Raw genomic sequence first — 57671 nt, 5'->3', positions numbered from 1 at the left:
GCTGCCGGAGCGTTCGCTGCTTGCGGCCATCGCCCTGCGCTGCCGGGAACTCAACATCGCGCTGATCCTTGACGAGGCGTTTATTGATTTTATTGTCGGGGAGCCGGGTTTTATTCCCGTCTTGCAGGATAACCCGCATATCTGGGTGCTGCGTTCGCTGACAAAATTCTATGCTATACCGGGACTACGGCTGGGCTATCTGGTTAACAGCGATGAACAGGCGATGGCCCGGATCCGCGCGCGGCAGATGCCGTGGTCGATAAACGCCTTCGCGGCGCTGGCCGGAGAAACGATTCTGGAAGAGCGGGCGTATCAGCAGGCGACCTGGCAATGGCTCCAGGAAGAGGGTGAGCGATTTTATCAGCGGCTGAAGGCGTTACCCGGACTGACCGTTTATCCCGGCCGGGCAAATTACCTGCTGCTAAAATGCGACATTGATTTGCAGCGCGCCCTGTTGGAGCGGCATATTTTGATCCGCAGCTGCGCCAACTATCCGGGGCTGGACGGGCGCTATTTCCGGGTGGCGATCCGCAGTGTTGAAGAAAACAGCCGCCTGCTGGCGGCGTTAACGGATGCGCTTAGCGATACAGACCGTGCTGGTTGATGTAGTCCAGCACCGCTTCGGGCATCAGATCGCCGCAGGACTCGCCCTTTTCCAGCCGTTCGCGCACGATGGTGGCGGAGATGTTAAACCACGGCGTTTCGGCGAGATAGATTTTTCCGGCGGGCAGATGGTGCAGATCGTCCGGCGTATGCGTCAGATGCGCCTCGAGCCAGCGCTGATGCTGCTCTTGCGCCATCTCCAGCGGATAGCCCGGACGGCGGCAGACAATCAGATGGGTGTTATCCAGAATCGTCTCGTAGTCATGCCAGCTGGGGAAGGTCAGCAGAGAATCCTGGCCGATAATAAACCCCAGCGGGGCGTCGGGCCCTTGCTCCTCGCGCCATTCCTTCAGCGTCTGCGCCGTGTATGACGGCGTATCGCGCTGAAGTTCACGCTCATCCAGCGTAAACAGCGGCTTGTCGGCAATCGCCAGCTCGAGCATGGTTTTGCGCTGCGCGCTGGTGGCTTCAGGCTGCGGGCGATGGGGAGGGACGTTATTCGGCATCATAATGACCCTGGAAAGGCCAATCAGGTTAGCCAGGGTTTCCACGGGTTTAAGGTGGCCGTAATGCACCGGATCAAAGGTGCCGCCAAAAAGTGCCTGTAACGATTTCATATCAGCCATCAATAAAAACGTCTGCCAGCGCCTTATGGCAAATCAGCAGCGAAAGACCTTCAAGTTCCGCCCAGACTGACTGACCATAATCCTGCTTCAGCGTTAATTCCGTACGTGTTAACAACTGCACCGCCTGACGCAGCTGCGCCGGGCTAAGCCGGTTAAGCGCTTCGCCCAGCATCCCGCGACGGTTTTGCCAGACGCGATGCTTATCAAACAGCGTGCGCAGCGGCGTATGGGCGGACTGCCGCTTCAGATTGACCAGCAGCAGCAGTTCCCGTTGCAGGGTGCGCAGCAAAATGACCGGTTCGCTGCCTTCCAGCCGCAGTTGCTGAAGGATATGCAGCGCGCGCTTGCTCTTGCCCATTACCAGCGCGTCAACCCAGTGGTATGGGGTAAAGTGCGCGGCATCGTTAACCGCCTGCTCGACGCGCGGCAGGGTTAACTTACCGTCCGGCCAGAGTAAAGACAAGCGCTCCAACGCCTGCGCCAGCGCCAGCAGGTTGCCTTCATAGCAGTAGCACAGCAGCTGATTCGCCGCGTCGTCCAGTTGCAGATTTTTTTGCTTCGCCCGCGCCGCGACCCAGCGCGGAAGCTGCGCGTGTTCCGGCGTCTGGCAGCTCACCAAGACGCTTCTGTCGGCCAGCGCGCTGATCCAGGCGGCGTTTTCCTGCGCTTTGGTCAGCTTATTGCCGCGCACAATCAGCAGCAGATCGTCATGCAGCAATTGCGTGAGCGTGGCGAGCTGTTCGTTGATTGCCGCGTTCGGGCCGTTCTCCGGTAGCAACAGCAGCAGCGTTTGTCGGCTGGCGAACAGGCTCATCGCCTGACACTGGGAAAACAGCGCGTTCCAGTCGGTACTGTTGTCGAGGGTAAACATGTGGTGCTCTTCAAATCCCTGAGCCGCAGCCGCCTGACGGATGGCATCCTGGCTTTCCTGCAACAGCAGCGGATCGTTTCCGAGCAATAAATACGCCGCGCGCAGCCCTTCGGAGAGCTGCGCGCGGAGTTGTTCCGGGTACAACCGAATCATCAGTTACCCAGAGTGGTGGAGACGCGTGATGAAGAGGACGCGGGCGCGGCGGCGGCATCCGCCTCATCCGCAACGGAAACGTCCTGTTGCGATGAGCGCAGGTCTGCGGCGTGTACGCTTGGCAGCTTACGAATCAGCTGTTCCGCTGCCCGGTCATACATCTCTTTGATGATCATATCCTGCTCGTTATCCTTCGCCAGCGCCATCTGCGGGTTGTCGAAGAACGAACGGAATACTTTGACATTAATCGGATAAATATCATGACCCGGAATCAGCACCGTGGCGCTGACCGACATGATCATCTGATACTCCGCAGTCTGACCATTCTGGAACACGGAAGCGGTATCTTTCGATACGCTGACACGCCCCAGGCGCAGAGACGGAACGTCTTTACGCAGCGTGGTTTTATCCAGTAACTGAATGTCATTCAGACGCAGCTGATTACGCACCGCACGGCTTAAGGGGCCGTTAGGGTCGCTGGTGTCAAGGATCATGGTTTTCATTGTGTCCGGAACCTGCGTCGTACTACGCAGGTGCCAGCCACACCCGGCGGTGGTTAACACCGCCAGAGATAACAACACTGTTGCCAGATATCGCACGCTTCCTCCCGCGCTTAGCCAACGACCAGATTGAGCAGTTTACCCGGTACGTAAATCACTTTACGTACGGTCATGCCCTCAAGATATTTTGCGACCAGATGTTCCTGACCCGCACGTTCACGAACCTGTTCCTCGGAGGCATCCACCGGAACGGTGATTTTGCCGCGCACTTTGCCGTTAACCTGCACCACCACCAGCGTGGAGTCTTCGACCATCGCGGCGTCGTCCGCTACCGGCCACGGCGCGTTATCGATATCGCCTTCGCCTTTCAGCGACTGCCACAGCGTGAAGCAGATGTGCGGAGTAAACGGGTTGAGCATACGTACAATCGCCAGCAGCGCTTCCTGCATCAGAGCGCGATCCTGTTCGTCTTCCTGCGGCGCTTTCGCCAGCTTGTTCATCAGCTCCATAATCGCCGCAATAGCGGTGTTAAAGGTCTGACGACGGCCGATATCATCGGTTACTTTGGCGATGGTTTTGTGTACGTCGCGGCGCAGCGCTTTCTGATCTTCGCTCAGGGCGTCAACGTTCAGCGGCGCGACGTCGCCACGGGAGGTGTGCTCATACACCAGTTTCCAGACGCGTTTCAGGAAGCGGTTTGCCCCTTCCACGCCGGACTCCTGCCATTCGAGCGTCATATCCGCCGGCGAGGCGAACATCATGAACAGGCGCACGGTGTCGGCGCCGTAGCGTTCCACCATCTCCTGCGGGTCAATACCGTTGTTTTTCGACTTCGACATTTTGCTCATGCCGGTATAGACCAGCTCATGGCCCGCCGCGTCTTTCGCCTTCACGATACGGCCTTTTTCGTCGCGCTCGACGATAGCCTCCTTCGGAGAGACCCAGTTACGCTCGCCGTTTTCGCCGACGTAGTAGAACGCGTCGGCCAGCACCATGCCCTGGCACAGCAGCTGTTTCGCCGGTTCGTCAGAGTTGACCATGCCCGCATCGCGCATCAGCTTGTGGAAGAAGCGGAAGTAGAGCAGGTGCATGATGGCGTGTTCGATACCGCCAATGTAAATATCAACCGGCAGCCAGTAGTTTGCCGCTTTGGCGTCCAGCATCCCTTCCTGATACTGCGGGCAGGTGTAGCGCGCATAGTACCAGGAGGACTCCATAAAGGTGTCGAAGGTGTCGGTTTCACGCAGCGCAGGCTGGCCGTTGACGGTGGTTTTCGCCCACTCGGGATCGGCTTTGATCGGGCTGGTAATGCCGTCCATCACCACGTCTTCCGGCAGGATCACCGGCAGCTGATCTTCCGGCGTCGGCTGCACGGTGCCGTCTTCCAGCGTCACCATCGGGATCGGCGCGCCCCAGTAACGCTGACGGGAGACGCCCCAGTCGCGCAGACGGTAGTTAACTTTACGCTCGCCCACGCCTTTCGCCGCCAGCTTGTCGGCAATCGCGTTAAAGGCCTCTTCAAAGGCCAGACCGTCAAATTCGCCGGAGTTGAACAGTACGCCTTTTTCGGTCAGCGCCTGTTCGGAGAGATCCGGTTCGGAACCGTCAGCGGCAAGAATAACGGGCTTGATGGTTAAACCATATTTGGTGGCAAATTCGTAGTCGCGCTGATCGTGACCCGGCACGGCCATTACCGCGCCAGTACCGTACTCCATCAGCACGAAGTTCGCCGCCCAGACCGGGATCTCTTCGCCGGTCAACGGGTGCACCGCTTTAAAGCCGGTATCGACGCCTTTTTTCTCCATGGTCGCCATGTCGGCTTCGGCCACTTTGGTATTGCGGCATTCGTCGATAAAGGCGGCCAGTTCCGGGTTATTCGCCGCCGCTTTCTGCGCCAGCGGGTGACCGGCGGCCACCGCCAGGTAAGTGGCGCCCATGAAGGTGTCCGGGCGAGTGGTGTAAACGGTCAGCGTGTTGTCGTAACCGGTGACGTCAAAGGTGATCTCCACGCCTTCGGAACGGCCGATCCAGTTACGCTGCATCGTCTTGACGGTGTCAGGCCAGTGATCCAGCTTATCCAGATCGTTCAGCAGCTCGTCGGCGTAGGCGGTGATTTTGATAAACCACTGCGGGATCTCTTTCCGCTCAACTTTGGTGTCGCAGCGCCAGCAGCAGCCGTCGATCACCTGCTCGTTGGCGAGAACGGTCTGATCGTTCGGGCACCAGTTCACCGCAGAGGTCTTTTTGTAAACCAGCCCTTTTTTATACAGTTCGGTGAAGAACTTCTGTTCCCAGCGGTAATATTCCGGGGTGCAGGTCGCCAGCTCGCGGCTCCAGTCATAGCCGAAGCCCAGCATTTTCAGCTGGTTTTTCATGTAGGCGATGTTGTCGTACGTCCACGGCGCCGGCGCGGTGTTATTTTTCACCGCCGCCCCTTCCGCAGGCAGGCCGAAGGCGTCCCAACCGATAGGCTGCAACACGTTTTTGCCTAACATGCGCTGGTAGCGGGCGATCACGTCACCGATGGTGTAGTTACGCACGTGGCCCATGTGTAGTCGACCAGAAGGATAGGGAAGCATAGACAGGCAGTAATACTTCTCTTTGCTCTCGTCTTCGGTTACTTCAAATGTGCGCTTCTCATCCCAGTGAAGCTGTACTTTGGATTCTATCTCTTCCGGGCGGTATTGCTCTTGCATGGCAGCCAGTGGTCCTGTTTTCAATACAGCTACAAACGTAGCTTTCAAGGTGGTGTTTTAGATCCGCATAGCATAGCCCAAACGCCCGCGTCAAAACAGCCTTTCGCGCATTCCGCATTGAATTCCCGCCATGTTTATCCTTGCAGGAATTTACTTACTCTGTGGACAGTCTTGCAAAGCGCGGCGCAAATAACGTCTATTATTATAGACAGTTAACGACCCGGGAGGCGAAACGATGAACAAGGTTGCTCAATATTACCGTGAACTGGTGGCGTCATTGAGTGAGCGTCTGCGTAATGGCGAACGTGATATCGACGCGCTGGTGGAGCAGGCGCGACAGCGGGTTTTGCAAACCGGAGAGTTAACGCGAACCGAGGTTGATGAGCTGATCCGCGCCGTCAGACGCGATCTTGAAGAGTTCGCGATGAGCTATGAAGAAAGCCTGGAAGAGGAGTCTGACAGCGTTTTTATGCGGGTGATTAAAGAGAGTCTGTGGCAGGAGCTGGCGGATATTACCGACAAAACGCAGCTTGAATGGCGCGAAGTGTTTCAGGATCTCAGCCATCACGGGGTTTATCACAGCGGCGAGGTGGTGGGTTTAGGCAATCTGGTGTGCGAAAAGTGTCATTACCACCAGGCGGTATATACGCCGGACGTGCTGCCGCGCTGTCCGAAATGCGGTCACGACCAGTTTCAGCGCAGACCGTTCGAACCGTGATTGCCGGGCATCATTCGGCACATCAAATGCCTGATGGCGCTACGCTTATCAGGCCTACAAAAAGTAGGTCGGATAAGATCCAAGGCATCACCATCCGCCATATCCGTAGGCCGGATAAGACGCAATGCATCGCCATCCGGCACATCACACGCTTACGCGTAATAGGCCAGCCGTTCCGCCAGCAGATCGACAAACCCCTGTCTGTCCACATCCACCATCACGGTGGCGTTAGGCTGATTACCGGTCAGGAAGTAGTAATCCACCACGGTCATCCCCTGAGTGTACTTGCCCTGCGTTTCGACGCCGACCCAGCGCTCAACGGTGGTGAACAGCTCCGGCTTCAGCAGCTAGGCGATGGTGCATGGGTCATGCAGCGGCGCGCCCTGAAATCCCCATTTTTCATCCTTGTGGTACTCGAGAAAGAAGTCGAGCAGCTCAGCGACAATTGTCGAGATCGGGTTACCAATGGCGCGAAAGCGCTCGGTATCTGCGGTATGAATCTGCGCTTTGTGAGTGACGTCCAGCCCGGCCATCACGACCGGAATGCCGGACTGGAAGACGATCTCCGCCGCTTCCGGGTCGACAAAAATATTAAACTCGGCGGCGGGCGTCCAGTTGCCCAGGCCCATCGCGCCGCCCATGATCACAATACGCGCAATGTTCGCGTGTAACTCCGGATGGCTGTTCAGCAACAGGGCGACGTTAGTCTGCGGGCCGGTCGAGACGATAGTGACCGGCTGCGGGCTTTCACGCAGGGTTTTCGCCATCAGCTCCACGGCGGTGCAGTTTTGCGGCGCGAAAGCCGGTTCCGGCAGCGCCGGGCCGTCCAGTCCGCTCTCGCCGTGCACGTTATCGGCGATGATCAGCTCGCGCATCAGCGGCTTCACCGCGCCGCCTGCGACCGGAATATCGGTACGATTCAGCAGCGTCAGCATTCGTAGCACATTACGCAGGGTTTTCTCCGGCGTCTGGTTACCGGCGGAAGCGGTGACAGCTTTCACCTCCAGCTCAGGTGAGGCGAGGGCGAGGACCATGGCGATAGCGTCGTCATGACCCGGATCGCAATCAAGTAAAATCGGAAGTGCCATTATTGCTCCTTGTAAGCGCTACTTTTGCGGCAAGGGTAACGCCGGGCTGAAAAGGATTCGAGGAGCGAAACAGGAAAGCGTGAGGTGGCGCGCACTCTGTCGTGCGCGCCGGGAGGCTTAATGCAGGATTTTCGCAAGGAAGTCTTTTGCGCGTTCAGATTGCGGGTTGGCGAAGAACGCCTCTTTCGGCGAATCTTCAACAATCTTCCCTTCGTCCATAAAGATCACGCGGTTCGCCACTTTGCGCGCAAAACCCATCTCGTGGGTCACTACCATCATGGTCATCCCTTCGTTGGCCAGCTCGACCATGACGTCCAGCACTTCGTTGATCATCTCCGGATCGAGGGCCGAAGTCGGCTCATCGAACAGCATAGCGATTGGATCCATGCACAGGGCGCGGGCGATAGCCACACGCTGCTGCTGGCCGCCGGAAAGCTGCGCCGGATACTTATTGGCGTGAGCGGCGAGGCCGACGCGCTCCAGCAGCTTTTGCGCTTTTTCGCGGGCGGGGGCTTTGTCGCGTTTGAGCACTTTGATCTGCGCCAGGGTCAGGTTTTCGATGATCGACAGATGCGGGAACAGCTCAAAGTGCTGGAACACCATGCCGACGCGCGAGCGCAATTTCGCCAGATCCGTTTTCTTGTCGTTCACCATAATGCCGTCAACGGTGATTTCGCCTTTCTGCACCGGCTCCAGGCCATTAACGGTTTTAATCAGCGTGGACTTACCGGAACCCGACGGCCCGCAGACCACCACCACTTCGCCTTTTTTCACTTCCGTGGAGCAGTCGGTCAGCACCTGAAAGTGACCATACCATTTCGAAACATTTTTCAGGGTAATCATTAAACTGTCCTTTTCTTCAAATAGCTGACCAACAACGATGCGCTCAGGCTGATAACAAAGTAGACGGCGCCAGCAAACAGGATCATTTCAACCTGAGTGCCGTCACGCTCGCCAATGGTGGAGGCGGTGCGGAAGAAATCCGCCAGGCTTAAGACATAAACCAGCGAGGTATCCTGAAACAGAACGATGCCCTGGGTAAGCAACAGCGGCACCATCGCGCGAAACGCCTGCGGCAGGATAACCAGTTTCATTGACTGCCAGTGGGTCATTCCCAGCGCCAGCGCCGCGCTCGACTGCCCGCGGGAAATACTCTGGATACCGGCGCGGATAATTTCGGAATAGTACGCCGCCTCAAACATTGAAAACGCCACCATTGCCGAGATCAAACGGATATCGGTTTTCGGCGACAGCCCCAGTACATCCTGCAACAGCCCCGGCACAATCAGGTAGAACCACAGCAGCACCATTACCAGCGGGATGGAGCGGAAGACGTTAACGTAGACTTTGGCAAACCAGGCGACTGGCGCAAAGCTCGAAAGGCGCATCACCGCGAGGATGGTGCCCCAGACGATACCGACCACCACCGCCGTGAGGGTGATTTTCAGCGTAATCAGCAGGCCGTCCAGCAGGTACGGCAGGGAAGGGACGATGGAACTCCAGTCAAACTCGTACATTATTTGCCTCCCATATTGCCAGGCAGGCGGACTTTGCGTTCAACCAGCGTCATCACCAGCATAATCACGGCGTTAATTAACACATACGCCAGCGTGATGGCGGTGAAGGACTCCCAGGCATGGGCGGAGTAATCAAGCAGTTTGCCCGCCTGCGCCGCCATATCGACCAGGCCGATGGTCGAGGCGATGGCCGAGTTTTTCACCAGGTTCATCATCTCAGAGGTCATCGGCGGTACGATCACCCGATAGGCGTTGGGCAGCAGCACGTAACGGTAAGCCTGCGGCAGCGTCAGCCCCATCGCCAGCGCCGCATTTTTCTGGCCGCGCGGCAGCGACTGAATCGCCGCGCGCACCTGTTCGCAGACGCGGGCGGCGGTAAACAGCCCCAGACAGATCATGGAGGAGAGGAAGAACTGAATGTTGGGATCGAGTTCCGCCTTAAACCACATCCCCAGATCTTCCGGCAGCAGTTCAGGCACCACCAGATACCAGGTAAAGAACTGCACAATCAGCGGGACATTGCGGAACAGTTCGACGTAAAGGGTGCCGATACCGGAAAGAAAACGGTTTGGCACGGTGCGAAGAATGCCGAATAAAGAACCGACCAGAAATGCAATGATCCAGGCGGTGATGGATAACGCTACGGTGACCTGAAAGCCATTCCAGAGCCAGCCGAGATAGGTGGTGTTGCCGAATGGGGCCTGTTGTAAAAAAATGCCCCAGTTCCAGTCTATTGACATACATCTACTCCGAAAAAAAAGGGTAGCAGCGCTACCCTCGAAGATTGTTGATCGGCCTGTTTCGGTTTTCAGGCCTGATGGGGAACGACCATCAGGCGTATAGTCTGTCCGTGCTGACCAGCAATCGAGAGGGCAAGGTAAACCCGCCCCATTTCTTTTTTGTTAGTTAAGTGCTTTATCGTTCGGCTCTTTGAACAGCGCTTTCATTTCGTCAGACAGTTCGAAATTCATGTTCAGGTTCTTTGGCGGGATAGGGTTTTTGAACCACTTATCAAACCACTTCGCCGCTTCGCCTGAGGTCTGCGCCTGGGCGATGGTTTCATCCATCAGCTTCTTGAACTCCGGATCGTTCTTACGCAGCATACAGCCGTAAGCTTCCTCGGACTGCGGCTTGCCGACGATCTCCCAGTTGTCCGGTTTCTTCGCCTTCGCGCGTTCGCCGGCCAGCAGCGCGTCATCCATCATAAACGCCACCGCGCGACCACTTTCCAGGGTACGGAAGGAGTCGCCGTGATCTTTGGCGCTGATGATGCGCATATCCATTTTTTGTTCGTCGTTCAGCTTGTGCAGCAGAATTTCAGAAGTGGTGCCGGAGGTGACGACCACCGCTTTGCCTTTCAGATCGGCGAAGTCTTTAATGTCGCCGCCTTTTTTCGCCAGCAGGCGGGTGCCGACGACAAAGATGGTGTTGGAGAACGCAGCCTGCTTCTGGCGTTCGACGTTGTTGGTGGTCGATCCGCATTCAAAGTCGAAGGTGCCGTTCTGCAACAGCGGAATACGGTTCTGGGAGGTAATCGGGATCAGCTTCACCTGCAGATCGGGCTTGTTCAGTTTCTTCTTCACCGCTTCAACGATGGCGTTGGAGTAATCCTGAGAATAACCCACCACTTTCTGCTGATTGTCATAATAAGAGAACGGCACGGAAGACTCACGGTGGCCCACGACGATGACGCCATTTTTGGCAATCTTATCCAGCGTGCTGCCCGCAGCGGGCGCTGCGTCTTCGGCGTGCGCCAGGCCAGCGGACATTCCCATAACCAGCATTGCTGTGGCCAGCTTACGTAATTGCATATCCAACTCCTTTATCGTCTGCGCTACGGGCGCATAGATACTATTGTGATGTTGATGTTGTTATAGCCTGCAACTTGCGCGTGCAGTGTTATGCCTGTTTGTTAACATTTAGTTTGGCTTAATGTAAAGATTTTGCTGCGTTATTGTTTATTTTTGCGAGGTGCGCCGCACCGTTTAGAGGCAATAATCTTTCATTGCACTGTTCTGGTGCTGCCGGTGAACCGTTGTGGTGCGACCGGGTTGCGCTTTGCGCCAGAATCAGCTTTGCCTTGTTTTATAAAGCAATAGACGTGCCAGAATGGGGGAAGCGTATGACGGGTAATCATGGTGGGAAGCCGGATAAGGCGCATAAGCGCCGCCATCCGGCAAACCCGGGGGCGTAAATTATTTACGTCGCTGGCGTAAACTCATTAACAGCGCGGCGAAACCAGCCAGCGCGGTAATGATCCACAGCGGCCAGTTGCCGGTGCGGGCATACGGCGTTAAGCCTGACGTCGGCGTTACGGTCGTGGTCAAGACCTGACGAGTGAACTGCGGGAGCATCGCCTCTATTTCGCCCTGCGGGCCTATCACTGCGGTAATGCCGTTGTTGGTGCTGCGCAGCAGCGGCCTTGCCAGCTCCAGTGAACGCATCCGCGCCATCTGGAAGTGTTGCCACGGACCAATCGATTTGCCAAACCATGCGTCGTTGGAGATGGTCAGCAGAAAATCGGTATCCGGGCGGAAGTTATCTCGCACCTGTTCACCGAGAATGATCTCGTAGCAGATGGCCGCCGTCAGAGCGAAGCCGTGGGCGTGGAGCTGCGGCTGAACGTACGGACCGCGGCTGAACGACGACATCGGTAGGTCAAAGAACGGCGCTAACGGGCGCAGAATCGACTCCAGCGGCACAAACTCGCCAAACGGCACCAGATGGTTTTTGTTATAGCGATTCGTGGAGTTGTAGCTGTAAGGCGTGTCTTTGCCCAGCGTGATAATGGTGTTGAAGGTGTCGTAGCGGTTCTGTTTGTTCAGGCGCGCGTCAACAATACCGGTGATCAGCGTGCTGTTTTTGCCGCGTAACAAATCGTCCATCATGCCGAGAAAACGCTGTTGATTAATCTCCAGATCCGGAATGGCGGATTCCGGCCAGATGATGAGCTGCGATTTCCCCATCAGCGGCTGGGTGGCGTCGAGGTAGATCTTCAGCGTATTGACGAGCTGGCTTTCGTCCCACTTCAGGGACTGCGGAATATCGCCCTGCACCAGTGAAACCTGGGTTGCCCTTTGCGGTTGTGGGGTGAACCACTGGATATAGCGCAGCGGGAAGGGAAGGGCGAACAGCAGCAACGCCGCAATCAACGGACGCCAGTTTCTCTGAACGAGCGCCAGCGCCAGCAGTCCGCTGACCATCATCAGCAGGAAGTTGATGGCTTCGACGCCCATCACTGGCGCCAGCCCCTTCAGCGGGCCGTCAATCTGGCTGTAGCCAAACTGCAGCCACGGGAAGCCGGTGAGGACCCAGCCGCGCAGAAACTCGGTGATTTGCCAGACCACCGGCGCGGCAATCGCCACCCGCAGCCAGTGGGTTTCAGGCCACAGGCGCGCCAGAATCCCGGCAAACAGGCCGGTATACAAGGAGAGATAAGCGGCGAGCAGCACCACAAGGAAGACGTTGACCGGGCCAGGCATCCCGCCAAACTGCGCGATGCTGACGTAGACCCAGTTGATGCCGCTGCCAAACAGCCCCAGCCCCCAGAAGTAACCAACGGCGGCGGACTGAAGCGGACGGCGGTTTAACGTCAGCGCCTGTAATCCCATCAGCGAGACGATCGCCGCGGGCCAGATATCGTAGGGAGAAAATGCCAGCGTTCCGCAGGCGCCGAATAATAACGCCAGCAGCAGGCGAATGCGCTGGCGTTCAATTAAGGGGGCAAATGCCATTTAGTGTTTTATCCCGTTCGGTTTATTCATCCAGTTTCGGCTGGGGAGAGTCATCCGGAATTCTGACGTGTACCTGAATAATGCGACGGCTGTCGGCCATAGCCACTTTGAACTGATAACCCTCGATCTCAATGGTTTCACCGCGCGCGGGCAGGTGACCAAACGCCTGCATTACCAGACCGCCGATCGTATCGACCTCTTCGTCGCTAAAGCTGGTGCCGAAGGCTTCATTGAAGTCTTCAATCGGTGCCAGGGCACGAATGGTCCAGGTGTGGCGGCTGAGCTGACGGAAGTCGATGTCGTCTTCTTCGTCGTACTCATCTTCGATTTCACCGACGATCAGCTCGAGGATATCTTCAATGGTCACCAGACCCGAGACGCCGCCGAACTCGTCGATAACGATAGCCATATGGTAACGCTGAGAGCGAAACTCCTTGAGCATCCGGTCAACGCGTTTGCTCTCCGGGACGACAACGGCCTGACGTAACACTTTTTCCATGCTGAAGGCTTCGGCATCGCTGCGCATAAACGGCAGCAAATCCTTCGCCATCAGAATCCCTTCAATGTGATCTTTGTCCTCGCTGATCACCGGAAAACGCGAGTGGGCGGACTCGATAATGACATCAAGGCATTCGTCCAGCGTCTGGTTGCGTTTCAGGGTAATCATCTGGGAGCGGGGGATCATGATGTCGCGAACGCGCTGGTCCGCAATATCCATCACCCCTTCGAGCATGTCGCGCGTATCTTCATCGATCAGCTCGTTTTGTCCGGAATCACGGATCAGCGCCAGCAGTTCATCACGGTTTTTTGGCTCACCGTGGAAAAGCTGGCTCAGTAACAGGGAAAAAAATCCCTTCTTGTTGCTTAATGTGTCACTACTGTGTGAATTGTCGTCGCTCATGGCGTCGTATGGGTTCTCATGTGAGTTAATGTGTTGCACATGCGCGGTAAACTCAGCGCATGGCGGTGTATAGCCCGGTAGGCCTGATAAGGCATAGCCGCCATCAGGCAATGTGCCGGATGGCGCTGCGTTTATCAGGCCTGCAAGACGTCGAAATGCTTATTCCTTCTCGGCAATGTACGGATCCTCATAGCCCAGAGCAAGCATAATCTCTGTTTCGAGGGCTTCCATTTCTTCGGCCTCATCGTCCTCGATGTGATCGTAACCGAGTAAATGCAGGCTACCGTGCACCACCATATGCGCCCAGTGGGCCTCCAGCGGTTTTCCTTGCTCCCGGGCTTCCTGCTCAACGACCTGACGGCAGATGATCAAATCACCCAGCAGCGGCATCTCAATGCCCGGCGGCGCTTCGAAGGGGAAGGAGAGGACGTTGGTCGGCTTATCCTTCCCGCGGTAGGTCAGGTTGAGGTCGTGGCTTTCCGCTTCATCCACCAGGCGAATCGTCACTTCCGCTTCTTCCTGAAACTGGGGGATCGCCGCATTCAGCCACGTCTGAAAGCGGGCTTCTTCCGGCAGACCAGCGTTATTTTCACAGGCCAGCTGTAAATCGAGGATCACCTGACTCATTTCTGCTCTTGCTCCTGAGCTTCGCGCTTGCGTTCCGCGGCCAGCGCGGCTTTGCGTTTTTGTTCCGCTTCTTCCCACGCTTCATAGGCGTTAACGATGCGCGCGACCACCGGGTGGCGCACCACGTCCTCGCTGTGGAAGAAGTTAAAGCTGATCTCTTCCACATCCGCCAGCACTTCAATGGCGTGGCGCAGGCCGGATTTGGTGTTGCGCGGCAGGTCAATCTGCGTCACGTCGCCGGTAATCACCGCCTTCGAGTTAAAGCCGATACGGGTCAGGAACATCTTCATCTGTTCGATGGTGGTGTTCTGGCTCTCATCAAGAATGATAAAGGCGTCGTTCAGGGTGCGTCCGCGCATATAGGCCAGCGGGGCCACTTCAATCACGTTGCGCTCGATCAGCTTTTCCACTTTCTCGAAGCCGAGCATTTCGAACAGCGCGTCATACAGCGGACGCAGATACGGATCGACCTTCTGGCTGAGATCGCCGGGCAGGAAGCCCAGTTTTTCCCCGGCTTCTACTGCCGGACGGGTCAGCAGAATACGGCGAATTTCCTGGCGCTCCAGGGCATCCACCGCCGCCGCCACCGCGAGGTAGGTTTTACCGGTGCCCGCAGGCCCGACGCCGAAGGTGATATCGTGGTCGAGAATGTTCGCAATGTACTGCGCCTGGTTCGGCGTACGCGGTTTTATCACCCCGCGTTTGGTTTTGATATTCACCGCTTTGCCGTACTCCGGCACGCTCTCGGCGCTCTGCTCAAGCACGCGCGCCTCTTTAATGGCGAGGTGAATCTGTTCCGGTTCGATGTCCTGAATCTGACCGCGCATCGGCGCGGTATCGACGTACAGCGTGCGCAGAATATCTGCCGCGGCGGTGACGCAAATCGGGCGGCCGGTCAGTTTAAAGTGGTTGTCACGGCGGTTAATCTCGATGCCGAGACGGCGTTCCAGCTGTTTGATGTTGTCATCAAAGGGGCCGCAAAGGCTCAACAGGCGGGCATTGTCTGCGGGCTCAAGGGTAATTTCGCGAGTGTCTATGTTCAAACTGTTCCTCATATGCATAGGTCGCCGGAAGATGAACGTTCACCGGCTTATCAGGAAATTATTCACGCCAGCGGATAAAGGCGCAAGCATTGCGGTAGAAATGGGGGCGACGAGAAGAATTACAAGGTCCACCCCGTCATACTTCAAGCTGCAGAGGCGTTGACTGCTGAGTTACTCGTCTCATCCATGAGACTCGCCCTGATGGGCCGTCGCTCTGCGACGTTCAAATCTGTTCCTGACAGATTTGTCGCGCACCCCAGTCACATAGTTATCTATGTTCCTGGGGATTTACTCGTTTGTCGCCTTTCTGCAACTCGAATTATTTAGGGGGCCGGGGAAGGGCCAGAAGGATTTAAGGCTGGTAGAATCCAACGCCGAGATCGTTTTCTTTGCGGGTGCGGGCGATAACCGATTCCGGGGTTTCCGCAATGCGCAGGCCCATTTCATCTTCGGTACGCACCACTTTACCGCGCAGGGAGTTGGTCCAGACGTCGGTAATTTCCACATCGACAAACTTGCCGATCATCTCCGGCGAGCCCTCAAAGTTGACCACGCGGTTGTTCTCCGTGCGGCCGGACAGCTCCATGATGCTCTTACGCGAAGTGCCTTCCACCAGAATACGCTGGATGGTGCCGAGCATCCGGCGGCTCCAGGCCATCGCCTGCTGGTTAATGCGATCCTGCAAAATGTACAGACGCTGTTTTTTCTCTTCTTCCGGGACGTCATCAACCATATCGGCGGCTGGTGTTCCCGGACGCGCAGAGAAGATAAAGCTGTAGCTCATATCGAAATTCACATCGGCAATCAGCTTCATGGTCTGCTCAAAGTCCTGGGTGGTTTCACCCGGGAAGCCGACGATGAAATCGGAACTGATCTGAATGTCCGGACGCGCGGCGCGCAGCTTACGGATAATCGCTTTGTATTCCAGCGCCGTGTGGGTGCGGCCCATCAGATTGAGCACGCGGTCAGAACCGCTCTGTACCGGCAGGTGCAGGAAGCTCACCAGTTCCGGGGTATCGCGATACACTTCGATAATATCGTCGGTGAACTCGATCGGGTGGCTGGTGGTGAAGCGAATACGGTCAATGCCGTCGATGGCGGCCACCAGACGCAGCAGATCGGCGAACGAACCGGTAGTGCCGTCGTAGTTCTCGCCGCGCCAGGCGTTAACGTTCTGGCCAAGCAGGTTCACTTCGCGCACGCCCTGCGCGGCAAGCTGGGCAATTTCAAACAGAATGTCGTCGGACGGGCGGCTGACCTCTTCACCGCGGGTGTAGGGCACCACGCAGTAGGTACAATATTTGTTGCAGCCTTCCATAATCGAGACGAAGGCGGTCGGTCCTTCCGCGCGGGGCTCCGGCAGACGGTCGAATTTTTCAATTTCCGGGAAGCTGATATCCACCACCGGGCTGCGGTTGCCGCGGACAGAGTTGATCATCTCCGGCAGGCGGTGCAGCGTCTGCGGTCCGAAAATGATATCGACATAGTGGGCGCGTTGACGGATGTGATCGCCTTCCTGAGACGCTACGCAGCCGCCGACGCCGATAATCAGATCGGGATTCTTCTCTTTTAACAGTTTCCAGCGACCTAACTGATGGAAGACTTTTTCCTGAGCCTTCTCGCGGATAGAGCAGGTATTCAGCAGCAGCACATCCGCTTCTTCCGCCACGTCGGTCAGTTGATACCCGTGAGTGGCATCCAGCAGATCGGCCATCTTCGATGAATCGTACTCATTCATCTGACAGCCCCAGGTTTTAATATGGAGTTTTTTGGTCATCGACTTGCTCTTGCGAAATAGTGGCTGAATTGCAGGGCGCATAGTGTAATGCTTTGCCGCGGTTGTGACCAGTATGACCGTTATCAGCCTCAAGGGGTAAAAAATCCTGTAAACTTATCTGATTCACGTAACAGGATGATTGACCATGACAAATCAACCAACGGAAGTCGCCATTGTCGGCGGAGGAATGGTCGGCGGCGCGCTGGCGCTGGGACTGGCGCAGCACGGGTTTGCGGTTACGGTGATTGAACACGCCGCGCCAGCGCCGTTTGTGGCGGGCAGTCAGCCCGATGTGCGCATTTCCGCCATCAGCGCCGCGTCCGTTTCGCTGCTGAAGGAGCTGGGCGTCTGGGATGCCGTGCAGGGAATGCGCAGCCATCCCTATCGTCGGCTGGAAACCTGGGAGTGGGAGAGCGCGCATGTGGCGTTTGACGCCGCAGAGCTGAAGCTGCCGCTGCTGGGCTATATGGTCGAGAACAGCGTTTTGCAACAGGCGCTCTGGCAGGCGCTGGCGGCGCATCCGAACGTTACGCTACGCGAACCGGCTTCGCTTATGGCGCTGCATCGCCATCACGATGGTTACGAACTGGAGCTGGCGGACGGCGAGCGGCTGGCGGCGAAACTGGTGGTTGGCGCCGATGGCGCGAACTCGCGGGTACGGCAGATGGCGGGTATTGGCATTCACGCCTGGCATTATGCGCAGTCGTGTATGCTGATTACCGTCCGGTGCGAGAATGCGCCGGGCGACAGTACCTGGCAGCAGTTTACGCCGGACGGTCCGCGCGCTTTCCTGCCGCTGTTCGACAACTGGGCGTCGCTGGTGTGGTATGACTCGCCTGGGCGTATTCGCCAGCTGCAAGCGCTGAGTATGTCGCAGCTGAAGGCGGAAATAGCCAGACATTTCCCGACACGGCTGGGGCCGGTCACGCCGGTTGCCGCAGGCGCCTTCCCGCTGACCCGGCGACATGCGTTGCAGTATGTGCAGCCGGGACTGGCGCTGGTGGGCGATGCGGCGCATACCATTCACCCGCTGGCCGGGCAGGGGGTGAATCTGGGGTATCGCGACGTCGATGCGCTGATTGATGTGCTGGTGAATGCGCGCAGCTATGGCGAGCCCTGGGCCAGCCAGCCGGTATTGAAGCGTTATCAGATGCGGCGCATGGCCGATAACTTCATTATGCAGAGCGGAATGGATCTGTTCTACGCCGGATTCAGCAATAACCTGCCGCCGCTGCGCATGATGCGTAATCTCGGCCTGATGGCGGCCGCCCGCGCGGGCGTACTGAAACGTCAGGCGCTGAAGTACGCGTTAGGGCTGTGAGGCGTCTTATGCCTGATGGACGGATGACCTGTAGGCCGGATAAGGCACCTGTGCCGTCATCCGGCGAATCAGGCATCACGAACAGAAAAACAAAAAGCTCGCCGAAGCGAGCTTTTTTAATGTGGCTGGGGTACGAGGATTCGAACCTCGGAATGCCGGAATCAGAATCCGGTGCCTTACCGCTTGGCGATACCCCAATTTAATTTAGCGTCGGTTATCTCATGCCGGAATCAACACGGTGGAGATACCGCACTTGCGTGCTTCTTGCGTTCGTTAGCGGAACGTTTTATGAATCTGGCTGGGGTACGAGGATTCGAACCTCGGAATGCCGGAATCAGAATCCGGTGCCTTACCGCTTGGCGATACCCCAATTTAATCCAGCGCTGGTTATCTCATGCCGGAATCAGAATCCGGAGCATAGTGCCTGGAGATACCCCAACAAATCGTTTTCGAACTCGTCAAAGTCATTTAACGCATTCAGGATATGGTGGCTACGACGGGATTCGAACCTGTGACCCCATCATTATGAGTGATGTGCTCTAACCAACTGAGCTACGTAGCCAGTGTACTTCTTCGATGGCTGGGGTACCTGGATTCGAACCAGGGAATGCCGGTATCAAAAACCGGTGCCTTACCGCTTGGCGATACCCCAATAACCGGGCGGTGAACCGCAACTCGAAGAAATATGGCTGGGGTACCTGGATTCGAACCAGGGAATGCCGGTATCAAAAACCGGTGCCTTACCGCTTGGCGATACCCCAACAAATTTTCTGCACAGAGAACTTCAGATTCTCCGCGCAACGCCTACTGGTGAATGGTGCGGGAGGCGAGACTTGAACTCGCACACCTTGCGGCGCCAGAACCTAAATCTGGTGCGTCTACCAATTTCGCCACTCCCGCAAAAAAGATGGTGGCTACGACGGGATTCGAACCTGTGACCCCATCATTATGAGTGATGTGCTCTAACCAACTGAGCTACGTAGCCCTCTTTTTTCGCGTTACCTTATCGGCGTTGCGGGGCGCATTATGCGTATTGAGTCCTGTACCGTCAACCTCTTTTTCATCGAAAACTGCCGGAATGTGACTGTTTGGTTAGGTTGCGAACAGCGTGACGCAATAATCGGCAATTATTGGTTATTAATCGCTTTATGGGCAAGATATTAGCGTAAAAAAAGGACCCTTTCGGGTCCTTTTCATCAGGTACGCTTATTTATAAGCGGACTGGTGAACGCCTACCGCACGACCAGAGGGATCGTTCATGGTTTTAAAGGCCTCATCCCACTCGATAGCTTTAGCGGACGAGCAGGCGACGGACGGGCCGCCCGGCACGCATTCTGCGGCGCTCGGCAGCGGGAACAGCTCTTCAAAGATTTCACGGTACAGATACGCCTCTTTGGAGGTCGGCGTGTTGTACGGGAAACGGAAGCTGGCCGTTTCCAGCTGCTGGTCGGAAACCTGTTTCGCCGCCACTTCTTTCAGGGTATCGATCCAGCTATAGCCTACGCCGTCAGAGAACTGCTCTTTCTGCCGCCACGCGACGCTGGCTGGCAGATAGGATTCAAAACATTCGCGCAGGATATGTTTTTCCATTTTGCCGTTGCCGCACATTTTATCCTGCGGGTTAATACGCATCGCCACGTCGAGGAATTTTTTATCGAGGAATGGAACGCGCGCCTCCACGCCCCACGCGGACATCGCTTTGTTGGCGCGCGCGCAGTCAAACATATGCAGCGCCTGCAGCTTGCGCACCGTTTCCTCGTGCAGCTCTTTGGCGTCTGGCGCTTTATGGAAGTAAAGGTAGCCGCCGAAAACTTCGTCAGAGCCTTCGCCTGACAGCACCATTTTAATTCCCATCGCTTTGATTTTACGCGACATTAAGTACATCGGCGTCGAGGCGCGAATGGTGGTGACATCGTAGGTTTCGATGTGATAAATCACGTCGCGGATTGCATCCAGCCCTTCCTGCACGGTGAAGTGAATCTCATGGTGCACGGTGCCCAGATGGTCGGCGACTTCCTGTGCGGCTTTCAGATCCGGGGAGCCTGCCAGGCCGACGGCGAAGGAGTGTAGCTGCGGCCACCAGGCTTCAGAACGCTCCTGATCTTCCACGCGTCGCGCGGCGAATTTTTTCGTGATTGCCGAGATCACGGAAGAGTCGAGCCCGCCGGAGAGCAGCACGCCGTACGGCACATCGGACATCAGGTGGCTTTTAACGGCGTCTTCCAGCGCCTGGCGCAGTTCGGCCTTGTCAGTGACGTTGTCTTTCACCGCATCGTAGTCGAACCAGTCGCGCTGGTAATAGTGGCGAATTTCGCCGTCCTGGCTCCACAGATAGCTGCCCGCCGGAAACTCTTTAACGGTGCGGCAAACCGGCACCAGCGCTTTCATTTCGGAGGCGACGTACAGGTTGCCGTGTTCGTCATAGCCCATATACAGCGGGATAATCCCGAGATGATCGCGGCCAATCAGCCAGGCGTCTTTCTCAGTGTCATATAAGGCGAAGGCGAACATTCCCTGCAGGTCGTCGAGAAACTCAGCTCCTTTCTCCTGGTACAGCGCAAGGATCACTTCGCAGTCGGAGCCGGTCTGGAAAGCGTAACGATCGCCGTACTCGGCGCGCAGCGCCTGATGGTTATAAATTTCGCCATTGACCGCCAGCACATGGGTTTTCTTTTCGTTATACAGCGGCTGGGCGCCGGCGTTGACGTCCACAATCGACAAACGTTCATGGGCGAGGATGGCCTTATCGCAGGCAAAAATGCCGGACCAGTCCGGGCCGCGATGGCGCATCAGGCGTGACAGCTCGAGAGCCTTTTTACGCAGTTCACCTGCATCTGACTTAATATCGAATACGCCGAAAATCGAACACATAACCTTCTCCGTTAACCTGTTGCGTATAGCTTTTTTGTCTTTGTCTGCTAATGAAAATGCCGTAAAGCGGAGAAGGGCGCAATACTTTTGGCGGCTGAAAAAGAAAAAATTCAATAGCCATTGTAGAATGATAAAAAAGGAATACACAAAAGAGGGATTTATTGATGATTCGGCAATTTTCTGGTGATTTTATTAGATGACGCATCACACGGGCAGCGACCTGATAAGCGAAGCATCATCAGACAGGGGATAATCAGATAACGTCGATTTCGGCGACGGAAGGGTAAATCCAGCTTGGGCGGAACGGCATACTGTCGATGTCGTCAAGCGTGGAGACGCCGGAAAGCACCAGGATAGTTTCAAGCCCCGCCTGGAAACCGGCCAGAATATCGGTACGCAAGTTATCGCCGACAATCACCGTCTCTTCCGAGTGCGCCTGCATTTTGTTCAGCGCCGCGCGAATAATCCACGGGCTGGGTTTGCCTACGTAGAACGGTTTGCGTCCGGAAATCTTTTCTATGCCCGCGCAGAGCGCGCCGCAGGCCGGATAAAAGCCGCGCCCGTGAGTGTCCGGATTGGTGGCGATAAACCGCGCGCCGTTAGCCACGAAGTAAGACGCTTTATGCATCATGTCCCAGTTATAGGAGCGGGTTTCGCCAACGATGACGAAATCGGGATTCACATCGGTAATGGTAAATCCGGCTTTATAGAGTTCGTGGATCAGCGCGCCTTCGCCCACCACGTAAGCTTTCTTACCTTCCTGACGGCGCAGAAAATCCGCAGTGGCCATCGCCGAGGTATAGAAAACGCTGTCCGGCACGTTGACGCCGGCGGTGGCGAAGCGGTTCGCCAGATCCTGCCCGGTCTGCGACGGGTAATTGGTCAACAGCACCAGCGGTAGGCCCTTTTCAAGAATGCCAGTCAGAAATTCCGCCGCGCCGGGTACGGCGACGTTATCGTGCATCAGCACGCCGTCGATATCACAGATGACATTTTTAATGGTCATGTACTACCCAGGAAAAGTTTGACAATCCGCTACTATAAGATCGCATCAGTTTTCCAGCAAATGCTGGAGCAAAATCCCGTTGAGCATCGCCCGTTTTACCAGCGCAAAGGCGCCGATGGCGGAGCGGTGATCGAGGGTGGAGCGCACCACCGGCAGATTCTGACGAAACGCCTTCAGCGCCTGCGTATTAATACAGCTTTCGATGGCGGGCAGCAGCACTTTATCGGCTTCGGTGATTTCACCGGCGATGACAATTTTTTGCGGATTAAACAGGTTAATGGCGATGGCGATGGTTTTACCCAGATGCCGCCCGACGTGTTCGATGACTTCAGAGGCCAGGCTGTCGCCCTTATTCGCCGCCTTGCAGATAGCTTTGATATTACAGTCATCGAGCGAGACGCGGCTCTGATAGCCCTGCTTAAGCAGGTTCAGCACGCGTTGTTCAATGGCGGCATTGGCGGCGATGGTTTCCAGACAGCCGAAGTTGCCGCAGTGGCAGCGTTCGCCCAGCGGCTCAACCTGAATATGGCCGATTTCGCCGACGTTGCCGTTCCGGCCAATGAAAATGCGTCCATTCGAGATGATCCCGGCGCCCGTACCGCGGTGAACGCGCACCAGAATAGAGTCTTCACAGTCCTGGCTTGCACCGAAATAGTGCTCTGCCAGCGCCAGACTGCGAATGTCATGACCGACAAAACAGGTGACGCGAAAACGTTGTTCCAGCGCCTCAACCAGCCCCCAGTTCTCGACCTGAATATGCGGCATGTAGTGGATCATGCCGCTTTCCGGATCGACCAGTCCCGGCAGGATCACCGAAATGGCGATCAATTCGCGAATTTTGCGCTGGTAGCTGTCGATAAAGGTCGAGATAGCGTTAAGCAGCGCATGTTCCAGCGTCTCCTGGGTACGTTCCGGCAGGGGATAGTGCTCTTCAGCCAGCACTTTGCTGCTGAGGTCGAACAGGGTAATGGTCGCGTCGTGGCGACCGAGACGCACGCCGACGGCGTGAAAACCGCGGGTTTCGGTAACGATAGAGATGGCGCGGCGGCCCCCGGTGGAGGCCTGCTGATCGACTTCTTTGATCAGTCCGCGTTCAATCAGCTGACGCGTAATTTTGGTTACGCTGGCGGGAGCAAGCTGGCTTTGTTCGGCAATCTGAATCCGCGAGATTGGCCCATGCTGGTCAATCAGGCGGTACACGGCCGCGCTGTTAAGCTGTTTTACGAGATCAACATTACCTATTTGAGCTTGTCCGCCTGGTGTCATACTTTCTCTTACTCAGTGACGACCTCGTTGCCGTTAACGATGGTCTTGATGATTTTAAAGTCATGTGTGAAAGCGGTCAGGTTCGCCACTTTACCCGGCGCGATACTGCCGAGCTGTTTATCCACGCCGATAGCGCGCGCTGGGTAGAGCGTCGCCATCCTCAGCACTTCGTCAAGCGCGATACCGCAGTGTTCAACCAGGTTACGTACGCCTTCAATCATGGTTAGCGACGAGCCGCTCAGCGTACCGTTTTCATCCACACAGAGTCCATTACGGTAGTATATTGTTTTACCAGCAAAAATGAACTGTTCCATATTTGCCCCGGCCGGCGCCGTTGCGTCCGTTACCAGACATAATTTGTCGCCTTTCAGCCGTTTGGCGTTGCGGATGTTGGCATAATCAACGTGCAGACCGTCGGCAATCACGCCGCAATAGATATCGGCCTCGTCAAGAATCGCCCCCGCCAGACCCGGCTCGCGCCCGGTAATATACGGCATGGCGTTGAACAGGTGCGTGGCGAAAGTGATGCCCGCGCGGAATCCGGCTTTCGCCTCCTTCAGCGTGGCGTTGGAGTGACCGGCGGAAACCACGATCCCGGCATTCGCCAGCTTGCTGATGACCTCCGCAGGCACCATTTCCGGCGCCAGCGTTACTTTGGCGATAACGTCGGCATTATCGCACAGGAAATCCACCAGCGCAGCGTCCGGCTGGCGGACAAAAGCGGGGTTGTGCGTCCCTTTTTTCACCAGGTTCAGCCAGGGGCCTTCCAGATGAAGACCCTGCGCCTGATGCGGATGCTTCGTCAGGTATTCGCGCATGACCTGAACACCCTGTTTCATCAGATCGTCGCTGGTGGTAATCAGCGTCGGCAGATAGCTGGTGCAGCCCGATTTCTCGTTGGCTTTCTGCATAATTTCCAGCGTTTCAACGGTAACGGCTTCCGCGGTATCGTTGAACTGTACGCCGCCGCAGCCGTTAAGCTGGACGTCGATAAAACCGGGGGAAAGAATGGCCCCGTTCAGTGAACGTTGTTCGATCCCTTGCGGCAGTTCAGCCACCGGACAAACGCTGTCGATCAGGCCATTGGCGACAACAATCGCATGGTCATCAAGAATTTCGTAGCCGGTGAAAATCCGGCCCTGGGTTAACGCATACATTCCGACCCCCGATTTCAAAAAAATGCCGCCCTGAACGCAGTGGCAGGGCGGAGACTTCATTACAGACCTTTAATATTTTCGGCTTCTAACTCGTTGAAATATTTCAGTGTCTTAACTTTCAGCTCCATCGTGGACGGCTCATCGCAAACCACAACCGCTTTCGGGTGCAGCTGCAGGCAGCTGATGGTCCACATGTGGTTTACGTTCCCCTCTACCGCCGCCTGCAGCGCCTGGGCTTTCTGATGGCCCAGCACCAGAATCATCACCTCTTCGGCATCCAGCAGCGTACCCACGCCAACGGTCAGCGCATACTTCGGCACCTGATCCACATCGCCGTCAAAGAAACGGGAGTTCGCCACGCGGGTATCGTGCGTCAGGGTTTTGATACGGGTACGGGAGGCCAGAGAGGATGCCGGTTCGTTAAATGCGATGTGACCATCGTTACCCACGCCGCCCATAAACAGGTGGATTTTACCGTAAGAACGGATTTTTTCTTCATATTGACGGCATTCTGCGTCAATATCCGCCGCGTTACCATTGAGCAGGTTAATGTTTTCAGCTGGAATATCAACGTGATCAAAGAAGTTGCGGTGCATGAAGCTATGATAGCTTTCAGGATGCTCTTTCGGCAGGCCGACATATTCGTCCATATTGAACGTCACGACATGTTTGAAGCTGACCTGGCCCGCTTTGTGCATTTCGACTAACGCTTTGTATGCCGTCAGCGGCGTGCCGCCGGTTGGCAGACCCAGCACAAACGGACGATCGGCTGTCGGTTTAAAGGCGTTGATACGGTTAACGATATGGCGTGCAGCCCATTTGCCGACCTGTTCAGCAGTAGTCAGGGGAATCAGTCTCATTCTTCACCTCAGAAAGTCAATGTAAGCCGTTGGCGGATAGCGCGTTAGTGCAGCTTTAAGCGTAACCTGGTCTCAGACAACCGGACCCATCCGTCATGATTTTTTGAATGATAAAATAAGTTTTCCCCGTTAGCCAGAGAAAGGGAGAGATAATAACGATATTTGGTGATTGAATTCACAAAAAACACCCGTTTAATTTGCGGTACGAATTAAATTTTCAGACACTCTTCCAGGAGATGATCTAACAACTTGATGACCAGAACATCACATTTAGGCGTTGAGCTACACACATAAAAATACGGCCTGAACGGCCATATCGGGGTCTCGTAGGGGGAATAAATGAACATTCTAGGTTTTTTCCAGCGGCTGGGTAGGGCGTTACAGCTCCCTATCGCAGTGCTGCCGGTGGCGGCGCTATTGCTGCGATTCGGTCAGCCAGATTTACTGAATGTCGCTTTTATCGCGCAAGCGGGCGGAGCGATTTTTGACAACCTGGCGCTGATTTTCGCCATCGGTGTGGCATCGAGCTGGTCCAAAGACAGCGCCGGTGCGGCTGCGCTGGCGGGGGCGGTGGGTTATTTCGTGTTGACCAAAGCGATGGTCACCATTAACCCGGAAATTAACATGGGCGTGCTGGCGGGTATCATTACCGGCCTGGTCGGCGGCGCCGTGTACAACCGTTGGGCGGATATCAAACTGCCTGACTTCCTGAGCTTCTTTGGCGGTAAACGTTTTGTGCCCATCGCCACCGGCTTCTTCTGCCTGGTGCTGGCGGCTATTTTCGGTTACGTCTGGCCGCCGGTACAGCACGCTATTCATGCAGGCGGTGAATGGATCGTCTCTGCGGGCGCGTTCGGCTCCGGTATCTTTGGTTTCATCAACCGTCTGCTGATCCCAACCGGTCTGCATCAGGTGCTGAACACCATCGCCTGGTTCCAGATTGGCGAGTTCACTAACGCGGCGGGTACGGTATTCCACGGCGACATCAACCGCTTCTACGCGGGTGACGGCACCGCGGGGATGTTCATGTCCGGCTTCTTCCCGATCATGATGTTCGGTCTGCCGGGCGCGGCGCTGGCGATGTACCTGGCTGCGCCAAAAGCGCGTCGTCCGATGGTTGGCGGTATGCTGCTGTCCGTCGCGATTACTGCGTTCCTGACCGGCGTTACCGAGCCGCTGGAATTCCTGTTCATGTTCCTTGCGCCGCTGCTGTATCTCCTGCACGCGGTGCTGACCGGCATCAGCCTGTTTATCGCCACCCTGCTGGGTATCCACGCGGGCTTCTCCTTCTCCGCAGGGGCCATCGACTACGTGTTGATGTACAGCCTGCCGGCGGCGAGCGACAACGTCTGGATGCTGCTGGTGATGGGCCTGGCTTTCTTCGTGATTTACTTCCTGCTGTTCAGCGCGGTTATTCGTATGTTTAACCTGAAAACGCCGGGCCGCGAAGATAAAGAAGACGACGTGGTAACGGAAGAAGCGAACAGCAACACCGAAGAGGGGCTGACGCAGCTGGCGACCAACTATATTGCCGCGGTCGGCGGTACGGACAACCTGAAAGCGATCGACGCCTGTATCACTCGTCTGCGCCTGACCGTGGGCGACTCTGCGCGCGTCAGCGATGCAATGTGTAAACGCCTTGGCGCCTCCGGCGTGGTTAAGCTGAACAAGCAAACCATTCAGGTTATTGTGGGCGCGAAAGCCGAGTCCATCGGCGACGCGATGAAGAAAGTGGTTGCGCGTGGCCCGGTCGCCGCCGCCTCTGCTGAAGCCGCTCCGGCGCCAGCCGCAGCGCCGGTTGCGAAGCCGCAGGCGGTGCCGAATGCGGTAACGATTGCCGAGCTGGTTTCGCCGATTACCGGTGAGGTGGTTGCGCTGGATCAGGTGCCTGACGAAGCGTTCGCCAGCAAAGCGGTGGGCGACGGCGTGGCGGTTAAACCGACGGATAAAACCGTGGTTTCTCCGGCGGCTGGCACCATTGTGAAAATCTTCAACACCAACCACGCGTTCTGCCTGGAAACGGAAAAAGGCGCGGAGATCGTTGTCCACATGGGTATTGATACTGTGGCGCTGAACGGTCAGGGCTTCAAACGCCTGGTTGAAGAGGGCGCGCAAGTGACCGCAGGTCAGCCGATTCTGGAAATGGATCTGGACTATCTGAACGCCAACGCGCGCTCTATGATTAGCCCGGTGGTTTGCAGCAACATCGACGACTTCAGCGCGCTGGTGCTGAAAGCCGAAGGTCACGTAGTGGCGGGACAAACGCCGCTGTACGAGATCAAAGGGTAAGTTGATACAGGCTGGATAAGGCATAGCCGCCGTCCGGCAGGATAAAAGAAACATCAGCGGCAGGGGAAACCTCTGCCGCTTTTTTTTGCAGCAAACAGCCGCAATATTTCCGTTTAATAGTAAGCGGCTCGCCAGAACCGTATTGATATTTACTGAGAGCTCAGATCAACTTTCCAGGGCAACAGATCGCGTACCCGATTTGCCGGCCAGTCCTGGATATGCTCAATGACGTAACGCAGCCATTTTTCTGGCTCCACATTGTTCAGACGGCATGTGCCGATCAGCGAGTACAACACCGCCGCATGTTCGCCACCGCTGTCAGAACCCGCGAACAGCCAGTTTTTCCGGCCTACGGCCACTCCCCTTAAGGCGTTCTCTGCGATGTTGTTGTCGATTTCCACCCAGCCATTACTGCAGTACACGTTCAGGCTATCCCACTGTTTCAGCAGGTATGCGAACGCTTTTGCCGTATCCGAGTGACGCGACAGTGTTTTCATCTGAGTCTGTATCCAGTCATACAGTGACTGCATCAGTGACGCAGCTCTGGCTTTTCTTGCCGCCAGACGCTGTTCTGCTGAACATCCCCGGACTTCTGCTTCGATGGCATACAGTTCACCGATACGCTGCAGGGCTTCCGTGGTGATATCGGTTGGCGCTCTTGCATGCACATCGTGGATTTTTCTCCGGGCATGGGCCATACACGCGGCTTCCGTTATTCTGCCGGATTCGTATAACGCCCGGTAGCCACCGTAAGCATCGGCCTGAAGCACTCCGCTGTAACCGGACAGGTGATTCTGTGGATGTATGCCTTTCCGGTCCGGGCTGTACGCGAACCAGACCGCCGGGGGCATCTGTGAACCGGCGTTACGGTCATCACGGACGTAGACCCACAGCCGGGCTGTCCGGGTTTTACCGCTGCCCGGCTCCTGGACCGGGACGGGGATATCATCAGCATGGACTTTACCGGGCATCAGCACATACTGGCGCAGGACGTCATACAGCGGCTCCAGCAGTTCAGCAACAGCACCTGTCCAGCGCCCCAGTGTGGCACGGCTCAGCTCCACTCCCTGACGACGGTATATTTCTGACTGGCGGTATAACGGCAGATGGTCTGCATATTTCCCGGTGACAACATGGGCCAGAAGCCCCGCTCCGGCATAACTGCGTGCAATGGGTTTTGAAGGTACTGGTGCCTGCACGATATGGTCGCACCGGCAACAGGCCAGTTTCGGACGTTGTGTTTCGATAACCTTAAAGGCGCTGCTGATAAGCTCCAGTTGCTCTGACACATCACATCCCAGAGAACTGAGTTCACCACCACAGGCAGGACAGCATTCCTCTTCCGGCCGGATAACCCGGGTTTCACGGGGAAGTGAGGCCGGTAACGGTTTACGGGCTGAAGACTGGCGCAGGGCGGATGGCAGTGCCGGGTCATATTGCTCACCCAGCGTTTCAGCCATTTCTTCCTGAAGTGCGCTGATTCTCTCCTGTGCATCCTGTATCTGCCGTTCGGTTTTTGCGCGAAGTTTTTCTGAGCTTTTACCGAACTGCATACGTTGCAGTTTCGCAACCAGCGCCTTCAGCCGGTTGATTTCGGAAGCATAAGCCGCCACCCGCTGTGAGAGCAGGCGGTTGTATTCGGCCATCTGGCGGATGGTGTCCTGTTGCGTCTGCAACAGTGCCCGCAGGCGGGCGTTCTCATGAGCAAGTGAGGTGTCCATATCCTCACTTTACAACGGGTTATATGCGGATTCCAGCGCGTTCCGTTCGTTTCGGGTGCTTCCAGTTGATACCTTCAAGAAGCATGGATAACTGAGCCGGAGTAAGGTGCACCTTGCCGTCACGGGTGACTGGCCAGATGAAGCGGCCCCGCTCCAGGCGTTTGGTGAAGAGGCACAGTCCGTCACTGTCAGCCCACAACACTTTTATCTGGTCACCCCGGCGTCCGCGGAAGATGAACAGGTGTCCGGAGAACGGGTCATCCTTCAGGACGTTCTGAACTTTTGATGCCAGGCCGTTAAAGCCATTTCGCATATCGGTGATACCTGCAACCAGCCAGATACGCGAACCTGCAGGGAGAGATATCATCAGTGGCTGCTCCCTTTTATTTCGCGGATAAGTGTCTGTAATAACGCCGGCGTCAGTTTACCTTTAAGCCTGAGAGTTCCGGCCGGCAGAACCAGCTCACAACACAGACTGTCGGACGGTGTATTTATCTGCTCTGGTTCCTGTGCGGGGGCCGGGATTTTATTATCCGGCTCCGGCGTTAACGTCACGGGAAGCAGTGCCGGCATATTTTTTCCGGAAGGCAGCAGGCCACCTTTCCGGTATTGATGGCGCCAGTTGAAGAGCAGGTTATCGTTGATTCCGTTTTCCCGGGCGATCTGCGCCACACAGGCTCCGGGCTGCAGTGACTGCTCCACTAAGGCGATTTTAAACTCATAAGGGAAGTTGGGCCGCCGGGGACGTTTTTTTACCACGGGGGTTTCGGATATAACGGTGCTTTCAGGACGTACGACTGGTACCGTGGAAAATTGTCCGTAAAGGCAGGCATCAAGTTCCTGCTCCGACATGCCTGCGGGCAAAGGCCACGAAAGGCCAGCTCTCCGAAAGCGCACGAACATACTACAAACTGTTGATTTTGGTACACCCAGGCGACGTCCGGCCACAACCCGAGGTAAATGTTCTTCGAAGTGAAGGCGTAAAGCTTCAGTAATCCAGGTCCGGTATTCCATACGATAGTGTCCACTAAAAATGATGGACATTATTTTTGTGGAGCCGGAGGAAACAGACCAGACGGTTTAAATGAGACGCTTACGTTTAATACGTATTATGCGTAACTAAAGGTTGTCAGCCTGTCCGGCTTATAAGATCATATGCCGTTATACGTTGTTTACGCTTTGAGGAATCCACGATGAGTGAGGCTGAAGCCCGCCCGAGCAACTTTATTCGCCAGATCATTGATGAAGATCTGGCCAGTGGTAAGCACACCACGGTCCATACCCGTTTTCCGCCGGAGCCAAATGGCTATCTGCACATTGGCCACGCGAAATCCATCTGCCTGAACTTCGGCATCGCGCAAGATTATCAGGGCCAGTGCAACCTGCGTTTCGATGATACTAACCCGGTAAAAGAAGATATCGAGTACGTTGATTCGATCAAAAACGACGTTGAGTGGTTAGGTTTTCACTGGGCTGGCGAGGTTCGCTACTCTTCGGACTACTTTGATCAACTGCACGCCTATGCCGTTGAGCTGATCAACAAAGGCCTGGCCTATGTTGATGAGCTGACGCCGGAGCAGATCCGTGAATACCGCGGTACTCTGACTCAGCCGGGTAAAAACAGCCCGTACCGCGATCGCAGCGTGGAAGAGAACCTTGCGCTGTTTGAAAAAATGCGTACCGGCGGTTTTGAAGAAGGTAAAGCCTGCCTGCGCGCGAAAATCGATATGGCGTCGCCGTTTATCGTTATGCGCGATCCGGTGCTGTACCGGATTAAATTCGCCGAACACCATCAGACCGGCACTAAATGGTGCATCTACCCGATGTACGATTTTACCCACTGCATCAGCGATGCGCTGGAAGGCATTACCCACTCGCTGTGTACGCTGGAGTTCCAGGATAACCGTCGCCTGTATGACTGGGTGCTCGATAACATCACTATTCCGGTTCATCCGCGCCAGTATGAATTCTCGCGCCTGAATCTGGAATACACCGTTATGTCCAAGCGTAAGCTGAACCTGCTGGTGACGGACAAGCATGTGGAAGGCTGGGACGACCCGCGTATGCCGACCATTTCCGGTCTGCGTCGCCGCGGCTATACCGCAGCCGCCATCCGTGAGTTCTGCAAACGCATCGGCGTGACCAAGCAGGATAATACCATTGAGATGGCCTCGCTGGAGTCCTGCATTCGTGAAGATCTGAACGAAAACGCGCCGCGCGCGATGGCGGTGATCGATCCGGTTAAACTGGTTATCGAAAACTATCCGCAGGGCGAAAGCGAGCTGGTCACCATGCCGAATCATCCGAACAAACCGGAAATGGGCAGCCGTGAAGTGCCGTTCAGCGGCGAGATCTGGATCGATCGCGCCGATTTCCGCGAAGAGGCCAACAAGCAGTACAAGCGTCTGGTGCTGGGCAAAGAGGTGCGTCTGCGTAACGCCTATGTGATTAAAGCGGAGCGCGTGGAAAAAGACGCGGAAGGCAATATCACCACCATCTTCTGTCGCTATGACGCCGACACCCTGAGTAAAGATCCGGCGGACGGACGTAAAGTGAAGGGCGTTATCCACTGGGTGAGCGCGGCCCATGCGCTGCCGGTGGAGATTCGCCTCTACGATCGTCTGTTCAGCGTGCCGAACCCGGGCGCGGCGGAAGATTTCCTGTCGGTGCTCAACCCGGAATCACTGGTCATTAAGCAGGGCTTTGCCGAGCCGTCATTAAAAGATGCGGTGGCCGGGAAAGCGTTCCAGTTTGAACGTGAAGGGTATTTCTGCCTCGACAGCCGCTACGCTACGGCGGATAAACTGGTCTTTAACCGTACCGTCGGTCTGCGCGATACCTGGGCGAAAATCGGCGAATAAGCTCTGCCATAAACCTTCCTGACGCCGCGTTCTGCGGCGTTTTTTTCGCCCTGAAATCTCACTTTGCGAAGCGAATTAATTCCCATTCCGTAATTAATTTCTTTAACAAATGGTTTAATTTAATAAATTGATACATCAAATGAATAACGGCATGAAAGCGTTTTCATGTTGATGAACAATAACGAAATTTTTTCGCTGAGCGCTCTCTTTTTTTACATGAATGAAATGTAACAGAAAACAAGAAAATATGTGCGGTTGCTCATACTCTTACATTCTCGTTACAGAAAGGTATTAATAATTCGCGTCGCGAAAAATAGTCTATTCACTGTAGTCAGCGAGGTTTTTCTCGACGCTACTTTTAACTTTTATTTTTTTCGCTGTTTGCTTTTTGCATCAGCAATTTAAACCCCAAGTCTTTCGTGTTGCATCAGGGCGGCGACCCGACGCAATCCGGGACAAAGGGAATACGTCAAAGAGGATAAACATATGCGTACGTTCAGTGGCAAACGTAGTGCGCTGGCGCTGGCTATCGCCGGCATCACAGCAATGTCAGGTCTGGTCGTTGTTCCGCAGGCTCATGCTGAGGGCTTTATCGACGATTCAACCTTAACCGGCGGCATCTATTACTGGCAGCGTGAGCGCGACCGTAAGGATGTGGAAGACGGCGACAAGTACAAAACCAACCTCTCCCACGCGACATGGAACGCCAACCTGGATTTCCAGTCCGGCTATGCGGCCGATATGTTCGGTCTGGATATTGCAGCCTTTACCGCGATTGAAATGGCTGAAAACGGCGACAGCGGTCACCCCAATGAAATTGCCTTCTCGAAAAAGAATAAAGGCTACGACGAAGATTACTCCGGAGATAAGAGCGGGGTAAGCCTGTATAAAGCGGCGGCGAAATTTAAATATGGTCCGGTATGGGCGCGCGCGGGTTATATTCAGCCAACCGGACAAACGCTGTTAGCGCCGCACTGGAGCTTTATGCCGGGCACCTATCAGGGGGCCGAAGCCGGGGCGAATTTTGACTACGGCGATGCCGGCGCGCTGAGCTTCTCCTATATGTGGGCCAATGAATATAAAGCGCCGTGGCACACTGAAGTCGATAAATTCTATCAGGCGGATAAAAAGACCAAAGTCGATTATCTGCACTCTATCGGCGCAAAATACGATTTCAAAAACGACCTGGTGCTGGAAGCCGCGTTTGGTCAATCCGAAGGCTATGTCGACCAGTACTTTGCCAAGGCCAGCTACAAATTTGACTTAGGTGGTAATCCGTTGACCACCAGCTATCAATTCTACGGCGCGCGCGACAAAGTGGATGACCGTAGCACAAATGATATTTACGACGGCACCGCATGGCTACAGGCATTGACCTTTGGCTATAAGGTGGCGGAAGTAGTTGATCTGCGGCTGGAAGGGACCTGGGTGAAAGCTGAAGGGCAGCAGGGCTTTTTCCTGCAGCGTATGACGCCGACCTATGCCTCCTCAAACGGTCGCCTGGACATCTGGTGGGATAACCGCTCCGACTTCAACGCCAACGGCGAAAAAGCGGTCTTCTTCGGCGCGATGTACGATCTGAAAAACTGGAATCTGCCGGGCTGGGCGGTAGGCGCATCATACGTGTATGCCTGGGATGCGAAGCCATCTACCTGGCAGAGCAATCCAGACGCTTATTACGACAAGAATCGTACTATCGAAGAGTCTTCTTACAGTCTGGATGCTGTTTACACCCTACAGGATGGTCGTGCAAAAGGCACCATGTTTAAGCTGCACTTCACCGAATATGACAACCACTCCAATATCCCGAGCTGGGGCGGCGGTTATGGCAACATCTTCCAGGATGAGCGCGACGTGAAGTTTATCGTTATCGCCCCGTTCACTATCTTCTGATGCCCGGAGCGGCGGGCAACGCGCCTGCCGCACCGTTGAGGATCGATTCAGGTGAAGCGGGCGGAGACTCTCTCCGCCCGTTTGCTTTTACAGGTTAATTCTCAACGGGGTGATAGCCGCGACTGAGGCGCACAAACAGCATTGCCGTGGCGGCAAGCCCGCACAGCGCGGCGCACATCAGCCACCAGCCCGGAGAGCTTTTATCTCCGGTCATCTGCACCAGCGCGGTGGAGATGGCGGGAGTCAGGCCGCCGAAAATGGCGGTGGCGAGACTGAAGGCCAGCGAAAAACCGACCGTGCGCACGTAAACCGGCATCACCTCGGTGAGCGCCGCCACCATCGCGCCGTTGTACATGCCGAAAAAGAAAGAAAACCACAGCAGCACCAGCGTCATGCGGGTGAAATCCGGCGCGGCGGTCAGCCAGTGCATTACCGGCCAGGTGGTGAGCAGCGCCAGCAGAGTAATACCCATCAGTACCGGACGACGACCTATTTTATCGGAGATCGCGCCGCCAATCGGCAGCCAGATAAAGTTAGAAATGCCGACCAGCATAGTGACAATCAGGCTGTCGCGCGCGCTTAAATGCAGGACGGCGCGACCGTAGGTCGGGGTATAGACGGTAATAAAATAAAACGTCGTTGTGGTCATCGCCACCAGCAGCGTGCCTGCGGTGATAATGCGCCAGTTTTTAATGATGGTGGCGAAAATCTCCCGGGTGTCGGGGCGGTGTTTACGTTGCATAAACGCTTCGGTCTCCTGAAGCGAACGGCGCAGCACAAAGATCAGCGGAATAATCATACAGCCAATAAAGAACGGAATGCGCCAGCCCCATTCGGAAATGTCATCGTGACCGAGAGTGACGTTCAGGCCGTAGCCAATCAGCGCGGCCACCACAATCGCCACCTGCTGGCTGGCGGATTGCCAGCTGGTGTAAAAACCTTTCCTGCCCGGTGTGGCGATCTCTGAGAGATAAACGGAAACGCCGCCCAGCTCCACGCCGGCAGAGAAGCCCTGCAATAGCCGCCCCAGCAGCACCAGAACCGGCGCCAGTACGCCAATAGTCTGGTAGCCGGGAACAAGGGCAATCAGCAGCGTACCGCAGCCCATAATCGCCAGCGTGACCATCAGCCCTTTCCGGCGGCCGATTCTGTCGATATAGGAACCCAGCACGACTGCCCCGACCGGGCGCATCAGAAAGCCGGAGCCGAATACGGCAAAGGTCAGCATTAATGAGGCGAATTCGCTTTCTGCCGGAAAAAACGTTTTCGCAATGTAGGTGGCGTAAAAACCAAACAGAAAGAAGTCGAACTGTTCGAGAAAATTACCGCTGGTTACCCGCAGGATTGCGCCGAATGTCCCGGCGCGCGATGGTTGTTGGCTCATGGAATTGCTCTCCACTGTCTTATCATAATATTTATAGAGGTAAGATATTGCGGGTCAGTCGCCTGCGACGCCCGCCTGTTTTCCGCGCCGCTTCTCGATTGCCCATTTGAGTAACGAAGCACAGCGGTAAAATCCGTGGGCGAATTTTCCGTATGGGAGGGTTAAAAACAGCGCCATCACTACGCCGAGATGGACGGCAAGCAACACCCCCATCCAGGCGGTGTCTCTTCCGGCCAGCAGGGCCAGCCCCGTCAGGCTGGTCAGCAACAGCAGCAGAATAAAACCGCGATCCATCGGCTTTTGCCGCGCGTCGCCGTGCAGCGGAGAACGCTTAAGATTCAGCCACAGTAAACCCGCAGGCCCGACGATCAGCCCCAGACCGCCCAGCGTGCCGAGGATCACCGGTACGCTGAAAAAGGGGTAGGGCGCTTCCCATCCGGCGAAATAGTGATAGCCGGTTGCCACCACGGTAGCGGCGAAGCAGAGCATAAAACCGTAGAAGGTGAAGTGATGGAAACGACGACGCATCAGCGTGAAGGCGTCATCGGCTTCGTTACAGCCTTTGCCGTGTCCGCCGTCGAGATACTTAAGAGTCAGCGCATTATGGGCTGCTTCGGCAATTTCCACTGGCTGCGGCACCACCGGCGAGATCTCGCGCCAGAAGCGGATCACTCCCGCCATCAGCAAACCGATCGCCAGAATAAAAACGGAGCCAAACATCCACGCCAGCAGGTTATGCGGGAAAATCTGATAGAAATCACCGGCCAGCGGCGGGTGCAGCAGAGAGCCTTTCAGTCCGAGCGCCAGCAGTAAAAAGAGCACCAGGCCAAAAACCAGCGTCAGTACGGTAGTCACTCCCGCCCGACGATACAGCGCGCCGAAGGCGGCAGGTTGCGCGTAGTGTTGATACGTTTCAAGCCGGACTTCCGCCATTGCTTTCGGCACGTTAATGGCAAACTCATGGGGCGGGGCGTACTGACAAGCGTGCAGGCAGGCGCCGCAGTTATGACATAAATTAGCCAGATAGTTGATGTCCGCTTTGCCAAACGCCAGCCGCTGGGTCATTGCCGGAAAGACGGCGCAAAAACCTTCGCAGTAGCGGCAGGCGTTGCAGACCTGCATCACCCGTTCTACCTCCGCTTCTGGTTGCGTAATGATTTGCGCTTCGATGATCAATTTTTCAAGCTGCTTCATGGTTCGCCTCCTTTTGCGCCGCCAGCGCGGCTTGCTCTCCTGCGATACGGCCAAAGGTGGTGCCGATCGACATGCCGACGCCAGCGGTATAGCCCTTGCCGAGGACGTTGCCCGCCATCATCTCACCGGCGACAAACAGGTTGCGGCTGGGCTTTCCGGCAAAATGCACCGCCGCGCGTTCGTTCACCTTCAGACCGAGATAGGTAAAGGTGATCCCCGGACGCAGGGCGTAGCCATAATAGGGCGGCGTATCAATGGGGCGCGCCCAGTGCGTTTTCGGCGGCGTTAACGCTGCCGTCGCGCAGTTATCCAGCGTGGTGTGGTCAAACTGGCCGGGCTGGCAGGCCTGGTTGTAGCGGGTGATGGTATCGGTAAAGCGTTGTTCATCCAGCCCCAGCTGGCGGGCCAGTTCCTCCAGCGTATCGCCCTGCGCGCCGGGGAATACCGGCGGCATAAAGTGGCCGATGGCTTTGCTGTCGATAATGGAAAAGCCAGTTTGCCCCGGCTGTTGGGCGACCAGCCGCCCCCAGATGGCGTAGCGTTTCGGCCAGAAATCTTCGCCTTCGTCATAAAAGCGCTCAGCGTCACGGTTCACGACTACGCCTAAAGAGACGCAGTCCACGCGGGTGCAAATCCCGCCGTCATACAGCGGTGCACGGGCATCAATCGCCACGCAGTGCGACTGTGAAGGATCGCCGATAATATCCGCTCCGGCATCAATCATAAATTTCAGCAAGACTCCCTGATTAAAGCGGGTGCCGCGAATCAGAAAGTTATCGGCGGGCCATTCGCCGCGCGCGTTCTGCCCCCAGGCTTCGCGCAGCCACTCGCGATTAGACTCGAAACCGCCGGCGGCGAGCACGCAGGTTCTGGCGGTAATACGTTCGTCTCCCGCCAGCGCGGCGACAAACTCGCCGTTATGCAGTTCCAGCGCCTGCACCGGGGTGTTGTAGCGAATAGCGACCCCCAGATTTTCTGCGCTGCGGTAATAGGCGTTGACCAGCGCCTTGCCGCCGCCCATAAAAAAGGCGTTGGTGCGCGCCACGTGCAGGGCGCCGGAGAGCGGCGGCTGAAAGTTTACGCCGTGCTTACGCATCCAGTCGCGGCAGTGTGAAGAGGTGCGGATCACCAGGCGCGCCAGCGCTTCATTGGTATTGCCGCCGGTGACGCGCCAGAGATCCTGCCAGAACTCCTCTTCGGGGTAACTGTCGACCAGCACATCCTGCGGGGCGTCGTGCATACAGCGCAAATTGCGGGTGTGCTGAGAATTGCCGCCGCGCCACTCCCGCGGCGCCGCCTCCAGCAGCAGCACCGACGCGCCAGCTTGCCGGGCGGTTAAGGCGGCGCATAATGCGGCATTGCCGCCGCCGATCACCAGTACATCAACCATCGTAAACTCCATTACCTTTAACAAATGTTAAATTTGTAATGAAAATGTATACGCATGAGTTGTAAGGGCGCTATGACGCGTTCCTGAAGGCCCGTTTAGTTAACGTAAAGGGTCGCGCCGGGCCAGACTCCCGCTTCCACCAGCTGACGCATGACTTTTGTCAGCACCACGCGGGCGGCCAGGCCTGCCGGGGGGAGTTCGTCATCGGATAAACTGACCAGAAAATTGGGACGACTGAGTACCGGATTGTCGACGCCGATCACTCTCAGCGCATCCCTGTCAAGGTGTGATACCGCCGCGCCGGGCTGTAGCGTCGCGCCAAGTCCTTCGCGTACCGCCCGCATTAACAGCGCCAGTCCGTCTATTTCAGCCGCAATTTCAATGTGCAGGCCGTGCTCCTGCGCGATGGCCTCCAGTCTGCCGCGCAGCCCGTGCCCGAGGCTTGGCATAATCAGCGGGACAGAGGAGAGCTGCACCGGGGTGATGCGCTCGTCGGGAAGATTCGCCAGCAGGTCATGCGCGCCGATCAGAAACAGCCGCTCTTCCAGCACCGGCCTGGCGCTCCAGCGCAGGATTTTCTCTTTCTGGAAAACAACCGCTAAATCCAGTTGACGGGTATTGATCATCCGCTCCAGATTACCGGAAAGGCTTTCCACTACATGCAGGCGGACGTCGGGGTAGCTTTCCCGCATCGCATGGATAAACGGCATACCCAGCACCGAGGCGGTACTTGGCGCCATACCGACGCTGACGTGTCCGGAGAGGCGCGCCTCGCGCGCGGCGAGGACGGCATCGTCGGCGTGGCGTAGCGCCAGCTGCGCCTGGGAGTAAAAGGCCAGCCCGGCATTGGTCGGCGTGACGCCCCGTGAGGTGCGTTGCAGCAGGCGGATGGCGAGTTCATTCTCCAGCCGCGTCATCTGCTGGCTCAGCGCGGAGACGCCAATATCAAGGTCGAGCGCCGCGTTGCCCATGCTGCCGGTTTCCACAATGCGCACGAAATAACGCAGCTGACGAAGTTCCATTTCGAGACTCCGGATAAGAAGAGGAGGAGGAGATTTTTACATTAAAGCAACAAGGCGGTGGAGGGAAGGGGGCTGAAGCCATAAAAAAAGCCAACCGACAGGCTGGCTTTTCATCGCGAGGTAAATTATTTCGCGTCGTGCGCGTGGTCGTCTTCGCGGCAGTCGCCTTCGGCGCAGTGGCCGTACAGATAGAGGCTATGGTTCGTCAGGCGGATACCATGTTTCGCCGCAATCTCACGCTGGCGCGCTTCGATAGAGTCGTCGCTGAATTCAATCACTTTGCCGCAGTCAAGGCAGATAAGGTGATCGTGATGATGCTGCTGGGTCAGCTCAAAAACGGATTTGCCGCCTTCAAAATTGTGGCGGGTGACGATACCGGCGTCATCGAACTGGTTCAGTACGCGATACACGGTCGCCAGGCCAATTTCTTCACCCATGTCGATCAGTCGTTTGTATAAATCTTCCGCACTGACGTGATGGTTATCCGGTTCCTGAAGAACTTCCAGAATTTTTAAACGAGGAAGCGTTACTTTCAGGCCAGCCTTCTTTAATGCGGTATTGTTGTCAGTCATGCGGAATCTGTCCTGTTGCTAAACGATTCACTTCATACAAGAAGTGACAGAAATTGCACTCGAGATAATGCCTCTCATTATAGGACCGCCATCCTTAAATGAAAACTGCAAGCCTCGGGCAAATGTTAATAAAAAACGTGGTATTGCCTGGAAATGAGAGCGCCACCTAATAACTCCCGCACATTGTACAGGGATGGGCAAGAAAGTTACAAATTTGTAGCAATTATTTTGATTGCTTTTATCTATTGATGCGGCGCAAACTGAGCTGCGCCGCGTTTTCATCAGGCGTTGATGATGTCGTCGAGGTGCAGTTCGTCAGAGATCTGCTTAACCCATTTTTCCACGCGCTCAGCGGTCAGTTCCGGCTGACGGTCTTCGTCGATAGCCAGGCCAACAAAGTGATCGTCATCGGCCAGCCCTTTTGACGCTTCAAAATGATAGCCGGCGGTTGGCCAGTGGCCGACGATGGTCGCGCCGCGCGGTTCAATAATATCGCGGATGGTGCCTAATGCGTCGCAGAAGTATTCCGCGTAATCTTCCTGGTCGCCGCAGCCGAACAGCGCCACCAGCTTGCCGTTGAAATCAATCTCTTCCAGGGTCGGGAAAAAGTCGTCCCAGTCGCACTGCGCTTCGCCGTAGTACCAGGTCGGGATGCCGAGCAGGAGAATGTCATAGCCTTCGAGATCTTCTTTGCTGCTTTTTGCAATGTCGTGCACATCGGCAACATCTTTACCAAGCTGTTTTTGAATCATTTTTGCGATATTTTCGGTATTCCCGGTGTCGCTGCCGAAAAAAATGCCAGTGATTGCCATGAGTAAAGTAACCTCTTGAAACTTATTGAAATGGTGGGGGCGAATTGCCCACAGATAAGGGCAATCATAGCAGAACAGTCAGGTATGCGGAAATAGCAAACGCACGCGAGTGCACTTCATGCTACACGAAAGTGGTTAAAGCGGGGAAATCAGAGCGCTCCCTGGCCGCGCAGCGCCGCCAGTTGGGTCATCAGCATCTCTTCGATCAGTTCGCTACGGCTCATATTGCGGGATTCCGCCAGCTCATTGAGGGCATCGACGGCTTCGGCGTTGAGCTTGAGTTCGACACGCTTAAGGCCACGAACTTTATCGCGTTTTAGCTGGTTGCGCTTGTTGATGCGCAGCTGTTCATCGCGGGAAAGCGGATTGGTTTTCGGTCTTCCCGGGCGACGCTCGTGCGCGAACAGATCTAATGTCGTACGGTCCGTTTGTTCTTTGGCCATGATTTTGGTGACTTCGGGGAAACAATCAGCCAGGCCTCTGCCCGGATGGATAGCGCGCCATCATACATCAGCGAATGAGGCGCGCCAACGTTAGCGCACGTAATCGCGCGCGGACGCTGAGTTTTTAATCAGTCGGCGATATCGTTCAGATAGCGGCGGATGGCGCGCAGCACCGCGTCGGGCTTTTCGGCATGGACCCAATGGCCGGCGCCGGCAATCACATGGGCGCGCGCCTGCGGGAACTGGGCGAGCAGATCCGCGCGATACGCTTCGGTGACGTAAGGTGAGTTGCCGCCGGGGATAAACAGCGCCGGGCGATCCCAGGCCGCAACCGGCTCCCAGCCGACAATATGCGGATACTGATCCCACAGTACCGGAACGTTAAAACGCCATTCGCCGTCGACATACGATTTCAGCAAAAACTGAATCACGCCTTCCTCTTTGAGATGCTCGCGCATCACCGCCGCCGCCTGCTGGCGCGTCTGCGCATCCGATGTCGTCACCGCGTTGATCGCCGCGAAAATCTCGTCGTGGCGTCGCACCTGGTAGTCCACCGGGGCGATATCGATCGCCACCAGGCCATCAATCCGCTCCGGCGCCAGCGCGGTCAGGGCCATCACCGCTTTACCGCCCATCGAGTGGCCGATAAAGGTGGCCTTTTCGATCTGCTGCGCATCCAGCGTATCGCGCAGATCCTGCGCCATCGCCGGATAATCCATCCGCGGGTCGCGCGGCGAAAAGCCATGGTTGCGCATATCGACCTGAATAATGTCATGGTCGCTGACCAGCTCGCGCGCCAGGCCGCCAAGATTGTCCAGGCTGCCAAACAGACCGTGAACAAGGACGATGGGAGAATTATTGTGCAGGTTTTGTGCAGTTTGCGCTCGGATATTCAATTTCATGGCAAAGTTCTTTTTTTCGCTCTGTCGGGTTAGGGTATTATGTTGACCATTCTGCCGCCGGGCTGCAACTGATACGGTTTACTCCGAGTTTTTCGTTCAGCCAGGCTTGACGCTATCCGCTGTTGGGATTTGCTCCTATAATTCCAACGATTTGTATTCAGATCAGATAAGACACCGCACTGGATTAAGATGAAAACGATTGAAGTTGATGATGAACTCTACAGCTATATTGCCAGCCACACGAAGCATATCGGCGAGAGCGCATCCGACATTTTACGGCGTATGTTGAAGTTTTCCGCTGCATCACAGCCTGTCGCTTCCGCAACCAAAGAGGTTCGCGCCGCGCAGCCTGTGAGCGCGGAGACGAAGCCCGTCAATCCTGTCAAAGATAAGGTGCGCGCCATGCGTGAGCTGCTGCTGTCCGATGAATATGCGGAACAGAGAAAAGCGGTGAATCGCTTTATGCTGGTGCTGTCTACACTTTATTCACTGGATCACCAGGCGTTTGCCGAGGCAACCGAGTCGCTGCATGGCCGCACGCGCGTTTACTTCGCGGCGGATGAACAGACGTTGCTGAAAAACGGTAACCAGACTAAGCCTAAACATGTGCCAGGCACGCCGTACTGGGTGATCACTAACACCAACACCGGCCGTAAATGCAGCATGATTGAACACATCATGCAGTCAATGCAATTCCCGGCGGAATTGATTGAAAAGGTTTGCGGAACAATTTAATGCTTGCATAAAAGGACCAGGCAATGGCAATCCACACCCGTGCAGGTCAACCTGCGCAACAAAGTGATTTGATTAACGTCGCCCAGCTGACGGCGCAATATTATGTCCTGAAGCCAGAGACAGGGAATAAAGAGCACGCGGTGAAGTTCGGCACCTCCGGACACCGCGGCAGCGCTGGCCGTCACAGCTTTAACGAGCCGCACATTCTGGCGATTGCCCAGGCCATCGCCGAAGAACGGGCGAAAAACGGTATCACTGGCCCTTGCTATGTCGGTAAAGACACCCATGCGCTGTCCGAACCGGCGTTTATCTCCGTACTTGAAGTGCTGGCCGCCAACGGCGTCGACGTGATTGTTCAGGAGAACAACGGGTTTACCCCGACGCCTGCGGTGTCGAACGCTATCCTGGTACACAATAAGAAGGGCGGTCCGCTGGCCGACGGTATTGTGATCACGCCGTCCCATAACCCGCCGGAAGATGGCGGCATCAAATACAATCCGCCAAACGGCGGCCCGGCGGACACCAACGTCACCAGAGTGGTGGAAGATCGCGCGAACGCGCTGCTGGCCGACGGACTGAAGGGGGTGAAGCGCATTTCTCTCGACGCGGCGATGGCGTCTGGTCACGTCAAAGAGCAGGATCTGGTGCAGCCGTTCGTTGAAGGGCTGGCGGAAATTGTTGATATGACCGCGATCCAGAAGGCGGGCCTGACGCTGGGCGTCGATCCGCTGGGCGGCTCCGGTATCGAATACTGGAAGCGCATTGCTGAACACTACAAGCTGAACCTGACCATTGTGAACGATCAGGTGGATCAGACCTTCCGCTTTATGCATCTGGATAAGGACGGGGCGATCCGCATGGACTGCTCCTCTGAGTGCGCGATGGCCGGTCTGCTGGCGCTTCGTGATAAGTTCGATCTGGCCTTCGCCAACGATCCGGACTATGACCGTCACGGCATCGTTACCCCCGCGGGGCTGATGAACCCTAACCACTATCTGGCGGTCGCCATTAACTATCTGTTCCGGCATCGTCCGCAGTGGGGCAAAGAGGTGGCGGTCGGTAAGACGCTGGTCTCTTCCGCGATGATTGACCGCGTGGTCAACGACCTGGGCCGTCGGCTTGTGGAAGTGCCGGTTGGCTTTAAGTGGTTTGTTGACGGGCTTTTCGACGGCAGCTTCGGCTTCGGCGGCGAAGAGAGCGCGGGGGCATCGTTCCTGCGTTTCGACGGTACGCCGTGGTCTACCGATAAAGACGGGATCATCATGTGCCTGCTGGCGGCGGAAATCACCGCGGTTACCGGCAAGAACCCGCAGGAGCATTACAACGAGCTGGCGAAGCGTTTCGGCGCGCCAAGCTATAACCGTTTGCAGGCGGGCGCCACCTCCGCGCAAAAAGCCGCGCTGTCTAAGCTCTCTCCGGAGATGGTCAGCGCCAGCACGCTGGCGGGCGACCCTATCACCGCACGTCTGACGGCAGCGCCGGGCAACGGCGCGTCGATTGGCGGTCTGAAAGTGATGACCGACAACGGCTGGTTCGCCGCGCGTCCTTCCGGTACGGAAGATGCCTATAAGATCTATTGCGAAAGCTTCCTCGGCGAAGAGCACCGCAAGCAGATTGAAAAAGAAGCGGTGGAAATCGTCAGCGAAGTGCTGAAAAACGCATAACGTGAAGTGAAATGAAAAGGCGCCATAAGACCTGAGGGATCCCCAGAAACATCATTAATACACCATAATAATGTTTCGATAGGCCCTCGCCATATCGGCGTATACCCTGTCGGGGTTCATCCCCGACAGGAGCCCCGGCGACTGCCTGATGACATTTTCACTCAATGTCAGATACGACAGCACCCTGCGTGATTTCTCACTGTTCGCCTGGAACCATCGATTTATTCCCTTACTTTCAAGGTAATATCCTGTCAGCCATATGATGATGCTGTAGAGAACTGCAACCAGGCAAAGCACGGATATTCGTTTCTCCCCCCGGCTTTTACTTGCCCGCAGTCCCAACCCATAGCGCTCGCTTTTTTCATCCCTGAAGTTCTGTTCTATCTGCATACGGCGACTATAAATTTTAACAATCTCGCGTGGCTTATATTCCATCAGGCTGGTAAAAAGCAGCCACGGTTCACGCGCATTTTTACGGTACATCCTGTCTGTTCTGGGGTAATGCTGGCTGCTTTTCCTGCCCGTCGCCCTCTTATGTACGGTGTAAAAATGTCCCGGACAGTCACGACTGGCGTTGCGTGCCAGTCGCCCGAATCCCAGATAGCGCGCCGTTGTTGATGATGCAATATCCCGCGCCATCTGCCAATCTTCATCCCCGACGACCTGAAAATAGAGGCTGCCCCTGACTCGTCCGACAAAATCCCAGCCCAGAGAACGGATGTGGTGAAACCAGCTGCTGCGAAAGCCTGCATCAGTCACGATAATGACCTGCTTATCTTTGCCGATGGCAGTAGCCATCTGATCGAGAAAGGCATTTTGCACGGCAGAGTTGTTCTGGTAGCGGGAGGAAATGACTTTACTCATCAGAGGAATAGCTCTGCCATCGCACAATAAGCTTGCCCGCAAAACACTGAGCTCTGATGAAGGATAACCACTCCAGTCCACGGCAATGACACAAACTGAAAGACTGTGTGTGAGTCGGGATACAAGCTGCCGGTAGACGGAGGGAATATCACTGAACATCAGGTCGCTGTTGAGGTGCCGGTCAACACGCTTAATCTTGTGCTTAACTCGTGCGGGGCCTGGCAGGTATCTGCCGATGCTGGTAAGAGAAAGCGAAGCACCACGCGTCAGGGCCACGGTCATATCGAGCAGGGCATTTTTACGGTACTGATGAATGGAGTTCAGGGACTGGCTGAAAAATTTATGGCAAACTTGTGAAGCAGGCATAGAGGAGTGACCTTACTTTTTGGTGGAACACTAAGTAGATCACAACCTTCTATGCCTGTCTTTATTTATGGGGAACCCTCAGGCCATAAGACGCCTTTTTTACAGATTAGCAGGGCTGAAAAACGAAGCGCCACCAGGCAGTGCCGGATGGCGACATAATGAACATCACCCGTGCTTATTCTTCAGCTCAAAGCGCGGCGATACCAGACCATACAGCGTCCAGCCGAGGAAGGTCACAATCGAGCCGTATAGCATCGCTTCTTCCCCCGATGAGTAGAGCGCGTAGAAGCTGTACATCGCGCCAACGAACGCCACAAAGTTCGCCATTTTCGCCTTTGTCGGCGGGACGTTCGCCACTTTCTGAATAATCACCAGCGCCGCCATCGACAGGATGTAGGGGATGATATTGGTCACTACCGCCAGGTTGACCAGCACGTTGAACTGGCTGTTCAGCGACGGGCTGATGGTCATCAGCGATAGCCCGCTCTGGATGATGACGATAGTCAGCATTCCCTGAACCGGCGCATCCACTTTTGTCACCCGCGAGAAGATTTTCGGGAAATAACCTTCGTCGGCAGAGGATTTGAACACCTGGGCGATAGTGAACTGCCAGCCCAGCAGCGAGCCGCAACAGGACATGATCATCAGCGCCATGATCACCTTACCGACTTCCGGGGTGAACATCTGGGCAAACGCCAGGCCAAACGGCGCGGTAGAGTTCGCCAGATCCATGTTCGGCACAATTCCGGCAATCACGTTGGTGGAGACGATATAAATCACCGCCGCGCCCAGCGTTCCGCCAAGTACCGCGATCGGCACGTTGCGTTCCGGGTTATCCACCACTTCCGCATTGGCGCAGGCTGACTCCAGCCCGAGGAACGCCCACAGCGTCATGGCGATTGATGACCCGACGGCGGTAAAGAACGGCACGTGATGCGGGTTCCAGGAGTTAACGTACAGGGTCGGGCTGAACCAGAACCAGCCGATGATGCACAGGCCGACCACCGGAATGATCACTCCCCAGACGGTAATACTGCTGAGCTGTCCAGTGATGCGCGCGCCGCCAAAGTTAGCGACCGTGCAGATCCACAGGACGCCGATGGTGGCGAGGCCGATCTGCACCGGCGAGAGCGTCGCGCCAAACAGCTCGGTGCCGTAGCCCACTGCGGAAATCGCAATGGCAACGTTGGCGATCAGCAGCGACACGCCGTAGGTGTAGTTGGCCATAAAGTTGCCGGACTTGCCGAAGGCATACTCCGCATAGCCGCCCATCCCGCCGGATTTACGGCTGAACATCCCGCACTTGGCGAAGGCCCAGGCCAGCGCCATCGAGCCGACGGCGGTGACCAGCCAGGAGATAATCGATATGGTGCCGACTTCCGCGAGCTTGGTCGGCAGCATGATAATCCCGGAGCCCATCATGTTGACCATCGTCAGAATGGTGAGCTGGATAACGCCCATTTTGTTGGCTTTGGCTTTACTCATACTGTTTCTCCTTTCAGCAGGTCGTGCTGTGCTTCACGCGCTTTAATCACGTAGCACCACACCTGCTTGCGGCCATCACGTTCTTCGATGTAAACGCCCTGAAGCTCAGGCGCAAAGCCCGGCAGCAGGTTGATCCCTTCCTCCAGCGCGCTGAAGTAACGCAGTACCGCGCCGCCCCAGACTTCCCCCGGCACCACGCACAGCACCCCCGGTGGATAAGGAAGCGCGCCTTCGGCGGCAATGCGGCCTTCGGCCTGCGGCAGCGGCACCAGCTCCACTTCGCCGCGCAGGTAGGCGTAATTGGCCTCCTGCGGATTCATGCTGACGCGCGGGAAATGCGCCTTACGGAACATCTCTTTTTGCAGCTGTTTGACGTTGTGACGGGCGTAGAGATCGTGCATCTCCTGGCACAGCTGGCGCAGGGTGTAACCGCCATAGCGCGCCTCATGCTGCCTGTAGATGGACGGCAGAACTTCCGCCAGCGGGGCGTCAGACTCCAGCAGCTTCTCGAAGCGCACCAGCAGCGCGACGAGCTGTTGCAGTTTCGCCATATCCTCAGCCGGGGTCAGCAGGAACAGAATCGAGTTGAGGTCGCATTTTTCCGGCACCACGCCGTTTTCGCGCAGGAAGTTGGCGAGAATAGTGGCCGGTACGCCGAAGGTGTCGTATTCGCCGGTCCGTGCATTAATGCCCGGGGTGGTCAGCAGCAGCTTGCAGGGGTCGACAAAATACTGATGCTCGGCGTAGCCCTCAAACGCATGCCAGCTTTCCCCCGGCACAAAGTGGAAGAAGCGCAGATCGTTGGCGATTTCCGCCGTTGGGTAAGCGTGCCACGGCTTGCTGTCCACCGTTTCCGGCACAAACGGACGGATATGATGGCAGTTTTCGAGGATCAATTTACGCGCGTCGATACCGTTCGCCACGCAGTCCATCCACATATTGCGACCGCTGACCCCTTCGTGCATTTTGGCGTTAACGTCAAGCGCGGCAAACAGCGGATAGAACGGGCTGGTGGAAGCATGCATCATAAAGGCGTTATTCATACGCTTATGCGGCACATAGCGTGGCTGGCCTTTGATATGGCTGTCTTTTTTATGGATCTGCGAGGTCTGCGAGAACCCGGCCTGCTGCTTATGCACCGACTGCGTCACCAGGATGCCCGGATCGTTTTCGTTCAGATCCAGCAGCAGCGGCGAGCAGTCCGCCATCATCGGAATAAACTGCTCGTAGCCCACCCACGCAGAGTCGAACAGGATGTAGTCGCACAGATGACCAATCTTATCCACCACCTGGCGGGCGTTATAGATAGTGCCGTCGTAAGTGCCTAACTGAATGACGGCCAGACGGAACGGACGGGCGTCGCGGGCGCGCTGCGGTGCCACTTCGCTGACCAGTTCGCGCAGGTAACTTTCGTCAAAGCAGTGCGCGTCAATCCCGCCGATAAAACCATACGGATTACGCGCGGTTTCCAGGTAAACCGGGGTGGCGCCAGCCTGTAATAGTGCGCCGTGATGGTTTGACTTGTGGTTATTGCGGTCGAACAGCACCAGATCGCCCGGCGTTAACAGCGCATTGAGCACCACTTTGTTCGACGATGAAGTACCGTTCAGCACAAAGTAGGTTTTATCGGCGTTAAACACTTTTGCCGCATGCTGTTGAGCAATGCACGGCGCGCCTTCGTGGATCAGCAGATCGCCCATCGCCACGTCAGCGTTGCACAGATCGGCGCGGAAAAGCGTTTCGCCAAAATACTCAACGAACTGGTTGCCTGCCGGGTGGCGACGGAAAAACTCGCCGCCCTGATGCCCGGGACAGTCAAAGGCGCTGTTTCCCTGATTAACGTAATCGACCAGCGCGCGAAAGAACGGTGGGCGCAGCTGCGTTTCGTAATGGCTCGCCGCGCTTTCAAGCTGGCGACCATAGAAGGCGGCGCGGGCTTCATGGCATTCAAAGACGCCGGAAATGCGCGGCAGATAATCGGCCGGAACGCGCTCTTCATTTTCCGTTGCGATAAACACCGGGATCCCGTAGCCGGTCGCGTCTATTTCATCGAGTTTTCCTCGTTCAATATCGTTGACGGATAATACTACCGCAGCCACGTCAATAAAATGCGTTTCATCGACATTAACTATACTGCGTTGTGTAGAAAAACAGTCAGGGCAGGAGCGGCTAACGGCAATTTTTAATTCAGACATTTTCATCTCTTTATTTCAGGTAATAGCAGGTCCTCAATTTCTCAAATGAGAAATTGATAGCGCCGGAATAAAAGCAAAGTCCTTCCCCTGATAAATAAAATCAGTGAATTGCTTTTTTCAGGATGCAAAAAACCTCACCTGTCCGGTGGCAGGCAAATTCAGGTTTTAGCAGTGTGAGCACTTAGAGATACAGGCGTAAGCCTGTGATACAGCGAGTCAGGAAGACCTGTATGCTGGCGTGCCCATAGTCGAAAGACTAACGGGCGTTAAAGAAATGAAAATCGAAACTATTACGGTGGGCAAACATCATAATATGCGTTGTTCGCCTGATATGAGGCATTAAGCGGTTATTGTTTTCCATTTGAATCACCTTTCCTTTAGAAGTAGAAGGTGAGGGTATTTTATCCAGGAAAACAGCTTTAACTGTGAAGGAGATCAACAAAAATCGATCATTTCAAAAATATTTAGTCGTTTTTTCTGAATACATCAAGATAAAGCATTAAAATGTTTATAATATGTTATAAAGTTGTTTTTATTACTTTTACCAGGATTTTACTTATTCCGTAATAAATATTATTGCGCCATCCTGTGGTATTAAAAATTAAATTATCGATTTATTTAAAAATAATGAATAACCATTCATGGCATAAAGCGATAGCCAATGCCGGTTTCGGTAATAAAATGCCGCGGGCGCGCAGGATCCTGCTCCAGTTTTTGCCGCAGGTGGGCCATATAAATACGCAAATAGTGGCTGTGCTCGACCGCGTTCGGCCCCCAGACCTGATTCAACAGCTGTCGTTGCGTCAGCACTTTTCCGGCGTTATTGAGCATGACGGCCAGCAAACGAAACTCTATTGGCGTCAGATGGATTTCCTTTTCGCCGCGATGAATCAGACGCGCGGCAAGATCGATCGTCACATCGGAAAAGCGCACAACCGGTTCTGGGGCGGGCGCGGAGGCGTGGCGGCGCAGGGCCACGCGCAGGCGCGCCTGTAGCTCGCCAATGCCAAAGGGTTTACTCAGATAGTCATCGGCGCCGGCATCAAGCGCGGCGATTTTGTCGCTCTCTTCGCTGCGGGCGGAAAGCACAATCACCGGGACCGCGCTCCACTGCCGCAGGTCGCGAATAAAATCGATACCGTCGCCGTCCGGCAGACCGAGATCGAGAATAATGAGATCGGGTTTACGCGTCGCCGCCTCCAGCAATCCGCGCTGCAGGGTTTCGGCTTCGAACACGCGCAGCCCGTCGCCTTCCAGCGCGCTGCGCAGAAAGCGGCGAATGGCCTGTTCATCTTCAACAATCAGAACGTTTGTCACATAGCCTCATGAAAATCTTCAAGCGCCGGGGGCGGCTCCTGTACCAGTGTAACACGGAAGCAGGCGCCGCCCTGAGGGCGGTTACGAACGGTGAGAGTTCCGCCATGCACTTCAACAATTGCCCGGCAAATCGCCAGCCCCAGCCCGACGCCGGGCACCGCGGACTCTTTATTGCCTCTGGCGAATTTGTCAAAGATGAACTGCTGCTGGCCTTCGGGGATCCCCGGCCCGTTATCCCACACCTCAAGCTGCAACCGGTTGTTCGTCACCTGGGCGTCAATACCGATCTCCGCCTGCGGACCGGCATATTTTATGGCATTTTCCAGCAGATTGATCAGCACCCGCTCGAACAGCGGACCATCGACGTGAATCAGCGTCAGCGGCGCAGGCAGCGAAAGATTCACCGGCTGGAGTAAGCCCGGCTCCAGCATTTTTAGCGCGCTGCCAACCACTTCCTCAAGAGTAAGCCACTCTTTATGAAGATTAAAACCGCCGGACTGAATGCGCGCCATATCCAGCAGATTATTCACCAGCCGGGTGGTGTTCAGGATCTGCTGGCGGATCTCGCTGGCCTGTTTCGCGTGCGCAGAGCCTTCACTGGCGAGGTCGAGGGTGAGGATCTCCGCCTGGCCGAACAGCACCGTCAGCGGGGTGCGCAGATCGTGGGAGAGTGCGGCGAGCAGGGCGTTACGCAGGCTTTCCCGCTCGCTTGCCAGACGGGCCTGCTCTTCGCTGGCCGTCAGCGTCAGGCGCTCCAGCGCGTTCGCCACCAGCAGGGTAAAGGTTTCCAGCAGACGCTGCTGTTCGGGGATCATCAGCTGGCGCAGATTTCCCGGTTCGACAATCACCAGGCCGTAGGTTTTCTCCGCGCAGCGCAAGGGCATAAACTGATACGGCACGGCGGGAAGCGTGTCGGTGCCCGCGCCCGCAGGCAGCCCTTTGTCAAAACTCCAGCGGGCGATGGCGTCATCCCACGGAGTGATGCCCTGCTGGCGGGTGAGTGGAACCAGTCTGCCGTGCTCGTCCGGCAGCAAAACCTGACTGCGGGCGTGAAACGTCGAGGCGATAAAGCGCTCGCTGATGGCGGCGATATCCTGTTCGCTGCGGCCCATCGCCAGCGCTTTCGACATTTCATACAGGTGGCGCGCGCGCTGTTCCCGATAGCGGGCGACGCGCGCCTGATAGCGCACGCCAGCGGTCAGGTTGCCCACCACCAGGCCGACCGTCAGCATCACCGCAAAGGTGAGTAAATACTGTACGTCCGACACGGCAAGCGTCCCGCGCGGCGCAATAAAGAACAGATCGAAGCTGATAACGCTAATCACGGTGGCAAATACCGACGGCCAGCGGCCATAGAACAGGGAAACCACCACCACGCCGAGCAGATACAGCATCACCAGATTCGCCTCGTCGAAGGCCGCCAGCCATTGGCTGGCAATAACGGTCGTGATGGCGCACAGCGCGACGGCGACCAGACAGCCCTGAATCTGCACGCGCCATTTATCCTTAACGCTGCGCGTATCCGGCACCGCTGGCAGCGCGCGCCGGGGCGGTTCGTCCAGCGCGACAATCAGTACATCCAGCTCGGGGGCGCGTTTAGCCAGCCGCTCCGCAAAGTTGTCTTTTCGCCACCAGCGCCGCGACGAGGGGCGTCCGAGCACAATTTTGCCAAGATTATGCTCGCGGGCGTAGCGGACCGCCGCTTTGTCAGCGCAGGGATCGGAAAGGGTAGCGGTTTCCGCGCCCAGCTCCTGCGCCAGCCGCAGGGCGCTCAGAATATCCCGGCGCTGTTTTTCCGCCAGGCGGTGCAGCGCGGGCGTCTCCACATACACCGCATGCCAGACGCTGCCCAGCCGGGAAGCCAGACGTGCGGCGGCGCGCACCAGCTTTTCGCTGCCGGTGTTATGCCCGATGCACAGCAGGATGGCGTCACGGGTGTGCCAGACCTTATCTTCGCCGGGACGCGCGCGCCAGGCGCGCATTTGTTCATCCACCCGGTCGGCGGTACGGCGCAGGGCCAGTTCACGCAGGGCGATCAGATTGCCTTTGCGAAAGAAACGTTCGATCGCGCGTTCGGCCTGGCCGGCGAAATACACCTTGCCCTCTTTCAGACGCTGGTGCAGATCGTCCGGCGGCAGGTCCACCAGCACCACTTCGTCGGCGGCGTCGAAGAAGGGGTCCGGTACGGTTTCACGCACCTGAATGCCGGTCACGCCGCTGACCACATCGTTAAGGCTTTCCAGATGCTGAACGTTAACGGTGGTGAACACATCGATACCGGCGTCGAGCAGTTCTTCGATATCCTGCCAGCGCCGGGGATGTCGGGAGCCTGGCGCGTTGCTGTGCGCCAGTTCGTCCACCAGGATCAGCGCCGGACGGCGGGCGAGGGCGGCGTCGAGATCGAACTCGCTGATGTGTCGTCCGCGATGCGCCTGGCGCTTCAGCGGCAGGAGCACCAGCCCCTCCAGCAGGGCGGCGGTCTCCTGACGTCCGTGGGTTTCCACCACGCCAACCAGCACGTCCAGTCCCTGCGCGCGCAGACGCTGCGCTTCTGCCAGCATCGCCCAGGTTTTTCCGACGCCCGCACAGGCGCCGAAGAAAATTTTCAGTTTGCCGCGATGCGGCGCGGCGGTCTGCTCCAGCAGGCGATCGGGGTCCGGGCGTAGCGGTTCTTCATTAACCATCAGAGCTTATCCAGCGCTAAATTGAGTTCCACAAGGTTCACGACCGGCTGGCCGATAAAGCTGACCGGCGGCGTTTGACTGTATTTTGCAACCAGCTGCGTTACCGTTTCAACGCTGAGATTTCGCGCCCGGGCGACGCGCGGGATCTGCCAGGCAACCGCTGCGGGCGTCAGGTTGTTATCCAGCCCGCTGGCGGAGGCGGTGACCAGCTCGACCGGCACCGTCGCGCTGGCCTGCGGATTGGCGGCGCGCAGGGCGGCAATCCGGCGCTGTAGCTCTGCGTCCAGCGCAGGATTGCTGGCCGCAAGGTTGCTGCCGCCGGACGCCAGCGGGTTATAAGGCATGTCGGCGGTTGCCGAAGGGCGGCCATGAAAGTAGCCTTCGGCGGTAAAGTTTTGTCCAATCAGCGCCGATCCGCGCACGACGTTATCTTCAATAATCAGCGAACCGTTAGCCTGCGGCGCAAACCACCCTTGCCCGAGGGCGGTGGTCAGCAGCGGATAGACGCCGCCGGTCATTAGCATCAGGAAAACCAGCGTCGACAACAGGGGACGTAGTTGACTCATCGTACACCTCACACCAGACCCGACAGGGTCAGCAGTAAATCAATCACTTTAATCCCGATAAACGGCGCCAGCAGGCCGCCGAGGCCATAAATCCACAGGTTGCGGCGCAGCATCGCTGAGGCAGAGAGCGGCCTGTAGCTCACGCCTTTCAGCGCCAGCGGGATCAGAAAAACGATGATCAGCGCATTAAAAATCACCGCGCTGAGAATAGCGGAATCCGGCGAATGCAGGCGCATAATGTTCAGCGCGTTCAACTGCGGATAGGTCGCGGCAAAGGCGGCCGGGATGATCGCGAAGTACTTCGCCACGTCATTAGCGATACTGAAGGTGGTCAGCGAGCCGCGCGTCATCAGCATCTGTTTGCCGATATGCACCACCTCAATAAGCTTGGTCGGGTTGGAGTCGAGATCGACCATGTTGCCCGCTTCTTTAGCCGCCTGGGTGCCGGAGTTCATCGCCACCGCGACGTCCGCCTGAGCCAGCGCCGGGGCGTCGTTGGTGCCATCCCCGGTCATCGCCACCAGACGCCCCTCGGCCTGGTACTGGCGAATCAGCGCCAGCTTGGCTTCTGGCGTTGCTTCGGCGAGGAAGTCGTCCACGCCCGCTTCCGCAGCGATGGCCGCCGCCGTCAGTCGGTTATCGCCGGTGATCATGACCGTTTTGATCCCCATTTTGCGCAGCTGAGCGAAACGCTCTTTAATCCCGCCTTTGACGATATCTTTTAATGCGATCACCCCCAGCACCCGCGCGCCTTCCACTACCACGAGCGGCGTGGCGCCATTGCGGGCGACGCTGTCCACTTTTTGCCCGACATCTTCGGGAAACTGTCCGCCATTGGCCGCCACATAGCGGCGAATGGCGTCGACAGAGCCTTTACGGATTGTCCGGTTGTCGATGTTAATCCCGCTCATCCGGCTCTGGGCGGTAAACGGTACGAACGTTGCGTGCAGCGACTGCGCGTCGCGCTCGCGGAGGTTGAAACGCTGCCTGGCGAGGATGGCGATACTGCGGCCTTCCGGCGTTTCATCCGCCAAAGAGGCGAGCTGCGCTGCGTCGGCCAGCGCTCTTTCATCCACGCCGTTGGCCGGCAGGAACGCCGAGGCCTGACGGTTGCCAAGGGTGATGGTGCCGGTTTTATCCAGTAACAGCACGTCCACGTCGCCTGCCGCTTCCACCGCGCGGCCGCTGGTGGCGATGACGTTTGCGCCGAGCATTCTGCTCATCCCGGCGACGCCGATCGCGGAGAGCAGGCCGCCGATGGTGGTCGGGATCAGGCACACCAGCAGGGCAATCAGCACGGTGATGCTGACTGCCTGACCGCCCCAGGCGGAAAACGGCCACAGGGTCGCCGTTGCCAGCAGAAAAACGATAGTCAGCGCAATCAGCAGTATGGTCAGCGCGATTTCGTTCGGCGTCTTGCGACGCTGCGCGCCTTCGACCATCGCGATCATCCGGTCGAGAAAGGTTTCACCGGGGTTTACGCTGCATTCGATCACCAGCCAGTCAGAGAGAATGCGCGTTCCGCCGGTGACCGAGGCGAAATCGCCGCCGGACTCGCGGATCACCGGCGCAGACTCGCCGGTAATGGCGCTTTCGTCCACCGACGCGCCGCCTTCAATCACTTCGCCATCGCAGGGGATAATATCGCCAGCCTCTACCAGCACGATATCGCCTTTGCGCAGTGCCTCTGCCGGGACCTGCTCTGCCTGCGCGCCGTATTTCGGTTCACACAGCTTACGGGCGAAGGCGCTTTTTTTAACCCCTTTCAGGCTGTTAGCCTGCGCTTTACTGCGTCCTTCGGCCAGCGCTTCGGCAAAGTTGGCGAACAATACGGTGATCCACAGCCACAGGCAGATCGCCCCGCTGAACCACGCATTGCCGGACATCAGGCCGCTGAACATCGCAAGGGCGATCAGCGTGGTCAACAGGCTGCCGATCCAGACGATAAACATCACCGGATTGCGCCACTGGGCGCGGGGAGATAATTTTTTAACGGCCTCTGTCAGCGCCTGAGTCACCAGGGGGGGTTCGAACAGCGCCAGTTGTTTGCGACTCATCATTGTGTGCTCCGTGCTTAGCGTAAGGAAAGGTGTTCAGCCACAGGGCCAAGCGCCAGGGCAGGAATAAAGGTCAGCGCGCCCACCAACAGCACGGTGCCCGTTAACAGCCCGACAAACAGGGCGTCATGCGTCGCCAGCGTTCCCGCAGTGGTCGGCTGGCGCTTTTTCACCGCCAGCGAACCGGCAATCGCCATCACCGGAATAATCACTCCGAAGCGACCGACAAACATGCAAAAGGCCAGCAGACAGTTCCAGAACGGCGTGTTGGCGCCAAGCCCGGCAAAGGCGCTGCCGTTGTTATTGGCGGCGGATGAGACGGCGTACAGCACTTCGCTAAAACCGTGCGCGCCGGGGTTAAGCATCGCGCTGCGTCCCGCTTCGCTCATCATCGCCAGCGCGCTGCCGGACAGCACCAGCGCCGGAGTGACGAGGATCGCCAGCGCGGTCATTTTCATCTCCCGCACGTCAATTTTTTTGCCGAGATACTCCGGCGTGCGGCCAATCATCAGTCCGGCGATAAACACCGCCAGCAGCACGAACAGCAGCATGCCGTAAAGACCGGAGCCGACGCCGCCGAACACCACTTCGCCGATCTGCATCAGCCACATCGGCACCATGCCGCCCAGCGCGGTAAACGAGTCATGCATGGCAATCACCGCGCCGCAGGAGGCGGCGGTAGTCACCACGGCGAACAGGCTGCTGACGACCACGCCAAAGCGACTCTCTTTGCCTTCCATGTTAAGACTGCTGTCCGCGCCGTACTGCAACAGATGCGGATTGCCCTGTACTTCAGCCCACATCACCACCGCCGCGCAGACGATAAACATCAGCGACATGGCCCACAGCAGCATCCGGCCCTGGCGGCGATCGCCCGCCGCGTCGCCAAAGGCGAAACAGAGCGCCGCCGGAAGCAAAAAGATGGCCAGCATCTGCACCATATTGGTCAGCGCGGTTGGGTTCTCAAACGGATGCGCCGAGTTGGCGTTGAAGAAGCCGCCGCCGTTGGTGCCAAGCATTTTGATCGCTTCCTGCGAGGCGACCGGGCCCATCGGCAGCAGCTGTTTTACCCCTTCGAGGGTGGTGTACGGCTGATACGGCAGCAGGTTTTGCGGCACGCCTTGCTGAATGAAGAACAGGGCGATAAGCAGCGCGAGGGGGAACAGGATCCACAGGGTAATGCGCGTCAGATCCACCCAGGCGTTACCCAGCGTGCTGATACTCTGGCGGGTAAATCCACGGATCAGGGCAAACGCTACGGCGACACCGGTCGCCGCCGACAGAAAGTTTTGCACTGTCAGCCCCGCCATCTGGCTGAAATAGCTCAGGGTGGTTTCCCCGCCGTACGACTGCCAGTTGGTGTTGGTGACAAAGCTGACCGCCGTGTTCAGCGCCAGATGCCAGGAGAGCCCCGGCAACTGCTGCGGATTCAGCGGTAACAGGTGCTGGAACCGCAGCAGCATAAAGAGCGCCGCCAGCCCCAGCAGGTTCACAGAAAGTATCGCCAGCAGATACTGTTTCCAGCTCATCTCCTGCGCGGAAATACCCAGCCCGCGCCAGAGTACGCGCTCGATTCCGGCCGTCCCCGGCAAAGGCTTCGTGTTGATTAAACGCGTGAGGCCCGCGCCGACGGGTCTGGCAAGGAGAAACAAAAGGGATAAAAAACTGGCGATAAGCAGAAATCCTTGTGCGGCCATCAGAACGCCTCCGCATGGATTAAGGCAAACACCAGATAAATTACTAATAAGCAAATCAGCACGATGCCGATTATCACGCCTGCACTCACGGTGCACCTCCAGTGGCATAGTAGTGATAATCAGAGGGTAAATATCCGCCTGCAAAGATTTCGCAAAAATTAGCGGCCCGGCTGTAAAAAAAGTATAAAAATGGCAAAGACCATAATTTAACTAATGATTAGTA

General features: G+C 56.5%; 47 protein-coding genes, 7 tRNA genes and 2 pseudogenes (1 of these 56 running past the window's edge). 8 read left to right on the top strand and 48 right to left on the bottom strand.

The genetic code is table 11. The annotated features are described in order from the left end of the window. Window positions 1–604: the 3' portion of a threonine-phosphate decarboxylase CobD gene (gene cobD / locus K7R23_RS23235; RefSeq protein ID WP_012904990.1), read on the top strand. 482 nt of this gene lie to the left of the window's left edge; 604 of the gene's 1086 nt are visible here — the last part of the coding sequence; its start codon lies off the left edge, out of view; its stop codon occupies window positions 602–604. Here the strand turns inward: cobD and nadD are convergent. The 4 genes from nadD to leuS are packed head-to-tail and all read right to left on the bottom strand — an operon-like array spanning window position 579 to window position 5449. Further along, entirely contained in the window at window positions 579–1220 is a 642-nt protein-coding gene (nadD, locus tag K7R23_RS23230) for a nicotinate-nucleotide adenylyltransferase (protein WP_012904991.1), read from the bottom strand. The two genes, cobD and nadD, sit on opposite strands and share 26 nt — an antisense overlap. A 1-nt stretch (window position 1221) precedes the next feature. Further along, window positions 1222–2253: a DNA polymerase III subunit delta gene (holA, locus tag K7R23_RS23225; RefSeq protein ID WP_012904992.1), complete on the bottom strand. Its 1032-nt coding sequence runs from the start codon at window positions 2251–2253 to the stop codon at window positions 1222–1224. Then, window positions 2253–2852, bottom strand: coding sequence for an LPS assembly lipoprotein LptE (gene lptE, locus K7R23_RS23220; protein WP_012904993.1), 600 nt, complete (start codon window positions 2850–2852; stop codon window positions 2253–2255). The genes holA and lptE overlap by 1 nt, the downstream gene beginning before the upstream one ends. Window positions 2853–2866: 14 nt before the next feature. Beyond that, on the bottom strand, window positions 2867–5449 hold the full coding sequence (gene leuS / locus K7R23_RS23215; protein WP_012904994.1) for a leucine--tRNA ligase: 2583 nt from the start codon (window positions 5447–5449) through the stop codon (window positions 2867–2869). 235 nt (window positions 5450–5684) lie between these two features. Between leuS and K7R23_RS23210 the strand changes: the two genes are divergently transcribed. Next, a complete protein-coding gene (locus K7R23_RS23210; protein ID WP_012904995.1) occupies window positions 5685–6167 on the top strand; it encodes a zinc ribbon-containing protein in 483 nt (160 codons plus the stop codon). 152 nt (window positions 6168–6319) lie between these two features. Here K7R23_RS23210 and rihA read toward each other — a convergent pair. The 10 genes and pseudogenes from rihA to miaB all read right to left on the bottom strand — a co-directional run bounded on the left by rihA (window position 6320) and on the right by miaB (window position 16854). Further along, a pseudogene (rihA, locus tag K7R23_RS23205) lies at window positions 6320–7255 on the bottom strand (pyrimidine-specific ribonucleoside hydrolase RihA). A gap of 117 nt (window positions 7256–7372) precedes the next feature. Further along, complete coding sequence (gene gltL, locus K7R23_RS23200) at window positions 7373–8098, bottom strand: glutamate/aspartate ABC transporter ATP-binding protein GltL (protein WP_012904996.1); 726 nt, start codon at window positions 8096–8098, stop codon at window positions 7373–7375. Then, a complete protein-coding gene (gltK, locus tag K7R23_RS23195; RefSeq protein ID WP_012904997.1) occupies window positions 8098–8772 on the bottom strand; it encodes a glutamate/aspartate ABC transporter permease GltK in 675 nt (224 codons plus the stop codon). Before gltK ends, gltL begins: the two co-directional genes overlap by 1 nt. Then, the gene (gene gltJ / locus K7R23_RS23190) at window positions 8772–9512 is read right to left on the bottom strand and encodes a glutamate/aspartate ABC transporter permease GltJ (RefSeq protein ID WP_012904998.1); all 741 of its coding nucleotides are present in this window, start codon (window positions 9510–9512) and stop codon (window positions 8772–8774) included. The genes gltK and gltJ overlap by 1 nt, the downstream gene beginning before the upstream one ends. Before the next feature lie 162 nt (window positions 9513–9674). Further along, window positions 9675–10583 carry an amino acid ABC transporter substrate-binding protein gene (locus K7R23_RS23185; RefSeq protein ID WP_012904999.1) on the bottom strand — a complete coding sequence of 303 codons (909 nt, stop codon included), beginning with the start codon at window positions 10581–10583 and terminating at the stop codon, window positions 9675–9677. A 384-nt stretch (window positions 10584–10967) separates the two neighbouring features. Further along, window positions 10968–12506 (bottom strand): apolipoprotein N-acyltransferase, encoded by a 1539-nt coding sequence (gene lnt / locus K7R23_RS23180; protein WP_012905000.1) that lies wholly within the window; start codon window positions 12504–12506, stop codon window positions 10968–10970. A gap of 22 nt (window positions 12507–12528) precedes the next feature. Then, the gene (gene corC, locus K7R23_RS23175; protein WP_012905001.1) at window positions 12529–13407 is read right to left on the bottom strand and encodes a CNNM family magnesium/cobalt transport protein CorC; all 879 of its coding nucleotides are present in this window, start codon (window positions 13405–13407) and stop codon (window positions 12529–12531) included. Window positions 13408–13566: 159 nt separating this feature from the next. Then, window positions 13567–14034 (bottom strand): rRNA maturation RNase YbeY, encoded by a 468-nt coding sequence (gene ybeY, locus K7R23_RS23170; RefSeq protein ID WP_012905002.1) that lies wholly within the window; start codon window positions 14032–14034, stop codon window positions 13567–13569. Continuing rightward, window positions 14031–15077: a PhoH family protein gene (locus tag K7R23_RS23165; RefSeq protein WP_024132542.1), complete on the bottom strand. Its 1047-nt coding sequence runs from the start codon at window positions 15075–15077 to the stop codon at window positions 14031–14033. The genes ybeY and K7R23_RS23165 overlap by 4 nt, the downstream gene beginning before the upstream one ends. A 352-nt stretch (window positions 15078–15429) precedes the next feature. Beyond that, the gene (gene miaB, locus K7R23_RS23160; RefSeq protein WP_012905005.1) at window positions 15430–16854 is read right to left on the bottom strand and encodes a tRNA (N6-isopentenyl adenosine(37)-C2)-methylthiotransferase MiaB; all 1425 of its coding nucleotides are present in this window, start codon (window positions 16852–16854) and stop codon (window positions 15430–15432) included. Window positions 16855–16999: 145 nt separating this feature from the next. Here miaB and ubiF point away from each other — a divergent pair, with 145 nt between their 5' ends. Further along, window positions 17000–18175, top strand: a complete 1176-nt coding sequence (ubiF, locus tag K7R23_RS23155) for a 3-demethoxyubiquinol 3-hydroxylase (protein WP_012905006.1) — start codon at window positions 17000–17002, stop codon at window positions 18173–18175. A gap of 122 nt (window positions 18176–18297) precedes the next feature. Here ubiF and K7R23_RS23150 read toward each other — a convergent pair. From K7R23_RS23150 to nagB, 12 genes are all read right to left on the bottom strand, one after another. Next, a tRNA-Gln gene (locus K7R23_RS23150) sits at window positions 18298–18372 on the bottom strand. 98 nt (window positions 18373–18470) lie between these two features. Then, window positions 18471–18545: transfer RNA gene (locus K7R23_RS23145), tRNA-Gln, on the bottom strand. A 115-nt stretch (window positions 18546–18660) separates the two neighbouring features. Next, a tRNA-Met gene (locus tag K7R23_RS23140) sits at window positions 18661–18737 on the bottom strand. A gap of 15 nt (window positions 18738–18752) precedes the next feature. Continuing rightward, window positions 18753–18827 (bottom strand) — tRNA-Gln (locus tag K7R23_RS23135). 34 nt (window positions 18828–18861) lie between these two features. Next, window positions 18862–18936: transfer RNA gene (locus K7R23_RS23130), tRNA-Gln, on the bottom strand. Window positions 18937–18990: 54 nt separating this feature from the next. Beyond that, window positions 18991–19075: transfer RNA gene (locus K7R23_RS23125), tRNA-Leu, on the bottom strand. A gap of 8 nt (window positions 19076–19083) precedes the next feature. Continuing rightward, window positions 19084–19160 (bottom strand) — tRNA-Met (locus tag K7R23_RS23120). Between the two features lie 221 nt (window positions 19161–19381). After that, the gene (gene asnB / locus K7R23_RS23115; protein WP_012905007.1) at window positions 19382–21046 is read right to left on the bottom strand and encodes an asparagine synthase B; all 1665 of its coding nucleotides are present in this window, start codon (window positions 21044–21046) and stop codon (window positions 19382–19384) included. A gap of 253 nt (window positions 21047–21299) precedes the next feature. Beyond that, on the bottom strand, window positions 21300–22052 hold the full coding sequence (gene nagD / locus K7R23_RS23110) for a ribonucleotide monophosphatase NagD (RefSeq protein ID WP_012905008.1): 753 nt from the start codon (window positions 22050–22052) through the stop codon (window positions 21300–21302). Window positions 22053–22097: 45 nt separating this feature from the next. Then, window positions 22098–23318: a DNA-binding transcriptional regulator NagC gene (nagC, locus tag K7R23_RS23105; RefSeq protein WP_012905009.1), complete on the bottom strand. Its 1221-nt coding sequence runs from the start codon at window positions 23316–23318 to the stop codon at window positions 22098–22100. An 8-nt stretch (window positions 23319–23326) separates the two neighbouring features. Then, the gene (gene nagA / locus K7R23_RS23100) at window positions 23327–24475 is read right to left on the bottom strand and encodes an N-acetylglucosamine-6-phosphate deacetylase (RefSeq protein ID WP_012905010.1); all 1149 of its coding nucleotides are present in this window, start codon (window positions 24473–24475) and stop codon (window positions 23327–23329) included. Window positions 24476–24534: 59 nt separating this feature from the next. Continuing rightward, window positions 24535–25335, bottom strand: coding sequence for a glucosamine-6-phosphate deaminase (gene nagB, locus K7R23_RS23095; protein WP_012905011.1), 801 nt, complete (start codon window positions 25333–25335; stop codon window positions 24535–24537). A gap of 339 nt (window positions 25336–25674) precedes the next feature. Between nagB and nagE the strand changes: the two genes are divergently transcribed. Continuing rightward, window positions 25675–27624 (top strand): PTS N-acetyl glucosamine transporter subunit IIABC, encoded by a 1950-nt coding sequence (gene nagE / locus K7R23_RS23090; RefSeq protein ID WP_012905012.1) that lies wholly within the window; start codon window positions 25675–25677, stop codon window positions 27622–27624. Between the two features lie 149 nt (window positions 27625–27773). Here nagE and K7R23_RS23085 read toward each other — a convergent pair whose 3' ends face one another. Genes K7R23_RS23085 through tnpA form a run of 3 tightly spaced genes read right to left on the bottom strand, consistent with a single transcriptional unit; the run spans window position 27774 to window position 30389 of the window. Continuing rightward, on the bottom strand, window positions 27774–29345 hold the full coding sequence (locus tag K7R23_RS23085; protein ID WP_012904571.1) for an IS66-like element ISCro1 family transposase: 1572 nt from the start codon (window positions 29343–29345) through the stop codon (window positions 27774–27776). A gap of 19 nt (window positions 29346–29364) precedes the next feature. After that, the gene (gene tnpB, locus K7R23_RS23080; protein WP_012904570.1) at window positions 29365–29712 is read right to left on the bottom strand and encodes an IS66 family insertion sequence element accessory protein TnpB; all 348 of its coding nucleotides are present in this window, start codon (window positions 29710–29712) and stop codon (window positions 29365–29367) included. Continuing rightward, the gene (gene tnpA / locus K7R23_RS23075) at window positions 29712–30389 is read right to left on the bottom strand and encodes an IS66-like element accessory protein TnpA (protein ID WP_012904569.1); all 678 of its coding nucleotides are present in this window, start codon (window positions 30387–30389) and stop codon (window positions 29712–29714) included. The genes tnpB and tnpA overlap by 1 nt, the downstream gene beginning before the upstream one ends. 149 nt (window positions 30390–30538) lie before the next feature. Here tnpA and glnS point away from each other — a divergent pair, with 149 nt between their 5' ends. After that, window positions 30539–32206, top strand: coding sequence for a glutamine--tRNA ligase (glnS, locus tag K7R23_RS23070; RefSeq protein ID WP_012905013.1), 1668 nt, complete (start codon window positions 30539–30541; stop codon window positions 32204–32206). 486 nt (window positions 32207–32692) lie between these two features. After that, window positions 32693–34099, top strand: a complete 1407-nt coding sequence (gene chiP, locus K7R23_RS23065; RefSeq protein ID WP_012905014.1) for a chitoporin ChiP — start codon at window positions 32693–32695, stop codon at window positions 34097–34099. Window positions 34100–34193: 94 nt separating this feature from the next. Here chiP and tcuC read toward each other — a convergent pair whose 3' ends face one another. The 9 genes and pseudogenes from tcuC to ybfF all read right to left on the bottom strand — a co-directional run bounded on the left by tcuC (window position 34194) and on the right by ybfF (window position 41818). Beyond that, a complete protein-coding gene (gene tcuC / locus K7R23_RS23060) occupies window positions 34194–35483 on the bottom strand; it encodes a tricarballylate/proton symporter TcuC (RefSeq protein ID WP_012905015.1) in 1290 nt (429 codons plus the stop codon). Window positions 35484–35537: 54 nt separating this feature from the next. Beyond that, window positions 35538–36677, bottom strand: coding sequence for a tricarballylate utilization 4Fe-4S protein TcuB (gene tcuB / locus K7R23_RS23055; RefSeq protein WP_012905016.1), 1140 nt, complete (start codon window positions 36675–36677; stop codon window positions 35538–35540). Next, a complete protein-coding gene (gene tcuA / locus K7R23_RS23050) occupies window positions 36664–38067 on the bottom strand; it encodes an FAD-dependent tricarballylate dehydrogenase TcuA (RefSeq protein ID WP_012905017.1) in 1404 nt (467 codons plus the stop codon). Before tcuA ends, tcuB begins: the two co-directional genes overlap by 14 nt. Window positions 38068–38162: 95 nt before the next feature. Then, a complete protein-coding gene (tcuR, locus tag K7R23_RS23045; RefSeq protein ID WP_012905018.1) occupies window positions 38163–39089 on the bottom strand; it encodes a tricarballylate utilization LysR family transcriptional regulator TcuR in 927 nt (308 codons plus the stop codon). Between the two features lie 125 nt (window positions 39090–39214). Then, complete coding sequence (gene fur, locus K7R23_RS23040; protein WP_012905019.1) at window positions 39215–39661, bottom strand: ferric iron uptake transcriptional regulator; 447 nt, start codon at window positions 39659–39661, stop codon at window positions 39215–39217. After that, window positions 39654–39739 (bottom strand): annotated as a pseudogene (locus tag K7R23_RS26020) (fur leader peptide). Before K7R23_RS26020 ends, fur begins: the two are co-directional and overlap by 8 nt. A gap of 203 nt (window positions 39740–39942) precedes the next feature. After that, entirely contained in the window at window positions 39943–40473 is a 531-nt protein-coding gene (gene fldA, locus K7R23_RS23035; RefSeq protein WP_012905020.1) for a flavodoxin FldA, read from the bottom strand. 149 nt (window positions 40474–40622) lie between these two features. Next, window positions 40623–40916 (bottom strand): LexA regulated protein, encoded by a 294-nt coding sequence (gene ybfE / locus K7R23_RS23030; protein WP_012905021.1) that lies wholly within the window; start codon window positions 40914–40916, stop codon window positions 40623–40625. A gap of 128 nt (window positions 40917–41044) precedes the next feature. Beyond that, window positions 41045–41818: an esterase gene (gene ybfF / locus K7R23_RS23025; RefSeq protein WP_012905022.1), complete on the bottom strand. Its 774-nt coding sequence runs from the start codon at window positions 41816–41818 to the stop codon at window positions 41045–41047. A 189-nt stretch (window positions 41819–42007) separates the two neighbouring features. On the opposite strand from ybfF, the gene seqA reads away from it, so the two are divergent. Together seqA and pgm are read left to right on the top strand one after the other, a co-directional pair. Beyond that, window positions 42008–42553 (top strand): replication initiation negative regulator SeqA, encoded by a 546-nt coding sequence (gene seqA / locus K7R23_RS23020; protein ID WP_012905023.1) that lies wholly within the window; start codon window positions 42008–42010, stop codon window positions 42551–42553. Between the two features lie 23 nt (window positions 42554–42576). Further along, window positions 42577–44217 carry a phosphoglucomutase (alpha-D-glucose-1,6-bisphosphate-dependent) gene (pgm, locus tag K7R23_RS23015; protein ID WP_012905024.1) on the top strand — a complete coding sequence of 547 codons (1641 nt, stop codon included), beginning with the start codon at window positions 42577–42579 and terminating at the stop codon, window positions 44215–44217. 54 nt (window positions 44218–44271) lie between these two features. On the opposite strand, the gene K7R23_RS23010 is transcribed toward pgm, so the two are convergent. The 10 genes from K7R23_RS23010 to kdpF form a co-directional block, all read right to left on the bottom strand. Then, window positions 44272–45447 carry an IS4-like element ISCro2 family transposase gene (locus tag K7R23_RS23010; RefSeq protein WP_012905025.1) on the bottom strand — a complete coding sequence of 392 codons (1176 nt, stop codon included), beginning with the start codon at window positions 45445–45447 and terminating at the stop codon, window positions 44272–44274. Between the two features lie 165 nt (window positions 45448–45612). Continuing rightward, entirely contained in the window at window positions 45613–46932 is a 1320-nt protein-coding gene (gene potE, locus K7R23_RS23005; protein ID WP_012905026.1) for a putrescine-ornithine antiporter, read from the bottom strand. Beyond that, window positions 46929–49127, bottom strand: coding sequence for an ornithine decarboxylase SpeF (gene speF / locus K7R23_RS23000; RefSeq protein WP_012905027.1), 2199 nt, complete (start codon window positions 49125–49127; stop codon window positions 46929–46931). Before speF ends, potE begins: the two co-directional genes overlap by 4 nt. Window positions 49128–49383: 256 nt before the next feature. Continuing rightward, the gene (speFL, locus tag K7R23_RS22995) at window positions 49384–49488 is read right to left on the bottom strand and encodes a leader peptide SpeFL (RefSeq protein WP_106875989.1); all 105 of its coding nucleotides are present in this window, start codon (window positions 49486–49488) and stop codon (window positions 49384–49386) included. Window positions 49489–49766: 278 nt separating this feature from the next. Then, complete coding sequence (kdpE, locus tag K7R23_RS22990) at window positions 49767–50444, bottom strand: two-component system response regulator KdpE (protein WP_012905028.1); 678 nt, start codon at window positions 50442–50444, stop codon at window positions 49767–49769. Further along, complete coding sequence (kdpD, locus tag K7R23_RS22985; protein ID WP_012905029.1) at window positions 50441–53128, bottom strand: two-component system sensor histidine kinase KdpD; 2688 nt, start codon at window positions 53126–53128, stop codon at window positions 50441–50443. The genes kdpE and kdpD overlap by 4 nt, the downstream gene beginning before the upstream one ends. Beyond that, a complete protein-coding gene (gene kdpC, locus K7R23_RS22980) occupies window positions 53128–53694 on the bottom strand; it encodes a potassium-transporting ATPase subunit KdpC (RefSeq protein WP_012905030.1) in 567 nt (188 codons plus the stop codon). Before kdpC ends, kdpD begins: the two co-directional genes overlap by 1 nt. A gap of 8 nt (window positions 53695–53702) precedes the next feature. After that, window positions 53703–55751, bottom strand: coding sequence for a potassium-transporting ATPase subunit KdpB (gene kdpB, locus K7R23_RS22975; RefSeq protein ID WP_012905031.1), 2049 nt, complete (start codon window positions 55749–55751; stop codon window positions 53703–53705). 17 nt (window positions 55752–55768) lie between these two features. Continuing rightward, complete coding sequence (kdpA, locus tag K7R23_RS22970; RefSeq protein WP_012905032.1) at window positions 55769–57448, bottom strand: potassium-transporting ATPase subunit KdpA; 1680 nt, start codon at window positions 57446–57448, stop codon at window positions 55769–55771. Then, window positions 57448–57525, bottom strand: coding sequence for a K(+)-transporting ATPase subunit F (gene kdpF / locus K7R23_RS26015; RefSeq protein ID WP_368365707.1), 78 nt, complete (start codon window positions 57523–57525; stop codon window positions 57448–57450). The genes kdpA and kdpF overlap by 1 nt, the downstream gene beginning before the upstream one ends. Window positions 57526–57671: the final 146 nt, after the last annotated feature.

The sequence above is a fragment of the Citrobacter rodentium NBRC 105723 = DSM 16636 genome (assembly GCF_021278985.1).
GTDB lineage: Bacteria > Pseudomonadota > Gammaproteobacteria > Enterobacterales > Enterobacteriaceae > Citrobacter_A > Citrobacter_A rodentium.
Note: the sequence above shows the minus strand (reverse complement) of the source record. Positions and strands in the feature narration are given on the sequence as shown.

Excerpts from the sequence above, each read along its gene's own strand:
- chiP (WP_012905014.1), top strand. The coding sequence starts at position 32,693 with ATGCGTACGTTCAGTGGCAAACGTAGTGCGCTGGCGCTGGCTATCGCC.
- nagE (WP_012905012.1), top strand. The coding sequence starts at position 25,675 with ATGAACATTCTAGGTTTTTTCCAGCGGCTGGGTAGGGCGTTACAGCTC.
- fldA (WP_012905020.1), bottom strand. The coding sequence starts at position 40,473 with ATGGCAATCACTGGCATTTTTTTCGGCAGCGACACCGGGAATACCGAA.
- fur (WP_012905019.1), bottom strand. The coding sequence starts at position 39,661 with ATGACTGACAACAATACCGCATTAAAGAAGGCTGGCCTGAAAGTAACG.
- nagD (WP_012905008.1), bottom strand. The coding sequence starts at position 22,052 with ATGACCATTAAAAATGTCATCTGTGATATCGACGGCGTGCTGATGCAC.
- K7R23_RS23010 (WP_012905025.1), bottom strand. The coding sequence starts at position 45,447 with ATGCCTGCTTCACAAGTTTGCCATAAATTTTTCAGCCAGTCCCTGAAC.
- ybeY (WP_012905002.1), bottom strand. The coding sequence starts at position 14,034 with ATGAGTCAGGTGATCCTCGATTTACAGCTGGCCTGTGAAAATAACGCT.
- kdpA (WP_012905032.1), bottom strand. The coding sequence starts at position 57,448 with ATGGCCGCACAAGGATTTCTGCTTATCGCCAGTTTTTTATCCCTTTTG.
- tcuC (WP_012905015.1), bottom strand. The coding sequence starts at position 35,483 with ATGAGCCAACAACCATCGCGCGCCGGGACATTCGGCGCAATCCTGCGG.
- kdpC (WP_012905030.1), bottom strand. The coding sequence starts at position 53,694 with ATGAGTCAACTACGTCCCCTGTTGTCGACGCTGGTTTTCCTGATGCTA.
- miaB (WP_012905005.1), bottom strand. The coding sequence starts at position 16,854 with ATGACCAAAAAACTCCATATTAAAACCTGGGGCTGTCAGATGAATGAG.
- holA (WP_012904992.1), bottom strand. The coding sequence starts at position 2,253 with ATGATTCGGTTGTACCCGGAACAACTCCGCGCGCAGCTCTCCGAAGGG.
- glnS (WP_012905013.1), top strand. The coding sequence starts at position 30,539 with ATGAGTGAGGCTGAAGCCCGCCCGAGCAACTTTATTCGCCAGATCATT.
- nagA (WP_012905010.1), bottom strand. The coding sequence starts at position 24,475 with ATGTATGCGTTAACCCAGGGCCGGATTTTCACCGGCTACGAAATTCTT.
- gltJ (WP_012904998.1), bottom strand. The coding sequence starts at position 9,512 with ATGTCAATAGACTGGAACTGGGGCATTTTTTTACAACAGGCCCCATTC.
- kdpD (WP_012905029.1), bottom strand. The coding sequence starts at position 53,128 with ATGGTTAATGAAGAACCGCTACGCCCGGACCCCGATCGCCTGCTGGAG.
- asnB (WP_012905007.1), bottom strand. The coding sequence starts at position 21,046 with ATGTGTTCGATTTTCGGCGTATTCGATATTAAGTCAGATGCAGGTGAA.
- leuS (WP_012904994.1), bottom strand. The coding sequence starts at position 5,449 with ATGCAAGAGCAATACCGCCCGGAAGAGATAGAATCCAAAGTACAGCTT.
- lnt (WP_012905000.1), bottom strand. The coding sequence starts at position 12,506 with ATGGCATTTGCCCCCTTAATTGAACGCCAGCGCATTCGCCTGCTGCTG.
- kdpB (WP_012905031.1), bottom strand. The coding sequence starts at position 55,751 with ATGAGTCGCAAACAACTGGCGCTGTTCGAACCCCCCCTGGTGACTCAG.
- ybfF (WP_012905022.1), bottom strand. The coding sequence starts at position 41,818 with ATGAAATTGAATATCCGAGCGCAAACTGCACAAAACCTGCACAATAAT.
- seqA (WP_012905023.1), top strand. The coding sequence starts at position 42,008 with ATGAAAACGATTGAAGTTGATGATGAACTCTACAGCTATATTGCCAGC.
- tcuR (WP_012905018.1), bottom strand. The coding sequence starts at position 39,089 with ATGGAACTTCGTCAGCTGCGTTATTTCGTGCGCATTGTGGAAACCGGC.
- tcuA (WP_012905017.1), bottom strand. The coding sequence starts at position 38,067 with ATGGTTGATGTACTGGTGATCGGCGGCGGCAATGCCGCATTATGCGCC.
- K7R23_RS23210 (WP_012904995.1), top strand. The coding sequence starts at position 5,685 with ATGAACAAGGTTGCTCAATATTACCGTGAACTGGTGGCGTCATTGAGT.
- tnpB (WP_012904570.1), bottom strand. The coding sequence starts at position 29,712 with ATGATATCTCTCCCTGCAGGTTCGCGTATCTGGCTGGTTGCAGGTATC.
- ybfE (WP_012905021.1), bottom strand. The coding sequence starts at position 40,916 with ATGGCCAAAGAACAAACGGACCGTACGACATTAGATCTGTTCGCGCAC.
- K7R23_RS23185 (WP_012904999.1), bottom strand. The coding sequence starts at position 10,583 with ATGCAATTACGTAAGCTGGCCACAGCAATGCTGGTTATGGGAATGTCC.
- potE (WP_012905026.1), bottom strand. The coding sequence starts at position 46,932 with ATGAGTAAAGCCAAAGCCAACAAAATGGGCGTTATCCAGCTCACCATT.
- speF (WP_012905027.1), bottom strand. The coding sequence starts at position 49,127 with ATGTCTGAATTAAAAATTGCCGTTAGCCGCTCCTGCCCTGACTGTTTT.
- tnpA (WP_012904569.1), bottom strand. The coding sequence starts at position 30,389 with ATGTCCATCATTTTTAGTGGACACTATCGTATGGAATACCGGACCTGG.
- K7R23_RS23085 (WP_012904571.1), bottom strand. The coding sequence starts at position 29,345 with ATGGACACCTCACTTGCTCATGAGAACGCCCGCCTGCGGGCACTGTTG.
- speFL (WP_106875989.1), bottom strand. The coding sequence starts at position 49,488 with ATGGAAAACAATAACCGCTTAATGCCTCATATCAGGCGAACAACGCAT.
- nagB (WP_012905011.1), bottom strand. The coding sequence starts at position 25,335 with ATGAGACTGATTCCCCTGACTACTGCTGAACAGGTCGGCAAATGGGCT.
- pgm (WP_012905024.1), top strand. The coding sequence starts at position 42,577 with ATGGCAATCCACACCCGTGCAGGTCAACCTGCGCAACAAAGTGATTTG.
- gltK (WP_012904997.1), bottom strand. The coding sequence starts at position 8,772 with ATGTACGAGTTTGACTGGAGTTCCATCGTCCCTTCCCTGCCGTACCTG.
- nadD (WP_012904991.1), bottom strand. The coding sequence starts at position 1,220 with ATGAAATCGTTACAGGCACTTTTTGGCGGCACCTTTGATCCGGTGCAT.
- corC (WP_012905001.1), bottom strand. The coding sequence starts at position 13,407 with ATGAGCGACGACAATTCACACAGTAGTGACACATTAAGCAACAAGAAG.
- ubiF (WP_012905006.1), top strand. The coding sequence starts at position 17,000 with ATGACAAATCAACCAACGGAAGTCGCCATTGTCGGCGGAGGAATGGTC.
- nagC (WP_012905009.1), bottom strand. The coding sequence starts at position 23,318 with ATGACACCAGGCGGACAAGCTCAAATAGGTAATGTTGATCTCGTAAAA.
- tcuB (WP_012905016.1), bottom strand. The coding sequence starts at position 36,677 with ATGAAGCAGCTTGAAAAATTGATCATCGAAGCGCAAATCATTACGCAA.
- gltL (WP_012904996.1), bottom strand. The coding sequence starts at position 8,098 with ATGATTACCCTGAAAAATGTTTCGAAATGGTATGGTCACTTTCAGGTG.